The sequence below is a fragment of the Streptomyces sp. NPDC048111 genome (genome assembly GCF_043202815.1).
In the GTDB taxonomy this organism is placed as follows: Bacteria; Actinomycetota; Actinomycetes; order Streptomycetales; family Streptomycetaceae; genus Streptomyces.
The window spans coordinates 110679-166721 of sequence record NZ_JBIDBD010000007.1; the positions used below are offsets into that span (position 1 = coordinate 110679).

The following is a 56043-nucleotide window of genomic DNA, read 5'->3' on the forward strand; positions in this document are numbered from 1 at the left end:
CCGATAGCCGTGCGGCACTTGAGCGTTGAGCACCCACGCACGCGTGCCGATGCCGCCCCCGAGAACCGCACTGCTGATCATTCGCCAGCCCGAGCCGGCCCGCCACACCAGGCTGCGCAGGCAGTCCGCCGTGTCGTGGGTGACTTCCTGCATGTGCAGGAGTCCGACAGTGGTGCCGGCGGGCGGCAGGACGACGGTCACCGGAATGGGCTCCTTGTGCGGCGGGATGAGCGATGGTAGCCGGGCCGTGGAACGACCTCCCCGGTGGGTGTGCTGCTGGGCCGGGCGAATCTCCGGTGAACGGAGATGGGGCGCGGCAGGACTTCACCCCGGACCTGACGGGGCCGGCACCTGACCGGCGCGGGCGGCCGGCTCCCGCACCGCATGCGGGCGGCCCTGTTCCGGGTTGCGGCCCGGCGTGCGGAAGGGGCAGGGGGCGTCCGGCCGGAACGGTGCCGCTCCCGAAGCACCCGTCCGGGGGGTGTGGCATCCGATTCCGGCCGTGCGCGTCTGTCCCTGTGCGAGAGTGCCGCCCGTCCGTGGTGGACCGTGACTTCCGACAGGATGGACCAACGATGCGCCTGCTCCGTACCGCAGCCCTGACCACCGCAACCGCGCTGGCCCTGCTGCTTCCCACCGCCGATGCCGATGCCGCAGGGATCGCCTGTGGCGGTGGCGTCTCCACTGGCCGAGTCGCCGTCAACGGCTGCATCAGCGCCCAGCGTTGGAAGGACGGCAAGGTCTTCTTCCGGGACATCTCCGCCCACGTCAAGCTGCGGAACACCGGGACGCGCGGCGTGAATGTCTCCTACGAGGCGTTCTTCCGCATCGTTTCCGGCGGGCACTGGGTCAAGATCGGCTCCGGCCGTACCTATGTGGCCGCCGGAGCGACCGAAGGGCCCACGGCGATCGGTGACACCAGCCGCGTGTGCGGGCCCTTCAACGTCAAGGCCGAGATCCGCGTACACGCGAAGGCCGACACCGGAGTCTGGAGCAACTGGTCGACGGCCGCCACCTCCCAGTGCCAGACCTGAGCGCTGTCCGCCATCCGGCCCGGGTCAGAATCTCCGACTACGCGGCCGGGCGGCGCGGCAGCATCCAGCTGACTGTGACCGCCTTGCCGTTCTCATGAACCGTGACAACGCTGCTGTCGCAGAGCCGCTCCACGATGTGCAGGCCGAACCCCCCCAGCCCGTCGAATGGATCCGCCTGCCGGGGCTGGGGGAGGCGCGAGCTGGAGTCCGTCACCGTCATGGTCAGGGCCGTCTCGTCGGCACGCAGGAGCAGGTGCCAGGTGCCCGCGGCGGTGTGCCGCACAGCATTGCTGATCAACTCGCCCAGGACGAGCTGCACGGCGACGAGGTCCGCGCCGGGACACGTGTCGCTGACGAACGCCACCGCCTGCCAACGTGCCTCCGGAACCGCATGGAGTGCCGAGTCGGTCTCGAACACGGGTCGAGGGGTTGCGCGGGGTGCGCGCCCACGCCCGCCCGCGGTATCTGGCGGCGGGTCGGCCTTCGGGGTCCGAGCTGCGTCATTGCCTGTCATCGACCACACGTTCGTCGGTGGTGAGGGAACGGGCGGCATCCAGTGTGGCGACCCGGGTGAAGACGTGGCCCACGCCCGTCACGTCCAGCAGGCGGTCCATGAACGGGTTGGTGCCCGCCAGGACCACGTGCCGTCGGCGCGCCGTGCGCAGGAGGTGGTTGAGCAGCGACGAGTCGCAGAAGCCCATGGCATCCAGGTCGTAGACCAGGAGGTGTGCGGTGGCCCGCTCGGCGCGAAGAGTCGCCTCCTCGACCAGGGCGACCACGGCGTCTTCGATGTCGCCCGACAGAACGATGACCCACAGCAGGTCGTCGTGGCAGTGGTGTCGTACGTGGGGGACGGGGGTGTCCGGCTGGGGTCCAGGCGTTCTCATGCTCTTGATGATCTCGTGTCACGGGTGTGGTGCGTGTGGCTTCATGATGACCGGTGATGGGGAACCGGCTCGCCTTGTGGGACGAGGACCCTTTTCTGTCAGGCATCGTGGAAGACGAAGTAGCTGCGGGTCCCGGTGACGTCGAAGAGGCGTGCCAGAACCGGATGCAGGGGTCCGCGCAGGACGAGCGGGGTGTCGTGGGAGCGCAAATGGCGCTGCGTGTTGATGAGGGCGTGCAGCAGCGCGGAGTCCGCCCAGACCAATCCGCTCAGGTCCACCGTGACGGACCGGGCGTTGACGGACTTCTGCATCGCGGTCACGAGCCGGCTGGTCGTGCTCCAGTCGAGGGCGCCCGCGACCGTCAGGATCACTGACCTGTCTCCCTGCACTTGTTCGGTGATGGTTGTCCGGGGGAGGGTGATGTGCGGTCCTGCACCGGATTCGTCCGGAGTGGTTGTCGCCATGCGTGCACTTCCGTCGGGCGCCGGATCGGCGCGGGACACTTCTTCGCTGAAGAGCGCCGGTGGCGGGACGGTTCTGCCCCGCCTGCCCCTTCATGGGCGCCCGACTACCCCTGAACGCCGTACATATCGCCACTCGATCGGGGGAAAAAGAAAGATCAGTACACCTGAGGGTCGTGCGGGGGAGCGGCAGGCGTCATCGACGGTGCCGCCCCACTCGTAGGACTCTGCGCAGGCTACGTCGCGACAGGTCGGCGCGTGTCCCATCGCTGCGTCAATCCCCCGAACGTGCCTTCGCGCGCCCTCTCGCCGCCGTTGATCGCATCCGGAGCGTCGTGATGGAGTGCTGCGGGGACGGTGGTCCGTCGGGACCGCGGCAGGGCCCGACGAACGGGGATCGGCACGTCGAACGAACGCTGACGGGGGAGTCGCCGCCGTGCCGGGCTGCGACCACGATGCGCACAACAATGGCCCTGAACAGCCGAGTTGAGGGCGTGCCGTGGCGATCGGCGGTGGTTGTGCCGACCTGCCGGCAGCCCGGGGCCGGCCGATCACCGGGTTGTGGGCGGCTGGGCTGTCCCATCGGTTCCGCCGGGGCCGCCGCTGTCCCTGGTCCGATCTCTGGCCGGCGCCTACCCTCCTGCCATGGCACTGACCGTTGATCAACTGACCGGATACGTCGAGCGGGACCTCGACGCGGATCTCGCGCGCTGGTTCCCCGACGCGGAGCGGGCGGGCGTTCCTCGGGCCCGCCCGCTGGGACCGTTCCTGGCCCGGCTTCCCCGCATGGCCGCGAGCGCGCTCTCGGCCTTCGACCGCCGGGTGCGCGCGGGCACGCTGCCCACACTGTTCGGTGTGGCGGACTGGTCGTACGCCTTCGAGTTCGCCGCCAACGACTGCCGCATCCTGGACGGCGACTACGAGAGCGAGCTTACGGACGACGACGTCTGGTCCCTCGGCGCGGACGGCGGCGGGAACTACTTCGTGGTGCTGGCCGACGGACGGGTCGGGCTCTGGTTCCACGAAGAGGAAGTCATCGAGGCGCACACCCGGTTCGACGACCCCGACGTCTTCCTGTGGACCCTGGTGCGCTACCACGCCGTGCGGACCGGGGCCCTTCCCCTGGCCTCGGTCGAGCCCGACTTCCGAAGCCTGGGCCAGGCAGGCGCGCTGGCTCCCGAGGTCGGGCTGCTGACCGGCATGCGGTGACCCCGGCCCGGCGCGCGAGGCCTCGGCGCTCGCGCGCCTCGGAAGGGGGACGGGGTATTTCGGCGTGCTCGTACTGACGTGGCCGGCGAGAAGTCGGCGGAACGGGCGCTGTCCGTGCTGGTCGAGCGCGGCGGGTCGATCGCCCCGGGCAACCGACGCGGGGCGGGTACGGTGCCGCCTGGGAGGTGGCCACCCTCCTGCGCAAGGTGACCTGGAGGGGCGGGCGTTCCGGTCAGTCGCATTCAACTGGGCGCACATTTGCGCCCGTTCGACGAGGTGCCGACGGGCTGGATCCCGTAAGGACGCCGTGAGTGAGGGGGATCGGTGACCGAGTACATCAGCGGGAAGCGCCTGTTCCGGGTGGTGGGGTTCGATCCGTCCCACCGGCAGCTCAGGCTGTGGAGCGAAGCACTCGCGGTCGAGGGGACCTCCACCCGCGTGGAGGTCTGGATCGGACATGTGGAGCTGATGTTCCTCAAGCCCTACTACCGCGACGGCCTGCATGTCCGGCCGGCCACCGCGGCCGAGTTCGCGGTGCTGAGCGAGCGGCACGGCATCCCCGAGGATGACGCGGTTTGGACATGGATGCTCGCGCCCGGCGACGGCAGTTTCGTCGTGGGCGGCAACCCCGCCTGGCGCGAGGCCGAGTACGACCTCATGGACGGGGAGTCGCTGTTCGACTTCGGCAGGCCTTGGCCGCCGCCGTATCCGGCGCGCTGGGGGATGGTGGAGTAGCGGCTCTGTAGCACGGCCCGGCCAATGCCCGTCGAAGGGTGCCCCGCCTGGGAGGCTTCGGCGGGTGTCCCTTGCCGCGTGCCCTCGGCGCGGAGGTCGCCGCTCGCCCGCAACCCGCTCGCCCGCAACCGATGTACGGGCCACCGCGGTTTGCGGCTCCTCCCATCGTGGCCGTTGTTCGACAGGGCGGCAGCTGGGTGGACCCGCAGCAGCGGCCGTCAGGCACGGTGATCTCCCGGGCGACTTGGGCCGCACAGGCGCGTAGGTCGCCGGCGAGGCTGCCGCCTTGCCCGAGGAGGGCAGACGTCAGGAACCGCCCATAAGCGAACCTTATGAGCCCATAACCAGGTATGGGCTGTTGTGGCGTGTACGCACCAGTGAGGGTGATCTTGTCGAGTGATCAACACATGGAACAGAGAACACAGTGCATCTGAGAAGAACAGTGCTGGCCGTCGCGGCCGGTGTCATGGCGCCCGTCGCGCTGCTGGCCGGTCCGGCGGAGGCGGTTGACGGTACGTCCGTAGGGCTCGCGATGCCTGACCGATCGCCGGCCGACTCCAGCGAGGAGCGCGAAGCGGACGGGGACGGGCGGCAGGGCCACGCGGCGGACGAGGATCAGGGGGTGACGGTTTCCTTGCGGGGGCTTCCGGACGAGTTCATCGCTGGTGGCCCATGGCGGGAAGTCACGGTCGTCGTCGACGCCGAGCCGTCGGACGCCGCTCGCGACGTAACGTTCATGATCGTCGATGGTGACGGGGAACTGAGTTCCGACCATGTCGATGTGCAGGTACGCGAGGCGAGCGGGTGGCGGGATGTGGCTCCGACAATGCCGTCCAGCACCGCGCACTACGAACTGGTCGTTTCCGGCGGTACGTTGCAGGTGTCCATCCGCGTGCGGTTCCACGATGACGCTCCGCTCAAGGCCATAGACGTAGGAGCCTCCGACGGCATCAGCCTTGCCTCGCCCTGGTACGGATCGCGCATCGTCCGTCCCGCCGATCCCGGTGGTTCGGGTGGCGGTGACCCCACGGATCCCGGTGGTGAGGGTACCGGAGGCCCCGGCGGTGAGGAGCCTGCGGATCCTGGTGGTGAGGCTGGAACAGGGAGTCCGGGCGGGTCGACCGGGGGCGGCGCCGGCGAGCCGACCGGGGGTGGCGCCGGCGGACCCGCTCCGGGCGATCATCAGCCGGGGCCCGTCGGTGACCCGGCGGTGGGTGAGCAGGGGGCGGCTGCCGGTTCCGTCGGGCAGGCGTCTGATGTTCCGTCAGGCGAGCTTGCTGAGACGGGACTTGGCACCGCGACGCGCTGGCAACTCGGTCTCGGCGCGACTGCCATAGCTCTGGGTGCCGGTGTGTGCCGGTACCGCAGACGCACAGGCTGACCATGACGGCCTTGGGTCACAGTGGTGCAGCCGTAACGCTAAGCCGGTGATCACGGGATCAGGGCAGGTCGTGGGCGGGACTATCGCAGCTCGGCGTTCGGGTGGGGCTGGGCCTGGAGCCGTTCGCGGAGGTCGATTTCCTCGGGAGTCAGCGGGTCCCTGGGCCGGCGGATGCGTACGGGCTTGGGCCGCATCGGCAGGCCGTCATCCACCGCGGTGGCCTCGGCTTCTGCGAGCGCCCGGTACAGCGAGGCGACCGACGGGGACTTGCCCGCGTTCTTCCCGGTCTTGATGGTCAGCTTCATGGCGATCTCGGGGACGGGGACGCCCTTGTCCTTGAGCGCGACGGCGAAGGTGCGCATGTCGTCGTCGATGACCTTCGGCCGTCCGCCGTGGTTGCCCTTGGACGCGGCGATGACCTGGCCTTCGAGGGTCTTCTCGCGGATGTAGTTGCGCTCGATCTGCCTGGCGACGGCGAGGACGGCGAAGAACATGGCGCCCATGCCGTTGGGGTCGTAGGTGCCGGTGAGCGGGCCGGTGAGGAGTTCGAGCTGGATGCCGCCGGCCTGGAGCTGTGCGGACAGCGTCATCAGCTCGGCCGCGTTCCTGGCGAGGCGCTTGAGCTCGTGGACGGTGAGGATGACGGGCGTCTCGGGGGCGGCCTCCTTGAAGTGGTGGGCCAGCGCGAGCGCCTTCTCCAGTTCGGGCCGGATCCTCACCCGGGTGCTGATCTGTTCCTTGAAGACTTTGTGGCACTGGGCCCGGTGGAGGGCTTCGAGCTGGCTCGCCAGTTCCTGCCGGGCGGTTGAGGTTCTGGCGCACCCGATGCGGACCGGGCGTTCGGTGCGGGGCGCGGGCGCGACGGCGAGCGCCGGGCCCTGCTTCCATGCGCGGCCGGGCTGGCGGTCGGCGGGGACGAGGGCTTCGGGTTCCTCGCGGAGCGCGGAGCGCGGAGCGCGGGGACGAGGACGAAGCGGGGGGTGTGGTACTTCGCGGCGGTCTTCCCACCGCGGGTGCGGCAGGCGGAGCCAGCGGGCGCGTCACAGATCGGGCAGTCGTGATGTTCTGCCGCTAATGCGGCCCGGTCGGGCGTGAGATCCATCCGGGAAGATGCCGCCGAAGATCATGGGCAGGAGTGCGGCGGTCATTCCGGCGCCGCGGGGGTCGTCCGTGGTGAAGGGCACCAGGTCGTGGACGGCGGCCCGAACGGATTGCCGTGCGGCGACGCCGTCGCCCGCTGCGGTGAGGGCGCCGGTGGCGGAGGGGCCGCCCGCGGTGGCCGTGTACACGTCGACGCGGTGAGGGGCGATGGCGAGGCCGCCGGCTATTTCCCGGTCCTGGACCGCATCGCGAAGAGCGGCGGTCGTCGGGGAACTGCGAAGTCCCAGGCGTCGCTGTCGATGCTCTGCCTCAGGCTCTTCGTGGCCTCTTCGGGACCGGTGACGCCGAGGGGGACGTGATGCGGGCGGCTGTGGTGGGAGGGGAATGCAAAAACGCACAGCAGCTTGCGTCCCGTGGCGGACAGGGTGCGGTTCGACATCGTGGGTCTTTCGTTGTCTCTCTTCAGAAGGCGCGAAGAGGGCTCCGCTCGTTGTCCGCCGTGTCAGGGGGCCGGCCGTGCGTTTCCGTGAGGTGGATACGGGCGGGTGCGGGTGGGAGGTCCCTCGGCATTTGGGCGCCGGACGCCGGGGCGGCTCCGGCGTCCGGCCGGGGGTTTCAGGCGCGGGCGGCCGCGGCGGCGACGATCCAGTTCCGGAACTCGACGGCGTAGTGCCGCAGGTGGTGCTCCAGGACCTCGTCCGGGCAGGTGACGGGGAAGTAGACCGTCAGGTTCGCGGTGAAGCCGTCGCCATCGGCGGTGTCGCCGAACTGGATCAGTGCCCGCCCGACGACGGTGCCGTCGGTCAGGAAGAGGTTCGAGGACATCTTGCGCGGGAACTGCGACTCCGGGAGGAACTCGGCCGCGTCCTTGGCCCAGTCCAGCGCGTCGGTGCCCCAGCCGCCCATGTAGAAGGAGGCGACATGGGGGCCGATGTTCTCCACCACGCGCGCGCCGATCTCATCGGTGCCCATCACGTAGTGCTCGGGGTGCGCCGCCAGAAGCGGCTTCTCGTCGCCGGCGAAGGCCTTGTCCATCCAGGCCAAGAACTCCCCCGAGGTCAGCCCCTTCGCGTCAAGCACGGTAGTGCCCCCCTTGAAGGCGCCGCCGGAGGTGCGGGCGCTCTCGCGCAGGAAGGCATTGCCCTCCTCGATCTCCTCAGCCAGCAGGTCGAGGAGCCCCTGGCGGCCCAGCAGCGTCCGGAAGCGGTCCACGGCGCGGCGGGCGTAGAACAGCTCGAAGTCGTCGATGCTCCCGGCGCCGGCCGGTCCGGCCTGAAGCGTCACGGTAACAGGCGCAGTCATCTGGTTCTCGGGCATGGCGAAACCTCCGATAGAATGTGAACGTGAATTCACGTTCGCATCGCGAGGGTACGTCGAGGAGTGCACCAGTTGTCAAAAGATCCTGCTGAAGGCCGCGCGGATACCCTGCGGGACATGAACGAGGAGCCGGAGCGCCCAGCGGTCCACCGGGAACCCCAGCAGGCGCGCAGCGCCGCGACCCTGGCCCGCGTCCTGCGGGCCGCCGAGGAGATCGCCTCCACCTCCGGCCTGGAGGAGATGACGATCGCCGGTGTCGCCAAGCGCGCCGGCGTCGCCGTCGGGACGATCTACCGCCGTTTCGAGGACAAAGAACAGCTGATCACCGCCCTGACCGAGCGGATGCTGGAACGCCGCGAGGAGTACGTGGCTGAGCAACTGCGCGAAGCCGAGCCCTCGCTCTCCGGTGTCGTGCACGCCTACGCGCACGCCCTGCTGCAGTCCTTCGCCGACAGCAGCCGCCTCTTCCCCGAGCTGCTGCGCACGCGCGGGACCAGATCACTGGACCGCGGAGCCCGCACCATCACCGAACTCCACCGCCTCCTGCTCGAAGCAGCCGCTCCTTTCACGGACCAGATCCGCCGCTCCCAGCCCCAGCAGGCCCTGGACACCGCGGCACGCGCCCTCCTCGGCGCCTGCTTCCACAACTCCGTACGCCCCGACGCCGCCACCAGCGAAACGGACAGACGCCGCTACGCCGACGAGCTCGGCGACATGGCGATCGCCTACCTCCTCACCTCCGACCGGCGCCGCGACGCCGGGGCCTGAGCCCAGTGCGCGGCGCACGGCTCTCATGCCGCAGCGGTCGCCTACGCCTCGTCGTCGAGTTCGGTCGTGTCTGCATCGTGCAGGGGCCGCAGGACGCCGGCGGCCGGGGTGGAGGAGGTGAAGTTGTAGCGCCCCAGCACGTTCAGGTTCCTGTGCTTGAGGGGGAGAGCCGCGCGATGTCCTCGTCTCGCAGCTCGTGGCCCTCGGCGCGGAGCTGGGCGACGGCAGCGTCCATGTACTTCGGCTCGTCCGTCCGCCGGTCAACCTCCCCCCCCAGATGTGCCTCGGCGGTTCGTCCGCCCGCCGGGGCACCTGCCATGTTGTCCTGCTCCGCTCGGCGGGTGGCCGATGCGTCGCCGTTGGGTGTGTCCTGCCGTCCGTCGCAGGACCGTTGCACCGCTGGACATCGGGATGCGCCCACTCCAGGTGAGCCGGATTCAGAGGGGATTCAGAGGATTGAACGGCTGGTGCGGATGAGGGCGTCGCGCTCATCATGACCTGTCGTGTTCATGACGGAAGCCTTGGCTCGTCGTCGAGCTTCCCTGAATCAAGGAGCAACCCCCATGAACTTCTCACGCCCGCTGCGGTTATCCGTTGCGGCTCCCGTAGTGCAGGCCGTGTTCCGCCTGGTGACGGGATTCCTGTTCGCCTGCCATGGTGCGGCGTCCTTGTTCGGCATCTTCGGCGGAACCCACGGTCGCGGTACGGTGCCCCTCCTGCAGTGGCCGGGATGGTGGGCGGCTCTCATCGAGTTGGTGGGCGGCATCCTGGTCGCTCTGGGGCTGTTCACCCGAACCGCCGCTGTCATCTGCTCCGGCTCCATGGTCTACGCCTACTTCAGCGTCCATCAGGCGAACGCCCTGCTCCCGATCGACAACGGGGGAGAGCCCGCCGTCCAGTTCTGTTGGGCGTTTCTGCTGATTGCCTGTCTTGGACCAGGGGCCTACGCGGTGGGGGCTCTCCTGAAGCGCGACGCGGCCGGTGAGTTGGACGATCGTGGAGCGCCGGTACCCACCTCCTAGGGTCCGGCAGGAAGGGGATCGGGCAGGAACGGGGCCGGAAAGCACGGCTTACGGCCCCGGGCCTGCGCGAAGGCGACTACGTGTCCGTCGACGAGGAGGGGTACGTCAGCGGATCCGTCTCGGGTTTCGCGGTGCGATGGGCAGGCCCGGCCGGTCGGGCTCCAGGCAGCCGCACTTCGCCCGCTGCGCCCCGTGCCGACTGGCCGCACGGCGAGCCCACCCGGGCCGTGCCCCGTGATGCGGCGGAACCGTCTGGTGGCGAGGATGGGAACCCGTCGGCACTCTTCGCCACGCTCCTACGGCGGCGCGCGCATCCTCTGCCGCACCAGGGGTACCGCCAGGAGGGCCATACGGAAGGCCGTGGCCCCCGCATCGTCCCTGGGCAAGGAGTACCGCCATGCAAGGCACCGCACGTGAGAGGCCGACCTCGCCGGAGATCGGAGCGGGACGGGCGCCGTGGGGTGAGGAACTCCGCGAAGCCGTCGCTGCGGCCTTCGCCGGCTGCGTGCAGGACATCGCGGCGGGCGAGCTGGACATTCCGCTGCCCGGGTCGGGGCGGACCCTGGACAGGTTCCTGGCCTTGGCGCACACGGCCGAGAGGGACCTCTCGCTGGTGCGTCTGGTGGAAGGGCATGTCGACGCGGTCGCGATCCTGGCTGAACTGGACGGGCCGGCTGCCAAGCCCGGCGAGCGGTGGGGGGTGTGGGCCGCGGAGCCGCCGGGAGAGGGGCTCACCGCGTCGCTCGGTGACGCCGGCTGGGTGATCAACGGACGCAAGCGGTACTGCTCGGGGGCGCACAGCTGCACCAACGCCCTGGTTACCGCGCGGGCCGACGACGGTCGCCGTCTGTTCGCCGTTGCCACTGGCCTCGGGTCGGGTGCCGCGTGGTGCCGGCCGGTGGAGGGGAGCTGGCAGGCGCTGGGCATGGCGGCGAGCGACAGCGCCGACATGCTGTTCACCGATGTGCCCGCCACGCCGGTCGGCGGCGTGGAGTCCTACGTGGAGCGGCCCGGGTTCCAGCACGGTGGCATCGGTGTGGCGGCCTGCTGGTACGGCGGGGCCCGGGCCGTGGCGCGCACGCTTGCCGCCGCGGCGGCGCGGCGTGGCCCCGACCCCTTGACCGATGCCCACCTGGGCGCGGTCGACATGCGCCTGCACGCGGCGTACGCGGTACTGGCCCAGGCGGCGGCGGAGATCGACAAGGACCCGGCCGATGTGGACGGCGCGGGCCGCACGCGGAGCCTGCGGGTGCGGGGCTTCGTCGAAGCGGTGTGTGCCGATGTCCTGACGCACGTCGGGCGCGCCACCGGCGCCGAACCGCTGTGCCACGACCCGGCCCACACCCGCCACGCGACCGACCTCGCGGTCTACATACGACAGCACCACGGCGAACGCAACCTCGCGGAGCTCGGCCGCCTCGTAGCGGAATCCGGGGAGGGGCAGTGACTGGTACCAACCCCGGGCCGCCCGCGCCCGCCGATCCGATCCAGGCCGATGGAACGCCTGAGCCCGTATGGCGGGCCTGGAGCCGTCTGGGCAAGCTCCCCGCGGCGATCCTGCCGGACGGTGGGCGGATCGTGATCGTCGCCGCCCACCCCGACGACGAGGTCCTCGGCGCGGGAGGCACCATCGCGCTGTTGGCCGCCTCCGGCGCTCGGCTCACCGTCGTGTCGGTCACCGACGGCGAGGGATCACACCCCCACAGCACCCGTGTCACGCCCGCCGAACTGGCCGCCATCCGGGCGGAAGAACTGCGCGCGGCTCTGACGGCACTCGGCGCATCGAGCGCGGAGGTGGTCCGGCTCGGGGTCGCCGACACCCAGGTCGCCGGTCATGAGGACGAGGTCGCGGCAGCGCTCCGCCCGTTCCTCGACGGAAGCCGGCTGTGTCTGGCGCCCTGGACCGGGGACGTGCACAGCGACCACGAGGCGGCCGGACGGGCCGCGCGGGCCGCGGCGCGGGCCGCGTCCGTCGACTGCTGGACCTATCCGGTCTGGATGTGGCACTGGGCCCGGCCGGACGACACCCGCGTGCCGTGGGACAGCGCGGTCTCGGTCGGCCTGCCGCAGGGGATCTCGGAGCTCAAACACCGGGCGGTTCAGCGTTTCGTCTCACAGATTCATCCCCTGGGCCCGGATGCGTCCGACGCGGCGATCCTGCCGCCCGACGAGCTCGCCCACCATCTGCGCGACATCGAGGTGTTCTTCACGTGACCACCGGCTCGACCCCCGCGTCGTACTTCGACGACATGTACCGCAACGCCGCGGACCCCTGGCACCTGGCCGAGCGCTGGTACGAACGGCGCAAGTACGACCTGACCGTCGCGGCGCTGCCCCAGGAGCGCTACCGCAGGGCCTTCGAGCCCGCCTGTTCCGTCGGAGAACTCACGCGCCGCCTCGCGGTCCGCTGCGACACGGTGCTGGCCTGCGACCGGGTCGCCGGCGCCGTCCGCACCGCGCAGCAGCGCACCAGCGACCTTCCCCAGGTGACGGTGCGGCAGATGACCGTTCCCGCGCAGTGGCCCGAGGGGACGTTCGACCTGATCGTGCTCTCGGAAATGCTCTATTACCTGGACTCGGCGACCGTCCAGAGCGTGCTCGACCACACGGTCGCGGCCCTGGAACCCGGTGGCACCCTGGTCACCGTCCATTGGAATCACCCCGTCGACGAACACCTCTCCACCGGCAGCGACATCGCCGAGGTCCTGGCGAAACTGCCCGGGGTCCGTCTGCTGGCCGACCACCGCGAGGACGACTTCGTCCTGCAGGTCCACCAGCGCCTGGGGCCGGACGGGGGCAGGCCTGCCACGCCCGCCGAGCAGGAGGGGCTGGTGTGAGGATGCAGGCCGTCGCCGTCGTCATCCCCGCATGCGACGAGGAAGCCCTGCTGCCGGCCGCGCTTCGGGCGGTGCGCACCGCCGGCGCCCACCCGGGTCTGCCCCCGGTCCGGCTGCTGACCGTGGTCGTCGCCGACTCGTGCGGCGACCGCACCGCCCGCCGTGCCCGGGAAGCCGGCGCCGCCGTGGTCACCGTGTCCTGCCGCAACCCGGGTCGCGCTCGCGCCGCCGGTGTGGCCCACGCGTTGCACGAACTGGGGGCGCCCGCCGTTCCGGCGTGGATCGCCACCACCGACGCCGACAGCGAGGTCCCCCCGAACTGGCTGGCCCATCAGCTGGCCCGGGCGGCGCAGGGCTGGGAAGCCGTCGTCGGCACCGTCTCGCTGCCGCCCGCCTCACCGCTCACGCCCCTGCATCAAGTGGGCTACGAGAGCAGCAGACCGTCCCAAGGCGCCTGGGACCATCCGCATGTGCACGGCGCCAACCTCGGCGTGACGGCCGACGCGTACGTCGCCGTGGGCGGCTTCCCGCCCCTCGGCGTCGGGGAGGACCACGCTCTGGTCACGGCCCTGCGCAAGGCGGGCCACCGCGTCCTCGCCACCGACGCCTGCCCGGTGCTCACCTCGGCCCGGCTCAAGGGACGGGCGGGTGGCGGGTTCGCCGACCACCTGACTCGACTGGCCGCGCCGGAGGAGGCGCCGACGTGCTGACCCCGGTTGCTTCGGCCGCGGCCGCTCGCACCGAGTGGCGCCCGACGACTCCGGTGTCGTGCCGGGCGGGTCAGTGGCAGCGGCCGCTGCCGCTGTAGCAGGGGGTGTAGTTGGGCGCGGGCGGGGGCCGGTGGTCGGTCTGATCGTGGCTGTGGTGCGCCGAACCGAGGAGTACGGCCACCACGATGGCGGCGAGGAGTTGCAGGGCCACGGTCCAGGGGGCGCGGGAGAGCGCGGCGATCACGACGAGCAGCACGGTGGCGGCAAGGAAGTACTCGAGCCAGGTGGTATCACCCAGACGCGCCTCGTCGATACGGGCCTGATCGCCCTGGGCGGCCCAGACCTCCATGCCGTCGGCGAAGAGTTTCCCCGCGCAGACCGCGACCTCGATCATGCACAGCAGAAGACCGGCGGCCAGGTCCGTGCCGAGGGACGTCCTGCGGGACCAGGGCCGCGGCAGCCGAGCCGCCGTTGGGACGCATACCTGTCTCATGGGCCGGACCATGCCAGACCTGCGAAGGGCGCGCCTGAGTACGCCTACTCATCCCTGTCCGGGTCCGGCATTGTCGGATCCTTCGGTTCGTGGGCGCCGTACTACTTGTCGAGGACGCCGACCGCGTGGGCGATGACGAGGAGGGAGGTGATGAGCGCGGCGATGCTCTCGACGGCCATCAGGGCCTTGGCCCGGGTGGAGAGCGGCATGGTGTCGGTGGGGCTGAAGGCGGTGGAGTTGGTCACCGAGACGTACAGGTAGTCCATGAGGGTGGGGACCCAGTCGCTCGCGCGGGACGAGCCGTCGGCGACTTCCTCGATGGCATCGTCGTTCTCGTCCTGGGAGAACCGGAAGTCCGCCAGCGGCAGTTCGGAGCGTTCCGCCTGGGTGCGCACCACCGGGCCGCCGCGGTCGAGCTCCCAGAAGGCCAGGCCGAAGACGATGATGCCGGTGGCCCAGACCTGGAGCGCGGCGAGCAGCAGGGGGCCGCCCTCCTTGGCGTTGTCGGTGACCAGGGCGTGCACCAGCAGGCCGAGCGAGACCAGGTTGCTGATGCCGATCAGGGCCACGAGGGTCAGCGACACGATCCGGGAGAAGCGGTTCTGCCGGGTCATCCGGCGCGGGTTGACCGCGATCAGGGGGATCAGCAGCAGTACTTCCAGCGCGGGCAGGATGAAGCGCGGGACGAACAGGAGCTTTTCCGGTAGGGCGAGGTAGAGCAGGATCGCGGCCAGCGTGGCGAGGACGGCGGGCAGCCGCGGCTCGCCGCGTCGTTCGTGGCGCGGGAGGCGTTCGCGCGCCTTCACGCGGTGGTCGGGCGTTTTCCTGCCTGAGTCCATGAACCGTCTCCTCTGCACGCACGGTGGTCACCAGCGGATTCCCCGCCCTGCGAGGTCCACCCCTCCCAAGCGGTCGGTGGGACCACATCGATTCGGTGGCTCATGGTGCAGGGTCGCGTCGGTGTTTCGGCGATTCACGCGGCTTTGTGGGGGCTGGTGTTGTCGTAGGTCCAGCGGTGGGCACCGGTCCCGTATCCGTAGTAGGCCGGACGGCGGTGTCGGTGGCCGCAGCCAGGTCGTTCCGGGAGACGAACTGGCTGCGGTGTAACGGCCGTGGTCAAGAACTGCCGCATCAAGGCCGGGATCGGGGGGCAGTGTCGTGGGCCGCTACAGGCCGGCCGGCACGCCTGTGGACAGCGAGACGGGCCCACCCTGCGTCTTGACCAGCCCGTTGCAAAGGCCGTGATGGCGTCCTTCGCCCCCCGCTGCCACGCTTGCGCCTGGACGTGAGGGGACGGCCCGCGGTCAATTGTCGAGGGCACGGCCAGCAGATCCAGCAGCCCGCGCATCACCTTGGTCTGGCTGCATCAGCGGCACAGCGCCGTGTCGACGGCATCCTCCACTCTTTGGGAGGCCGCACCCGTCGGGGCGGTCGTCACCGCGACGGCGGCGGCACGCCCGTCCTCCGTGACGCCTCCTCGCGTCCGGTATCCGAGGGCAGTTCCGCCGTGACCCCAGTAGACGCCGCCGCACGACAGGGGCGTGCTGGTCAGGCCCAGCCCGTAGCGGACGCCTGGACCGCGTGTCTCCGCGGGGACGGTGGTGCGCATCTGGGCGAGCTGGGCAGAAGGCAGGAGCTTCCCGTCGAGAAGCGCCGTGTAGAAGCGGTTGAGGTCGCTGTTGGTAGTAATCAGGGCGCCCGCAGCCCACGCCATGGACATGTCCATGGTGGTGTAGTCGATCAGGGGCCCGTCGGCCACTTCTCGTTCATAGCCCTCGGGGTGGGGCCCATGGATGGTCGTGTCTCCGGGGGAGGGGATGTAGGTGTGGCGCAGTCCGATGCGGTCGATGACGCGCCGCTTGATCTCCTCGGCCATGGGGCGGCCGGTGACCTTCTGGATGAGCAGGCCCGCGACCAGGTAGTTGGTGTTGCTGTACTCCCACTTCGCGCCCGGGGTGAAGTGGGCCTTCTGCGCGAGGGCGCCGTCGAGGAGCTCGCGCGGCTCGAAGTACCGGTATCGAACGGCGGGGAAGTCCGCGAAGACGGGAGCCTCCATGTACTCGGGGAGGCCGGTGGTGTGCTGGAGGAGTTGACGGACCGTGATGTTGTGGCCGTCGATGCCCTCGCCGCGGAGCAGGCCGGGCAGGTAGGTCTCGACGGGGGTGTCCAGGGCGATCTTCTTTTCGGCGACGAGCTGCAGTGCGACGACGGCTGTGAAGGCTTTGGTGTTGCTGCCTGCTCGTACCTGTCCGTCCTTGGGTACCTTTGCTCCGGTGCTGAGGTCTCCGACGCCTGCGGTGTAGTGGTGCGTCCGGCCTTTGCGGTCCACCACGCTGGCGAGTGCGGCGGGGATGCCGTCGTTGGCTACCAGGGCGTTGAGGCTGCTTTGAACCGTGTCCGGCCGGGCGGCGGCGGAGGCCGCGGACGGGGACAGGGCACCGCTGGTCATGACTATCCCGGTGAGTACGGTCACGGCCAGCAAGGCCCGGCGATGTCCACCGTGCGTGACAGCGGGACGGAACCTCGGCGATACACGTGCATGCATGGAACAACTCCTGTCGTGACAATTGGTCAGCGAAGACGGGCGCGCCGGGGCGCGCCCGGATGGCGGTGGCGGATGCGTTCCGGGGCCGGGCAAGGGCTTGTTGCAGGAGGCGGAGCCCTGCCGGACCGTGCCTCGTTCCGGTGGCCCGGCAACGCTCAGGAGCACAGGCCGCCGGGTACCGGTCGCCGTTCCCGTGGGCGGGAAGCGGCGACCGATACCGTCAAGCGCCTTTGGCGGCAGAGGTCCGTCCACCGGTCCGCTGCGCCCTCACCGGGCGTCTGGGGGCACGGCGCGGGGACGGCGGCCTACCGGTTGGGGCAACGGGGGTGTTCAGCGGCACAAGGGGGTCTCGACGGCGGTCTGCAGGTGCCGGTCGGTGGCGCTGTCCGCCGGGAGGGCGGTGAGTGCGATGTTGATCGCACGGCCGGCCTCCGTGACACCTCCCATCGTGGTGAATCCCGGAATGGTGCCGCCGTGGCCCCAGTAGACGCCGCCGCACGGCAACGGCCTCTGGAACAGACCCAGTCCATAGCGGGCTCCCGGTCCGGCCCCCTCCGCGGGGACGGTGGTGCGCATCTGGGCGAGCTGGGCCGAGGGCAGGAGCTTTCCGTCGAGAAGCGCCGTGTAGAAGCGGTTGAGGTCACTGTTGGTGGAGATCACGGCACCCGCGGCCCAGCCCCAGGACGGGTCGAGTTCGGTGACATCGCGCCAGGGCGAGTCGGCTGTGTCCCGGTGGTAGCCCTTGGGGTGGGGCTCGCGGATGGTCATGTCTCCGGGCGCGGGAAAGGTGGTGTGGCGCAGTCCGATGCGGTCCACGATGCGCCGGTTGATCTCCTCGCCCAGCGGGCGGCCGGTGATCTTCTGGATGAGCAGGCCCGCGACCAGGTAGTTGGTGTTGCTGTACTCCCACTTCGCGCCCGGGGTGAAGTGGGCCTTCTGTGCGAGGGCGCCGTCGAGGAGCTCGCGCGGCTCGTAGTAGCGCTGCGGGTCCTCAAGCACCGCGCCCTTGTCCAGGTATTCGGGGAGGCCGGTGGTGTGCTGGAGGAGTTGACGGACCGTGATGGTGTGGCCGTCGATGCCCTCGCCGCGGAGCAGGCCGGGCAGGTAGGTCTCGACGGGGGTGTCCAGGGCGATCTTCTTTTCGGCGACGAGTTGCAGTGCGACGACGGCGGTGAACGCTTTGGTGTTGCTGCCTGCTCGTACCTGTCCGTCCTTGGGTACCTTCGCTCCGGTGCTGAGGTCTCCGACGCCTGCGGTGTAGTGGTGCGTTCGGCCTTTCCGGTCCACCACGCTGGCGAGTGCGGCGGGGATGCCGTCGTTGGCCACCAGGGCGTTCAGGCTGCTTTGAACCGTGTCCGGCCGGGCGGCGGCGGAGGCCGCGGACGGGGACAGGGCGCCGCTGGTCATGACCAGCCCGGTGAGTACGGTCACGGCCAGCAAGGCCCGGCGGTGTCCACCGTGCGTGACAGCGGGACGAGACCGCGGGGATACACGTGCGTGCATGGAACAACTCCTGTTGGTAGGACGGAACTTCAGTGGTTTTGAGGAGGTGGGTGGTCGTGGTGGGCCGGCGCTGCCGGTGGGGCTGCCCGGGTCTGCCGACCGGGCTGCCCGGGCCTGCGCGGGGCGCGGCGCATGGCGCAAGGGCGCCATTCGTGCCCTGCTCGGGGGCGGGGGCACGGGGGGAGGCGGGAGCTGGTTCGGCTAGGTGATGCGAGGAGACCTTCGGCGGCGCAGCATCCGGCGGGCGGGCAGCATGACGGCTGCCGTGCCTGACAGGAACACCGTGCCGAGTACGGCCGCGCACACCGTGGGGGACACCGACAGCGCGGACAGGCCGGTGACCGCGCCGCCGAAGGTCAGCAGCGTCACCGCCGCGACCAGGGTGCCGACGGCGGCGCCCGTACCGAGTGCGAGGAAGGCCTCCAGCCGCAGCATGGCCAGAACCTGACCGCGGGTCGCGCCGATGAGCCGCAGCAGAGCCAGTTCACGACGGCGGGACGCGGTGGCGACGGCCAGCGTGGTCATGACGCCGATCAGGGTGAACAGGGAGATCGCGGCGACTGCGAACAGCCCGGGCAGGCCCTCTTGGCGGGCCTTCTCGGTGAGAGCCGCACTGTACTGACCGGCGGAGGCGGCATGGGTTGCGGGGAAACGGTCGAGCACTGGCCGCAGGTCGGCCTCGCCCTTCACCAGGAGGTAGTCGTCGTGACCCGCGTCGGTGACGTGGGCGGCGACCACATCGTGAGGCAGCAGGACGTCCCCGAAGCCCTGGCTCCGGTCGTAGACGGCTACCACCTTGGGGTGGATCCGGGTGCCGTCGCCGAGCCAGAGGGATGTCGTCGAACCGACATCGTTCGTGTCGGCGACGTTCGAGCTGAGCGCGACGGTGTCCTTGCCGCGCAGGTCCTGCAGCGAGCCCGCCCGCACGTCGGGGTCCAGGTTCGACAGGGCGCCCTCCACCCCTTGGGCGGGCAGGGACTGGAGCTGGTCCGCGACCGTCATCACCACGACGGTGCGTTTGACTGCGGTGACGGTGCCGGGCCCGGCCGTCTTCTCCACTTCCGGGTACATGGCCCGGGGCACGCCCGGCCCGTTCGAGACCAGGACGTTCTCCGCGCGCAGCCCCGCGGCTGCCTGAGTCCGGGTGGCGTTGACCGCGGTGGTCTGTACGAACAGCTGGCTGGCGCCGAAGGAGAGCGCGAGGGCGATCGGTGTGATGACCGACGCGAGGCGCACGGCTGCGGCTGTCGCCGAGTCGGTGGCGAGCCGCCCGGGGACGGGGAACAGCAGACGCACGATCGGGCCGAGGACCAGGACGCCCGCTCGGGCCGTCCAGGGGCCCAGCAGTGCTGCGGCCCAGATCAGGGAGAGTACGAGTCCGCCCATGGCCGCGCTCGCCACCTGCCCTCCGAACGCGAACGCCGTGGCGGCCGAGCTGAGGCCGACGGCCAGGAGTATCAGGCCGGTGACCATGCGCCAGCGCGGCAGCCGGGTCGGTTCGGTGGAGGTCTCGCTCACCGCCCTGGCCGGCCGGATCGCGGAGACGCGTCGTGCCGCGAGCCACGCGGAACCGACGGCGGTGAGGACCGTGAGGGCCAGGGCACCGGCGACGGGCAGTGGTCCGAGGACGAGCCCAAGACCCGGGGGCAGCACGCCCCGCTCGGCCATGAAGCGGTGCAGCACCGTGCCGAGCCCCAGTGAGAGCAGTCCGCCCAGGAGCGATGCCGGTACCGCCACCTTGAGCGTCTCGCGGACGATTACCCGGCGCACCTGGCGTGGGGTGGCGCCGATGGCGCGCAGGACGGCGAGTTCGCGGGTCCGGTCCCGTACGGACACGTCCAGCAGACCCGTCACGATCAGCAGCACCACCAGGAGGGCGACGCCGCCGATCGACGCACACACGCCGATCAGATCCAGTCGTGCCGCTGCCACTCGGGGGTTCTCGACGTCGCCGCGGCCCGCGCCGGTCGCGACGACGAGGCCGGGGGCAGCTGCCCGCAGCGACTGGACCGACGTCTTCTCCGTGCCGAGTACGACCAGCGCGTCCGCGCGCTCGGGGGTGCCGCTGAGTGCCAGTGCCGTGTGCCGGCTGAACCAGATGTCGTGGTCCGCGGCGGACCGGTCGGCCGTCAGACCGCTGACGCGGTAGGGCTCCGGCGCCCTGCCGCCGGCCTGGAGGCGGACGGTGTCGCCGACGGCCTTGCCGCTGCGCGAGTCCACCACGACTTCGTGGTCCGCCCGCGGCGCCCGGCCGGCGCTCAGTTCGACGGCGGTGAGCACGGCCGCGTCCCAGCCGCGGCCGGTCCGCACGGTCCCGTCGGCGCTGACCACCGGCATGGAGACGTCGGCGACGACCCCGGTGACTCCCGGTACGGCGCGTATCCGGTCCGCCAACGACACCGGTACCCGGGCCCGTTCGACCAGTGGCCTGGCATCGGTCCGGTCGTCGCGGACGGTCTCGATGCGCTGGTTCGCGGCGATGACGGCCACGGCGTGCGCATACCGGTCGGCCGTTCCGTGCGCCCGCAGTGCGGACTCCAGCAGGACTCCGAACGCACCCGTCAGCGCCGCCGCGCACAGCAGTGCCGCCGCCACTCCGGCGGCGATCCCCCGCCTCACAGCGTGCCCCACCGGGCCAGGACGGTTTCGGCGCGGGGAGTCGTGAGCTCGTCGACGATCCTGCCCTCGCTCAGGAAGACGACGCTGTCGGCCCAGGCCGCGGCCGCCGGGTCGTGGGTGACCAGCACGACCGTCTGGCCCATGTCATCGACCGCGTCACGCAGGAGCTTCAGGACGTGTTCGGCCGACCTCGGATCGAGTGCGGCCGTCGGCTCGTCGGCGAAGACGATCTCCGGGCGGGTGACCAGTGCCCGGGCGACCGCCACGCGCTGCTGCTGGCCGCCGGACAGACGTGAGGGAAACCGGTCCAGCTGGCCGGACATCCCCACACGGTGGACGACCTCGTCCAGCCAGCGCCGGTCGGCCTGGCGGCCGCCGAGGGACAGCGGGAGGGTGATGTTGCGCTCGACATCCATCGAGGGCATGAGGTTGTAGCCCTGGAAGACGAACCCGATCCGTTCACGGCGCAGCCGGGTCAGCTCCGTCTCGCGGAGGCCGCCCATGTCCAGGTCGCCGAGCCGTACCGTTCCGCTGCTGGGCCGGTCGAGGCCGGAGGCGCAGTGCAGGAAGGTGCTCTTGCCCGATCCGGACGGGCCCATGATCGCGGTGAGACTGCCCTTGCGGAACTCCCAGCTGACCCGGTCCAGCGCGGTCACCGCGCCGTAGGACCGGGTGACCTCCTCCAGTGACACGGCGCACGGTGTGGCCCGGGTCGTCGTCATCGGTTGCATGATGGGTCCTTCGATTCCCTCGATCGGTCAGAACGGGTACCGAACGTAATCGCGAGGGCCGAGCGGCCGGCAGCGGTCCCGCCCCCGATCCGGGGGTGTAGCAGGCTCCACCACCCAGGTGTAGCGGACCCTTATGACAGGGGAACACCTGTGACGTACCGTCTTGCTCCATGGTCATGAAGGCAAGAGCGCTCCGCAGCCTACGATCCACGCAGTATCTGCTGGGCGGTCTCGGGACCGCTCTGCCCTGCCTGGCCGGCTACCTTCTGTTGCCGTTGACCTGTTCCGCGTTGATCTTCGCGCCGGTCCTGCCGTGGGCGGTGCGGCCGCTGCGCGCCCTGACCGACGCCGAACGCCGACGCGCCGAACGCGTCCTCCGGCGCCCCGTGCGCCGGCCCTACCCGGTACCCGAGGGCAACGCGTACCAGCGAACGCTCCAACTCCTGCGCTCCCCGGGCACCCGCAAGGACACGGCATGGATGCTGGTTCACGGCGTCGTCGGGCTCGTCCTTCCCGTCCTCGTCCTCGGAGTGATCCTCAGTCTGCTGCTGACCATCTCCATCCCGCTGTGGTGGTGGACCCTTCCCGGCGGAACCCTCACCCTCCTCGCGGCCCCCCTCACCACCTGGATGCAGGCGATCGTGCTGTCCGCGGTGTGTGCCTGGCTCTTCGCGGCCCTGTTCTTCTGGCTGGCTCCTGCCGCGGTGAAGCTGGAGACGTGGATCGCCGAGATCATGCTCGGCACCTGGACCGGCGCGGGCCGGCGGATCGAAGAGCTGACCACCTCGCGCGCGGAGGCCCTCCAGGCCCACGAGGCGGAACTCCGGCGGATCGAACGCGACCTGCACGACGGCACCCAGGCGCATCTCGTGGCAGTGGCCATGCGCCTGGCACTGGCCGACCGGAGGTTCGACAAGGACCCGCAAAGTTCCAGAAGGATGATGCTGGAAGCCAGGACCACCGTGGACGAAGCACTCGTCCAACTGCGTACCGTCATCCGCGGCATCCACCCGCCCATCCTGTCCGACCGGGGACTGAACGGAGCCATCCGCTCGCTCGCCGCGGGCCGACCGATCCCCACCACTCTGGATCTGCCCGCGACCGACCGCCGTCCCCCCGCCGCGGTCGAGGCGGCCGCCTACTTCGTTGTCGCCGAGGCGCTGACCAACGTCGCCCGGCACAGCAACGCGAGCCGTGCCGAGGTGTCGCTCCGCTACGACGGCCCCACACTGCACGTCATGGTGCGGGACGACGGATGCGGCGGGGCCGCACCCAGCTCCACGTCCGGCAGCGGACTTGCCGGGGTGAGTCGACGGGTGGCCGCCCTGGACGGTACAACGAGGATCGACAGTCCGGTCGGTTCCGGAACGACGATCGAGGTGGTACTGCCGTGCGGATTGTGATCGCGGAGGACAACGTCCTTCTCCGCGAGGGCCTGATTCTGCTCCTGGAGGACGTCGGGCACGAGATCGTGGCCGTCGTGGGAAGCGGGCCCGAGATTGTTCCCGCCCTGCTGGAACACCGGCCCGACGCGGCTGTCCTGGACGTCCGGCTACCGCCCGGATTCCGCGACGAGGGACTGCGTGCCGCTCTTGAGGCCCGTAGGCTCATTCCCGGCCTGCCGATCCTGGTGCTCTCCCAGTACGTCGAGGAGAGTTACGCCGCCGAACTGCTCGCACAGGGCGCCTCGGGGATCGGCTACCTGCTCAAGGACCGGGTGGGTCATATCGAAGAGTTCCAGGACGCACTGGAGCGCGTCGCCGCGGGCGGGACGGCTCTGGACCCCGAGGTCGTCTCGCAACTGATGAGCCGCCGCGACCCGCTCGACGCACTGTCCCCCCGGGAACGCGAAGTGCTCGGGCTCATGGCGCAGGGTCTGGACAACTGCACCATCGCTACGACCCTATTCATCACCGAACGGTCCGTGAGCAAGCACATCGGCAGCATCCTCGCCAAGCTGAACCTGTCGGCGGGCGACAGCGGCCACCGTCGGGTCCTCGCGGTGCTCGCCTACCTGAACGCCTGACCTGCGACCGGGCGGCGGTCGCGGACCCTGGACGGCGATGCGTACGTCGCCAATACGCCGCCGTAAGGGTGTAGCGGGCTACACCTCAGGTCCGGGAGAACGGTCCGATGTGCGGGCCAGGGGCGCGGGGAGAAGGTGGACGGCGTAAGAGTTCCCGCCCCCGCCGCCCATCGGGCCACCGGGGGCACACAACAGGAGGACCCCCTGATGAAGCCCGTGCTCTGGCTGCTGCTCCTCGTCTCCACGGTGGCGGCGGTCTACGTCAGTACCTTCGCCCACTACACCGGCACCACGAGGATCCTGGCCGGAGTTGGTACCGGCGTCGTCTTCGTAGGCTCGGCGCTGGGACTCTGGCTGGCCAACGACAAGAGGTGACCCGGAGCGGCGAGAGCCACGGGGGCGGGGTGTCCGGCAACGCGCCGGACACCCCCTCCTGGCTCCTGGGGTGGACCCACAGGAGCATGCGCGTGCCGCCCTCTTCGCTCTGCCGGGCGCCATGCGGCGGACCCTGCGCCTACGCTGTGCGCCCCTGAACTGGGCTTGTTGTGCGCGGTGTTGCACAGTTCGGTGAAGGCCGGCAACGTCCGCCGGCCGAGGGTGTCTCAGCGTATCGGTCCGTGCCTGCCGTTCCGGCGATCGGCCACCTGGTGCTGCCCGGTCACGCGGCGGCGTGGGTACGGCGTCGGTAGTAGTGCACCGTGACGACGGCGAGCAGGGGCCCCCAGGCCAGCAGGGGTATGTAGCAGAGGGTCATCAGCCGCGCTCCCCAGGGCGTGATGTCGAGGTCGGCGTGCAGGGTGGTCCAGACGAAGAGCACCCCATAGAGGGTGCAGGCGACAGAGCCGAGCGCGGCGGGGACGACGGCTGCGGTCACGGGGATGCGGCGGCCGTGCACGACTGGGATCCAGCGGGGCCATACCTCGCCCCACGCCCGTACCAGTCCCAGCGTGAGATAGGCCAGCCCTTCCTGCGCCGCGCACAGCAGCGGCAGGATGAGGTATCCCCAGCCCGGTATGAGCATCGAAGCGTACTCCGATGTCGCCAGGCCGAGCGGAACACCCAGTACGACGGCGAGACGCCAGACGGCGGACGGTAACGAGGCCCACAGGACGGCGGCAGCCGCGCGGTGGGCCCAACGGGGTACGGGCGAAGCAGTCGCGAGTTCGGGCAGGGCCGGGGGCTGCGTAAGGGTGTGCATGAAGTGGCTCCTTGGTGACAGTGCAGAGAGGGGGCCCGATTGTGGTGGCTTGAGGGAGCAACGGTTGGGCTTGCGGCGAGTTGTGGCTCCTCAGTCCAAGGCCCGGGGCGGCCCGTGCACTTCGAGCATCGCAGCGGAAGAGGCCGGTCAGGATCGCCCCGCGGGCCGAACAGCCTCCGCCGGACGGCCGAGCATCAATCCAGGCGCTCCACCTCAAGGACGACGGGCCAACGCAAGGCCCGGAGGCACAGTGCTGCGCAGGCCGGCACCCCGGTAAGGAGGCGCCGGCATGCAGGGCGGGTGCAGGTGTGGCCCGAAGAAGCCCGTCAGCGCAGCGTCGGGGTCTGGGACCTCCTCGCCGAACGCGGCAGCCGCTGTTCGCCACGTCCACTGCGCACACCTGAACAGGGTGAAGCCGATGCGCTGGTGGCGCTGCATGTCAGGGCCGGCGTGATGCGTTCGGGGTTCTGGTGCCCCGAGTTTCGTCTCGGCTGCGTCCAGCCGGTGCCAGTCCTTCCGTGCCGTGAAACCGACCCCGTGCTCGTCGGGGAAGGTGGTCACGGCTTCGGGCGCGGCGGGCGCCGGTCACGGCCAGGGCCGCCGACAGAGCGGCAGAGGTGAGGAGTTGGGGGCGGGTGGCAGGAGACAGGGCCATCAGCACCAGCAGGGTGACGATGGCGCCGATCACCGTCCGTGTGGTGGTGGGGAAGCCGCGGGTACGGAGCACCAGTCGACCGGTGCGTTCCAGGGACCGGCGGAGCACCAGGTGGGAGCAGGCCAGCGCCAGCCACATGAACAGCATGGCCGCGCCCATCGCCTTGGCCAGCAGGGGCAGTGCCGCGCCCGGGAGCACGGCCTCCGGGACGACCGTGGCGAAGCCGACGGCCGAGGCGGCGGCGACCGCGCGGGCCGGCACTCGGCGCCGGGTCCGGAGGGTCAACGCCCGGGGAGCCTCGCCGCGTTCGGCCAGGGAGTACAGCATGCGTGACGTGCCGTACAGGTTGGCGTTGAGGGCTGAGAGCAGGGCCACGAGGATCACCGCCTGGGTGATCACGTCCGCGTGGGGGATGCCGAGGCGCACGAGTGCGGCGACGTACGGGCTCTCGTCCGGGCGCGCCGACCCCCAGGGCAGGATCAGCACGAGGACGAGTACCGACCCCAGGTAGAACAGGGCGATCCGCCAGATCGCGGTACGGACCGCGCTGCGGATGCTGCGCCCCGGGTCGTGCGACTCGGCCGCGGCCATGCCGATGACCTCCATGCCGCCGAAGGCGAAGACCACTCCCAGGAGCGCCGTCACGATCCCGGACAGGCCGTGCGGGGCGAATCCGCCGTCGCCCGTGAGGTGGGCCAGGCCCGGTGAGTGGGCACCGGGCAGCAGTCCGAGGAGGGCTGCGGCGCCCAGCGCGATGAAGGTGAGGACGGCCAGGACCTTCAGCAGGGCGAACCAGAACTCGGCCTCGCCGAACGTGCGTACGTCTGTCATGTTCACGAGGGCAACGACCGTCATCACGGTGAGCGTAAAGGCCCACGAGGGTACGGCCGGCCACCAGGCGTGCAGGATCGCCGCGCCGGCCAGGGCCTCCACGGCGATGGCGACCGCGGTGACCATGGTGTACAGCCAGCCGGTCGTGAACCCGGCCCATGGACCCAGCGCCCGGTGCGCGTAGACCGAGAAGGACCCCGACTCCGGCATGGCGGCCGCCAGTTCGCCCAGCATCCGCATGATCGCGAGGGCGAGCGCGGCGGCGAGCAGGTACGAGACGAGCACCGCGGGGCCGGCCGCGGCGAGCCCTGCACCGGTGCCGACGAAAAGTCCCGCGCCGATCACGCCGCCGAGGGCGAGCATCGCCAAGTGCCGGGAGCGGAGCGCTGCTTGGGGGGTGTGGGCGGGCGGTGGCGTCACGGATTTCCCTTGTGCAAGCGGTTGGTCGGCAGGTGTTCGGTTGACCAAGGTGGCCCAATCTGTGTTAGAAAATCTATCAGCGTTTACAAGACGCGCCAGCGTTTAGGCAGTAACGAGATTCGCACCACCGTGCGAGGGGGAATCAATGCCTGCACCGTCCATCACCCATGCCCGCGGCACGACCGAAGGCCGCGCACCCGCGGAGCTGCGGGACGTCATGCGCCGCTATCCCACCGGCGTGACCGTTCTCAGCAGCGGCAGCGCGGAGACCGCCGTGGCCATGACCGTCAACGCGTTCACCTCGGTCTCGCTCGACCCGCCGCGCGTCCTCGTCTCCGTCATGAAGAGTGCCCGCGCCCACCCCGTCATCGCCGCAAGCGGCAGGCTGGGAGTTCATTTGCTCGCGGCCCAACAGGCCGATGTGGCACGGCTGTTCGCCTCCCACGAGAAGCCCGTCGGGCACTCCCTCGGGGCCTACCTCGCCCGCTCGGCCGAAGGGCACGACGTACTGCCCGGCGCCCTGGCCTCCCTCGCCTGCGAGGTCGAGGAAACCTACTCCGGCGGGGACCACAGCCTCTTCCTGGCCCGCGTCCTGCACACCACGTGCACCGAGGAACCGCAGGACGCCCTGGTGTTCCACCAGGGACGCTTCATCTGCGCCCCCGCGGACCGGAGTTGAGCCCGGAAGCGGGTCCGCATGCCGTCCCGGCGGTGGGTTCCGGTACGACGTCGCCGGCTGACTCGGGGGCCGGCACGGGGGCAGGTACGGCTCCTTCGGCCGCGTGCACCGGGGCCTCCACGACCGGGGCGGGCGGGTCCGCGCAGGCCCGTGGAGCCGAGGGCGCGCTGGACGCCACCGTCGCGTCAGCCCCGGTCTTCGCCGACGCTCCCCAAGCCGTCACTCTGGCCGCAGTCCGCGGTGCCATCGCCGTGGCCGACGACACCGCGCCGGCCATCGCCCGTGCCACTCGCGAGCTTCTCGTGGCGCTCCTGGCCGCCAACCGCCTCGAACGCGACGACCTGGTCAGTCTGATGTTCACCCAGACCCCGGACCTCACCGCCACCAATCCCGCGCTCGCCCTGCACGAGGCGGGCTGGGACCTGCCCGCGCTCTGCGCTCAGGACGCCGCCTTCGCGGGGGCGCCCGGACGCACGCTGCGGGTGCTGGCACATCTGCGCTGGGTCCGGCCCGGCCGGCCCGCCCCGGCCTACCTCGCAGGAGCGGCCCCGACGCGGCCCGACATCTGCGACGGCCCACCCATCCATCCCGACACCGTCTGAGCCGGATCCGACCCGAGTCCGAGTTCGAGCCCGAGTCCGAACCCCCGCCCGGCGCCCGGGTTCACGCCGGCGCCCGCACTCCCCTTACTTCCCGCCCCGTAGTACGCCCTCGTCCGCCGACGCGTACGCACCCTCCGAGGATTCGCCATGCCCGAAACCGCCACCCAACCCGACCTCCCCACCGCCGAGATGCCCGCGCAGCACACCATCCCCGCCCCCGCCCCGGCCCTCGCGACGGTCCTCGACACCGTCACCGCCGCCCTCGGCCCCGAGCACGTGATCCGGCCCGCAGGCGCCACCGGTGAGCCGCTGCCCGCGGAGAACAACGTCTCCGCGTTCGCCGCCCGCCCGTTGCACGCCGTTCTGCGCCCCGGCTGCGCCGAGGACGTACGGTTCGTCGTCCGCGCCTTCGACGCACACGGCGGCACCCGCGCCGGGCTGCCCGGCCTGCACGCCGTCTCCACCGGACGCAACTGGGGCCTGGGCTCGAAGGAACCGGCCGCCGGACCCGTGGTCCGCCTCGAACTCGACCGCCTCGACGCCGTCCGTGCCCTCGACACCGACGCCGGGTACGCCGTCGTCGAACCCGGCGTCACCCAGGCCGCCCTGTCCGCCCGGCTCGCGGGAAGCGAGCGCATGCTTAACGTCACCGCCTCCTCCGGCCACACCTCCTTCGTGGGCAACCTCGTCGACCGGGGAGTGGGACTGCGCCGCCAGCGCACCGAGGACTTGCTCGGCCTGGAGGCCGTCCTCCCCGACGGTCGCCTGGTGCGCACCGGCTGGTGGCCCGGTACCACCGCGGGCCGCGCCGCCAACCCGTACGGCCTGGGTCCCAGCACCCTGCACCTGTTCACCCAGTCCCCGCTCGCCGTGGTGACCGCCGCCGTAGTCCGCCTGTTGCCGCGTCCCGAGGCGCAGTGCGTGGTCCGGCTCTCCTTCGGCCGCGAGCGACTGACCGAGGCCGTGGACCTGATCCGCCGCTGGCGGGCCGGCAACCTGCTCTCCGGCGTCGTGAAGATCTACGACACCGCCTCCACCGCCACGTACGGCGGCGAGCGCGGCCACGGTTACCTCGCCCACCTGTGCGTGGACGCCACCGCCGGCACCCTCGACGCGCTGGTCGGCGCGCTCGTCGAAGAGGCCCGCGGTACCGGCCTGTTCGACCGCATCGCGGCAGGCGAGGAGCCCGCCGCCGACGACACCGTCTCCAAGGTCGTCCGGGCCGCGTACGCGGGCTCGGTCGAGTTCAACGAGGACATGCTCGCCTCCGCCACCGGCACGAGCGCGGACCTCGTCGACGCCGAGGGCAACGGCTGGCTGTTCTTCCTGCCACTGATCCCCTTCACCGGTAGGGACACCTCACGTGCCCTGTCCCTGCTCGACACCGTCCACGCCGAGACCGGCATCCGGCCCGGCGCCACCGTCAACGCACTCGACGCCGACGTCATCGACCTGGTCGTCTCGTTCCCCTTCGACCGGGCCACCCAGACCGAGGCCGCACACCGCGCGCTGGACCGGGCGTACGAGCTGTTCGCCGACTCCGGCTGGGCGCCGTACCGGCTGGACGCCGGGCACGGCGGCTGGGGCCGCGCCCACGCCCCCGACGCCGCCGACGCCGCCCTGGTCGGCGACATCGCCGCCCTGCTCGACCCGCAGCGCACGCTCGCGCCCGGCCGCTACCTCTGACCACTCCGCACCGCTCACCGAAGGAGCCCGCCATGACCATGACCACCACGACCCCGATCACCGAACCCGGCGGCGCGCACGTCGTCCCCGACACCGCAGAGGCGATCCTCGCGCACGCCCGCACCCTGGTTCCGCTGCTGCGCGAGGCCGGCCCCCGTATCGAGGCGAACCGCACCCTGCCCGCGGACATCGTCGCCCTGCTGCGCGACGGCGGTGTCTTCCGTGCCGCCATGCCCACGGTCTGGGGTGGCCCGCAACTCACGTCCATGCAGCAGTGCGAGCTCGTCGAGACCCTCGCCACCGGCGACGCCTCCACCGCCTGGTGCGCGATGATCGGCATGGATTCCGGCATCTACTCCGGCTACCTCGACGACGAGGTCGCCCGCGAGATGTACCCCTCGCTCGACCTGGCCAACTCAGGCTGGATCTACCCACAGGGCCGCGCCGTGCGTACCAAGGGCGGCTACCGGCTCACCGGCCGCTGGAAGTTCGGCTCCGGTTCCGCCCACTGCGACTGGCTCGGCGCCGGCTGCCTGGTCGTGGACGAGGACGGCAACCCCGAGCCCGACCCGCTCACCGGCGGGCCCACCCACTGGCGGGTGCTCATATCGCGGCCCGACGCCTACACCTTCCACGACACCTGGCACACCACCGGCCTGGCCGGGTCCGGCAGCCAGGACTACTCCTGCGAGGACCTGTTCGTCCCCGAGGAGCGCACCTTCAGCTTCTCCAACCCGCGCCGCACCGGCCCCCTGCACTCCAGTCCCGACGCGATCCTGCGCAAGATGTCCGGCATCCCGCTCGGCGTGGCCCGCGCCGCACTCGATCACGTACGGGAACTGGCCGCGCACCGTACCGACCGCGAGACCGGCACCCCCTGGGCGCAGGACCACCGCGTGCAGAGCACCATCGCCCAACTGGAGGGGGAGCTGCTCGCCGCCCGCTCCGGGGTGTACGCCAGCCTCACCCGCCAGTGGGACGCGCTGGCCGGCGGCACCGAGCTGACCGACGACACCCGGGTGGCCACCGCCATCGCCCGCCGGCACGCCTTCCGCACCGCCCGCGACATCGTGCAGAGCCTCTTCGACCTCGTCGGCGGGTCCTCCGTCTACAAGCCCTCGCCGCTGGACCGCTGGCTGCGCGACGCCTGGACCATGAACCAGCACGCCGTCGCCCAGGACTCGATCCTCCAGCTCACCGGCAACGTGCTGCTCGGAGGCAAGTCGACCAGCCCGTTCTTCTAGCCGGTCCGTTTCCCGTACGTCGCACAGTCCACGCCAGAGAGAAAGGTGTCACGACCCATGGCTCCCACGGATCGCGAGGGCCCGATACGCGTCGTGCTGTTCTCGGAGGTCAACTCCAAGCTCGGCTCGCCGTTCCTGAGCATGCTCCACGGCCATCCGCAGGTCGAACTGTCCGCAGTGGTCACCTCACCGCAGGGCAAACGCTGCTCCTACTTCACCGACGACCCCGAGCAGGTCGATCTGGTCACCCAGGGCGCCGCGCTCGGCGTGCCGGTGCTGAGACCCTCCTCGGTCAACCTGCCCTCCTTTGTGGAGGAGTTGGAGGGTTATGGTGCGGACTACTTCCTCGTCGCCAACTTCCAGCAGATCCTGCGTGAGCGGCTGCTGTCCGTGCCCCGGGTCACGGCAGTCAACTTCCATCCGTCCCCGCTGCCCGCGTTCGCAGGTCTCTCACCGTTCTATTGGATGATCCGTGAGGGCGCGACCGAGTCCGCGGTCTCCGCGATCGAGATGACGCCCGTCCTCGACAGCGGCGACCTGATCATGCAGCACCAGGTGCCGCTGACCGGCAGCGAGACCGCGATCGAACTGCGCACCGCCCAGGAGCGGGCCAACATCCTGATGCTCCTCGAACTCATCCCGCAGCTCGTCTCCCGCGGTTACCGCCCGATCCGGCAGGACCCCTCGCGGCGCTCGTACTTCGGCCGCCCCTCGGACGCCGACCTGCGACTGGACTTCCGCTCCGCGACCGCGGTCGTGGCACGGCACGTCCGGGCCGGCTACCGCTCGCCCGGTGCCTGGACCGCCGATGAGGCCGGCCGCCGGGTGCGGATCCTGTCCGTCGACCCCGAGCCCGCCGACGCACCCGGCCGACCGTCTGTTCCGGGTCTCGTCGTGCACACCGCGGCGGGCCGGGTCCTCGTGGGCTGCGCCGACGGCTGGCTCGAGGTGCTGACCACCGAGTGCGACGGCCGGGAGACCGCGGCCGGCAGCACCGGACAGCTGCCCGACGGCACTCGCCTCGGCTCACCGCACCCACCGGCCCCGGTACGGCCGGTCTGCGCACCCGGCCCGCTTTCCGCGTCCGGCCCGGCTCCCGCCACACCATCCGTTTCCGTCCCCGTCTCCTGAGGTCCGTACCCCATGTCACTGAACGAACAGCTCCACGGCGAGCACCCGCCGACCATCGGCAAGGTGCTGCATATCCCGTCGGGCCAGGGCCCCTCGGTCTGGCTCAACGGTGACGTCTACACCGTCAAGGTCGACACCGCGCAGTCCGGCGGGACCGTCACGCTGCTGGAGGCATCCGTTCCGCCGGGCGGCGGTCCGCCCGCCCACGACCACCGCAACGAGGACGAGGCCTTCTACCTCCTCGAAGGCGAACTCGAGTTCTACGCCGACGGTCAGACTTACGACGTACGCGCCGGCGACTTCGTCTTCGTGCCCAAGGGCACCGTGCACCGCTTCCGCAACAAGGGCCTGCACGCCGCCAAACAGCTGCTGATCTTCACGCCCAGCGGCTTCGAGGAGTTCTTCCTCCAGGCCGGTGTCACGGCCCGCCCCGGCGAGCCGATCCCTGTCTTCGACCCGGCCGACAACCCGCAGGCCAAGGCGATCGCCGAGTCGCTCGGCTCCTACCAGATCGCCGAGGCGACCGGACCCGACCGGCACGACGCCGAGCCGGCCGCCACCGACCAGGACGCCGAGTCGTACCACCCCGGCGATGCCGGGTCGCCCGGAGCCCCGCAGCCCGGTCCGGCCCGCGGCACGAACGGAGTGTGAGCCATGCCCTTCGCCATCTACGTCCTGGGCCTGGGCATCTTCACCATGGTCACCAGCGAGTTCCTGGTGGCCGGCCTCATGCCTCAGCTCTCCGACGACCTGAGCGCCGGAATCCCGCAGATCGGCTACCTGGTCTCCATCTACGCCGCCGCCATGGCCCTGGGCGGCCCCCTGCTGACCGGCTTCCTGCTGAGGCTGCGTCAGAAGACCGCCCTGATATTCCTGTACGTCGTCTTCCTCGCCGGCCAGGCGCTGGGCGCGCTTGCCACCAGCTACGGTCTGATGGTCGCCGCCCGGCTGGTCACCGGAGCCGCCTCCGGCGCGTTCTTCGGCGTCGCGCTCGCCGTGTGCGTGCGCATCACCGGGCCCGAGGTGCGCGGCCGGGCCACCTCCATCGTGCTCGGCGGCCTGATGGTGGGCACCGTGCTCGGCCTGCCGCTGTCGCAGCTGGCAGGGGAGCACTACGGCTGGCGGTTCGCGTTCTGGGCGGTGGCGGCTCTGGCGGCGCTGTCCCTCGCCGTCACCTGCGGCGCGGTTCCGGCACTGGCGAAGGAGGAGTCCGACGGCGCAGGCGGTTCCGTGCGGTCCGAGCTGGGCGCGTTCCGCAATGCCCGGCTGTGGGCCGCGTTCGCCACCAGCATGCTGATCATCGGGGCCACTTTCGCGGCCTTCTCGTACTTCGTGCCGATCCTCACCGACGTCACCGGCTTCGCCGCGGGCACCGTCCCGCTGCTGCTGGTGCTCTACGGCGCCGCTACCGTCGTCGGCAACGCCGTGGTGGGACGGCTCGCCGACCGTCACACCATGGCGGTGCTCGCCTGCGGCCTTGCGCTGAACACCGTATTCCTGACGCTGTTCGCGCTCGGCGCGGGCAACGCGGCGACGGCGCTGACCGCGATGACAGGCATCGGGCTGGTCGGCGTGACCATGAACCCGGCGATGGTGACGCGCGTGATGCGCACCGCCAACGACCGGCCGCTGGTCAACACCGTCCACACCTCCTTCATCACCCTCGGCGTGGTCGTCGGTTCCTGGGTCGGCGGCATCGGCGTCGCGCACTGGGGCTTGCGCGCCCCGCTGTGGACGGGCGCGGCCATGGCCGTCCTGGGGCTGCTGACGCTGCTGCCCGAAGTCCTGCGCCGCACCGCCCCGTCCGCGTCCCCCGCCGCGACATCCTCGCTCCCGGCGACCGAAAGGCCGACCCGTGTCTGACCCCACCATGCCGTTTCCCGCACTCGCGCAGAGCCGAGTCGCCCTCGTGACCGGCGCCAGCCGCGGCATCGGCGCGGGCATCGCCCGGCGGCTCGCCGCGGAGGGGATCCGGGTGGCACTCACCTACACCCGAGACGCCGCAGCCGCCGATGACGTGGTCGCCGCGATCGAGCGGGCGGGCGGCACCGCGCTGGCGATCCGGGCCGACGCCGCCGGGCACGAGGGGCCGGCCACCGCGGTCGAGGACGCCGTCGCGCACTTCGGCCGTCTCGACATCCTGGTGAACAACGCCGGGTACATGGACCTCAGCGGGGCCGAGCTGACCGACGTCACCCCCGAGGTGGTCGACCGGACGCTGCACGTCAACGTGCGCGGCGCGCTGCTCACCGCGCAGGCCGCCGCCCGGCATCTGCCCGACGGCGGCAGGATCGTGAACATCGGCTCCTGCCTCGGCGAGCGGGTGCCGGGCGGCGGGACGACCCCGTACGCCGTCAGCAAGGCCGCGATCCTGGGTCTGACCCGGGGACTGGCGCGGGACCTGGGGCCGCGCGGGATCACCGTCAACCAGGTGAGCCCCGGCCCGGTCGACACCGACATGAACCCGGCTGACGGTCCCACGGCCGACTTCCAGCGCGCCGGCACCGCGTTGGGCCGCTACGGCACTCCGTCCGACATCGCAGAGGCGGTCGCCTACCTCGTCTCGCCTGGCGCCGCGTTCGTCACGGGCGCCACCCTCGCGGTGGACGGGGGGACCACCGCCTGACGTACGTCCCGGGGGGTGGTGGCCGGGCCGACGAGGGACGGCCCGGCCCCTTCGGTTTGCGCGAAGCAGGGGCAGCCGCGCCGGCGCAGCGCGCCGGCGTGCGCGCATCGGCACGGGAGACCGCTCGATGACGGGCGCGGACGAGCACCGGATGATGTGCGTCAATCGCAACATTTCCGCGACACGGCCTGTCATTGCGAGGCCCTATTGCCGAGAGAGCCGCAATTCAAAGGCGTTAATCGCCCAGGCCCAGCATTTCGATGATCGCTTCGACTTCGCGGCGATATACCTGGGACGGATCGACAATCTGCTGGCCAAGGTGGCCGAACACCTCCAGCATCACCGGCCCGTACATCCGCCCCCAGATGCGCAGGGTCAGACCGAGTGCCTGCGGTGGCAGGTGCGGGAACTTCTCGCGGGCCGGGGCCGCCAGGGATTCCTGGAAGTCGGCCCACTCGGCCTTGTCCTCGCGGAGCGTCGCCGGCGCGTGGTCCCAGGCGCCGGCGACCACGTCCAGCAGCGCCATGCAACATCGTCGCGCCGCTTCCGTGACGTCCTCCGGCGGGCTGAAGCCGGGCAGGCCGTCGCCGTAGATCAACCGGAACGCCGCCGGGTTCGCGACCGACCAGGTGCGGAACGTTTCACACACCGCGCGTACCCGGTCGGCCGCCTCCTCGGGTGGGAGTGCGGCCAGTGCGGCCTCGTGGGAGTCGGCCAGCTCGTTGTATGCGTCTGCCGCCAGCGTGGAAATCAGCTGGTCGCGGGTGTCGAAGTAGCCGTACAGCGCCGCCGCCGTCATGCCCAGTTCGCGGGCGATCCCGCGCAGTGTGATACCTGCCGGGCCCGATTCCGTCAGCGCCTTCAAGGCCGCTTCCTTGATCTCCGCGATCGTCTGTTGGCGGAGCCGCGCGCGACGGGTGGGCTTTGGTTCCATGCTGGTTCCTCCTGGTGGGGGGCAGAACTATACGGCGTTCGGTTCGCAGCGTACTCCTGGTAAGCTAAACGCCGTTAATAAACTGATTGGCGCTCCCCCCTCGCCTTTTGTGGGCCTGCGCTATTGCTCCCGTTTTCGCCCGGCTCCTACCTTCTGGCGGGAGAGCAATCGGTCGCGCGCCACACGCTGCCGCTGGTACCCACGCGAAAACGCCACGCCCCCTCACCAGGGCTTCCGTATCGGCCGGCCATGAACCAGCAGCCGATTCCGGGACGGCCTGCCAGGCCTAAAGGCCGAGCGGAAGAGGAGCGAGGGCCCCGCCGACAGGGGCATCCCTCCAGCCTCGACATCATCGGCACCTCCGACCGCGCTACAAGGGGGACAACACCTCGTCAGCCCTGCTCGGCAAGTTGAACAAACCCCAAGACCGCCGACTCGGGGCGCTGAAGCCGGCGCTCCAGCCATGCAGCGATGTCCGTGATGACCGCCGCGTCCACGTGCTGGGGCGTCATGTACCCGGCGGGCGTCGAGGGTCCTGTCCCGGGGAAGAAAAGGTGGTCGTCGGCTTCGTAGATGTGGATGGTGACGTCCGGGTGCCCGGTCAGTCCCGCTTGCCAGAGGGCCAAGTCGTGCTCGACGGTGACCTGGTAATCGCGTCCGCCCTGGAGGATCAGCAGCGGCTTGTGCTGGCGGGCGGCGGTGGCAACGGGGTCATAGGAGCGCAGGTCGAGCCAGTACGAGGCGGGAAGGCCGAAGGGCAGGTCCTCCCGGGGCGTCCTGGGTGACAGGGTGCTCTCGACTGTCGCAGCCTGGCGAGTGATCTCCGCAAGGACCGCCTCGGAGCGCGGGCCGGGGTCGAGAGCGGCAAGGTGGCTCACGACCCGGACGGCCGCCCGGTGCATGGGCTCGGCGTCACCCGCCAGGATCACGACGCCCGCGACGGACGGCTCGGCCTCGGCGATCCGCGGCGCGACCTTGCCACCCATGCTGTGCCCTGCGATGAACACCCGGTCGGCATCGACGCGCGGCTCCGCCTGGAGCAGACGCACGGCGGCGACAGCGTAGGGAACGTATTCGCGTGTCATCGTGAAGTCGTCTGCGGCAGCCACCTGCGCCGCGTGCGTGAACGTCACCTTGTCATGGCGCAACACCGCAACGCCGCGGCTGGCCAGACCCCACGCGATGTCCTTCAGGGGCTTGTTGGGGCCGCTGGTCGCGTCCCGGTCGAAGGGGCCTCCGCCGCTCAAGAGCACGACCCCGGGCCACGGACCGTCACCACGCGGAACAGTGATGGTCCCGGCCACTGCGAGAGGGCCCACTCCGAGTGTGACCTCCCGTTCCTCGAAGGCGTCCGGATCCGCGTAGGAGGGTGGCGCCCACGGTTCGCCGGCGGCGGGCGCGAGGCGCAGCCCGTTCAACAGGCCGGCGGAGTCGACGGACATGACGGCGGTGAACTGTCCCCGCTCGCAGACCACGGGCACGCTGACCCGAACCAAGTCCGGCCGCAGGGCCTCACTCGACGGTTCGCCGAGGTCGGTGACCGAGCCGGTGGCCGCGGTCTCGGCGAGCCAGGCCGCCTGAAGGGCCTCGACGGTCACCGCGGCACGCAACGGCGGGCTGAACAACGCAATGACCTCCCCGAAACGGCCATCGCGTGCCCACTGAACCACCCGCACGGCGATCTGCTCAGAAGTCTGCATCCCCCCACCTTTCTTATGTTTGAGAAAGGTAGCATGCATGAGAAAGTTGAGGCATGGACACCCTGGAACTCCTGGCGCATCCCGTCCGCCTCCGTGTGGTCCACGCGCTGCGCGGCGGGCGGACTCTGACCACCGGCCAGTTGTGCGCTCTGATCCCGGACGCATCCAAGGCGACCGTCTACCGGCACGTCGACCTTCTCGTAGCGGGCGGGATCCTCGACGTCGCCGGCGAACGCCGAGTGCGGGGTGCCACCGAACGCAGCTACCAGCTACGGCAGGAACACACGGGCATCGACGCGGATTCCATGCGCGCGCTCACCCCGCAGCACCACGAACGGGCTTTCGCTGCCGCCATGGCAGCCCTGGCCGCGGAGTTCGGCGCCTACCTGGAGCGCGAAGGCAGCGACCCCGTGGACGACCTCGTCGGCTATCGCCAGCACGCGATCTGGCTCAGCAGGGACGAGCTCGTGGCACTGATCGGCGCGATGCAAGCCGCCATCGCACCCCTCCTCGCCAACGAACCATCACCGGAACGCACCCGCTACCTCCTCAGCCCCATCCTGTTCCCTGCCGAGCAGGCCGAACAGGCCGAACAGCACGATTCGTCATAGCCGACACGACCGCTCAGCGCATCCCTCACCCGCTGGCAAGCAACATCGCCTGCCGCCTCTCATGAGAAGAAGACGAAGATCGAGGGCATCGACCCGACCCTGGCCTTCGTCCGCACCAAGGAGATTGACGCGGCCCGACTCGCGCTCCGAACGCTGTCACCCGCGGCATCCGAACCGTCCCGGACCCGCACAGATGGAGCCCACGGCCGGACGTCGGCAGTGACACTCCCGAAAGGCGGACGCCACGTCGTGAGTGAATAGGGGGCATGCTCTTCGACTTCACGCTCGACCACGAGGGTGAACGGCTCAGCGGTGTGTACGGCGGTGTGTACGGCGGTGAGCCTTCCAGGGCCACCGCCGTGGTGCTGCATGGCGCGGGCAACAGCAGCATGGAACGACTGCTCCCGCTGGTACAGGAGTTCGTGGCCCACGGCTGCCGGGGGGTCGCCTTCGACTTCTCCGGGCACGGCCAAAGCACCGGAAGCCTCAGTGAGTTAAGCCTGCGGCGACGGTTCGAGCAGGCCGTCGCGGTGATCGACGCGTATGGCGGGGCGGAGGGGCCGCTGGTACTGGTGGGTTTCAGCATGAGCGGGCAGACGGTGGCGGATCTCGTCGCCCATTACGGGGATCGGGTGACTGCGCTCGGGCTGTGCGCGCCCGCCGTGTATGCCGCCGAGGCGTGGGACGCGCCCTTCGCGGACGGGGAGGGCCGGTTCAGCAGGATCATCCGGCGACCGGACAGCTGGCGTGGGACGCCCGCGTTTCAGGTGCTGCGGGCGTACGAGGGCCGGGCGGTGCTCGCCGTGCCGGGCACGGACACGGTGATCCCGTCCGCGGTGACCGATGCCGTACAGGACGCACTGGCGGCCCGCGCCCAGTACACGCGGTTCGTCCTTCCGGACGCCCAGCATCAGTTGGGAATGTGGTTCCGCGATCACGGCGACGACCGGCGGAAGTTCGTGGAGGCGGTGCTGACCGGCCTCGACGACCACGGCTGGTCAGGTTCGCCCTGCTGTGACGCGCCGTCCCCATAGCTCCGGGTGGCGCGTGGTACGTCAGGCTTTGCGGGCGGCTGAGCGTGCGCGGGTCGGCGAAATCGATGACGGCGACAAGCAGCGGCTACTGACGATCGCCGCCGACGCACCGGATCCGTGGTGATCTGGCGCCGGGCCGAGATGGCGCCGTTGTCGACGCCGCCGACCACCCCACCCGCAAGGCCCGGCGCAGCATGGTCAGCGGCTGCGTCCGGTGGCGGAACCAGGACACCACCGACAAGCACCTCGAAGCCCGCGGGAGGAGGGTCGATGCGGACTGGCCTCAACAGCCGCAGCAACAGGCGACGTCACCACAGGTGAAGGAAGTCCCGGACATCGTCACGGCCGTCGAGAGCCCGACCGTCCACATCTGACGGGTCCGCCTCCGCCCGCTCCGCCAGTGACTCCGCCAAAGCACGGGCCTCGTCGCTGAGACGGCCAAAGCGTCGAGCGGTATGGCCCAGGCACAGTCCAGCCAGCCCGAGCAGCGGACTACCTGGCACGGCCCGCGTCCCGACCTGCACGCACCAGTGCTCGACGAACCCCGCGTCGTCGTCGTTCAACGCTGTGCCAACCAGGACTTCTGCCGCCTCGCCCTCTGCTGAGCGGTCACGCAGGGCACGCTCCAACGTCTCGACCACCACCCCGTGGGGCAGAGGGGGAGGGTTCTCGAAGCTCAGATGAGAATGCACCCCGCGAGACTACGCGGACCGCATTCAACGGCCACCTGCCGCAGACCCGCAACCTCGTCACCTGGGCCAAGTCGTTCTTTCCCGCACGATCAATACCGTGAGCAGGCCCAAAGGGGCGAAGAGGCTCGCGTTCCTGCCGACGGGGGCGAGTGGTGCAAAGAAGTCTGGATGGCTGTCGCAGGCGCGACGGAGCGTGCGCGACTACGAGGCGGGGCCGGAGCGCTCCGCAGCGGTGCTCCCCTGGCCTCGATGACGCTCAGACCTGCCCCCAACGCCGCTCCGCCGCGTCCGCCCCCTGCACTTCGGGCTGCTCAAACGGCTGTGCATCGGCTCCGACGTTCAACACGACTGGTGTCGTCGCTGTCGCTGCCTGCCCGGGCCGGGCCGGCTGATCGCGGCAGCGACCATCCCCAGTGCGGGGACCAGGACGAAGGCAGCCTTGCTTCCCTCCGCCTCGGCGAGATGGGCGAACAGAGCAGCCCCGGCCGCGCCGCCGATCATGTCGACGGTGCTGAGCCAGGACATGGTTTCGGTGACACGGTTCTGAGGAGCCAGCGCGCCGCCTGTAGTGCGCAAGGCTGCGAAGAGTGAGCCGATCAGGAGACCGGCCAGCGGGCAGACCACGAGAACGGTCACCGGAGAGAGCTGCGTGGCGGCGGCGAGGACGGCACACCCCGCGGCGAACAACCCCAGCAAAAGCGGCAGGCTGAGTCTGTGGACTAGGCGGTTGGCGGCCGCGCCCAGGGCAAAACTGCCCAGCACGCTGCCGACGGCGAGAATTCCTAGGTACGACCCGGTCAGGTGCTCCGCGTGGACCTGCCGCGCGTAGATCGGCAACAGGACGTCCATGGCGGTGACCGTCATGACGAACAGGGCATCGGCAACCAGCACACGACACAGGGCGAATGATGTCAGCACCCCCAGCCACCGTCCGCCCGGTGCGGAACGTGCCGGCACCGCAGCGGTATGCGCCACCAGCGAGACGGCCAGAACGGTCATGGCCGAGATGACCACGTAGGGCAGCAAGGGGGAGAAGGACAGGCTGAGCCAGCTCGCGCAGACCGGGCCAATGATCAGGGCGGTACCCATCATGGAAGCGTCGAGTGCCATGGCCGTGCCGAGGGTCATGGTGTCGGTGACGCTGTGCCACAGCGAGCGCATCATGACTGCGACCGGTGGAGTGGTCATGCCGGCGGCTGCCGCCGAGGCACAGATGACTGGGGTGCCCGCGCCGCCTCGTACGGTAACGATCATGGTGGCAGTAGTGGTGAGATGGGCCAGGAGCATCACGAACAACACCGGACGTGCCGCGTAGCGGTCGATGAGCCGGCCTCGCAGCGGTGCGGTCAGCCCCTGTCCCAGCGTGGAGCAGGACACTGCAAGTCCGGCAGTCGCGTAGGTCGTGGAGCTGCTGACCAACAGGAGCAGGCTCAGGCTGGTCATGCCGGCCGCCAGTTTCGACGCCATACCAGTTGCGGCCATGCGCCAGAATCCGGGCACCCGCATGAGCGCGTGGTAGTCGCCCAGGAGCCGGGAAGGCGCAGGCGCTGCGGAACGTGCAGGAGTGGCAGAAATGCGTAAGCGTGTCACTGGTGCGCCATCCGAAAGTGCAGGGCTTCGCAGACCCAGGCGAGGGCGGGGGCCAGGCTCTCGGGTGCAGGCCAGCCGTTGACGACGGCGAGTAGGGACAAGTAGCGGTCCCGGCGCGGATCGTTCATCTGCTCGAGTCGGCACGCGAGGCGGCGGTGGAGTTCTTCGGGGTCCTGTGGGGCCGTGGCCGCGAGGATGCGTGCGTAGTGCGCTCCGAGCGCGGTGACGATCGGCGTTGCCGTGGGCGAGCTCGGTTCGATGCCGGACTCGATGGCCGGGGTGACCTGCGCTCGGACTGCCTCGGCGAGGATCCGGGGCAGCCCGTTGGTGTCGTCCGGAGCCCGGTCCACGGCGAGGTCCTGCGCCATACGGTGAAGGGAGGCGCGGAATTCATGGTTCTGGATCAGCTCGGCCAGCTCTATCCACGCCTCGATCTGCGCGGGATCGGGATCATCGGGGAGTTCGGGAGTCAGTGAGCGGCTGACGCCGGTGAAGGCGGGGTGCTCGTGCAGTCCGTCGAACACGGACGCCAGGAAGTCGTCGATCAGGTGCTGTCGTTCGGCTTCGGACAGTTGAGCAAGGCGGTGCATGTCGTCCAGCTCCCGGGGAGTCGCGCCGCGTCGGGCCACGGCGGTGAGTACGGCGCGACGCTGACGCAGCACACGGATCTGCACGTCGAGGGCCTCGGCATGCGTTTGCGCGACACGGGCAAGCGAGACCTCCTGACCCATCACCTGCCGGATCGTCGCGAGACCGATTCCCAACTCGCGCAGCGTGCGCACGAGTTCGAGACGGGCTACAGCGTCAGCACCGTACAGGCGGTAGCCGGCCGTGCTGCGGTCAGTGGGCGGCACGATTCCGGAGTCGGCGTAGAACCTGATGGCCTTCACCGTCAGACCCGTCCGCCGGGCCAAATCACCGATCGAGTGGAGCGTCTCGCCGTTCATGCCCTCACTCTGACCTCTCCCCCCACGGGAGACTCAAGCCCCCCCCGAGGTGCGGGTCGCCGTGGACGGCCAAGTCGTGCCGGGCGCCCTCGACGCTCCACCGGCCGGGCGAACATCACCCGGAACCGGTGGGGTCTCGACGCGTACGAAGGTGTCCGCCGTGCCGTGCATTCTTGGCAGCGGCTCCCGCGCCCCGGCCAGGATCGCCTGAGTGCCCAGATGGAACACGTCGTTCAGTACCGCCCGGTTCACCGCGAACGGAGACTTTTCCGCGCAGCCGGGCCCTCAAGCCGAACCGCGATGTCCCCGGACAGGTAGACGTCCGACCAGCCCGGCGTGGTCACGCCCAAGCCGGCCAGGCCAGGCGATGAGGACGTGGCCGAAGCCGAATGTGGCGCCCAGTAGTGATCCGAAGCCCGGTACGGCGATGCGGGCCAGGCTGAGGACGAGGCGTAGTGAAGCGTTTGCCTCCTGCAGGGTGGTGACGGGGACGAGTTCGACGAGCAGTCCCTGGAAGGCGGTTGGACGGTCGCGGTCGCTGCGCCGGTGGTGGCGAACATCCAGAGCGCTGTGTGGTGGGGCGCTGCGGTGAGAAGGGTTCCCAGGAGCGCCCGGACGCTTGCGAGAACGATGTTTGCACTGATGGCGAGGGTCTTGCGGGGGAGGCGGTCGGCGAGTACTCCGCCGTAGGGGCCGAGGAGCATCTGTGTGGCGACGGAGCAGCCGAGGGCCAGGCCGGCGGAGATGCCGCTGCCTCCGGTCTGGAGGACGGCGAGTTCGGTGTCGACGCTGGTGAAGGTGGCGCCGGGGGTGCTCAGCGCGTCCTGGTAGGGGGCTGCTCGCGGGGCGGGTGCGGGCCGCCGGGTGGATCCTTTCAGGACGTGGGAGTAGGCGGCGGTCGGGTCGTCGCGGGCGCCGTTGATGATGGTCAGGCGGCTCTGCACGGCTTCGGTCACCGCCCGGCAGAGGGCGACGCTGGGGGAGGAGTGGGCGCCCGATCCTGCTGTGAGGAGGGCGAAGTCCTCGCTCCATACGAACGCGGCGAAGCAGGGGACCTGCCACCGGGTCGGGATCGCGGCTATGTCGAGGAACACGCCCTTATCAACGAATTCAGCACGCGCTGCCCGGCTCACTCAATATCGTCGATCCCGTCTTGCCGCAGTCGGTCGGATTCGGCCCGGTCAGCTGCCCCGTTTGAGAGCGCGCGGGCCGGGCGAGACCCACAGCCGGACGGCGTCGCGGTCGCGGAGCCGGCGCAGGAAGGTGAGTACGCCCGAACTGCCGGTGGCCCAGGCCACGTCGGTGCCGGTGAGGGTGTTGTCGGGGAACACGGGGCGGCGGGGTGTGCCGCCGCTGCGCGTCAGGATCAGGGAGGCGACGTCCTGGGCCGCGGACCAGTACGCGGTGTCGTCCGTCGCGAGGGCTGCGTCGATGAGCAGGTCACCGACGCCGGACAGGCCGCAGCACTGGGACACCAGACTCATCCGGGGAGCGATGCGGTGGCAGGTCCGGGCGCCGCGCAGGCCGAGGGCGAGGAGTGCCGCGTCCTGTTCGCCGGTTCCGGCGTCGATCAGGAGGGCCGCGATGCCCGCGAGTCCCCGGCACCATGAGGCGTAGCGGCGGCTGGCTTCGGGACGGTCGGCCAGCGCCAACAGCTGCGGGAAACGGCCCGCGAGCACATCGAGGCCGGTCAGCGCGGCGGCGCGTGCCGAGGGGTCGGCAGTGGCTCGCTGATACGCGTAGAGGAAGTGCACGATGCCCGAGGTGCCGTGGGCGAAGCCGAATTCGTAGGCCGCGTCCGACGACGATGCCGTCCGGGGGAGGTCGGGGGCCGGGTCGCCCGCACGGACCAGGAGCGCTGCCGCATGCTCTGCCGCGAGGGCCCTGTGCCGGGCGACGTCGGCGGTGCGTCCATCGGTCTCGGCCTGCGCTGCCAGGATCAGGTGGCCCGTGCCGGCCCCGGCGGCCCCGCCGATCTGGTCGCCGGTCTCGTCGGGAGGCTGCGGGGCCAAGGGCGCGGGGCGGGCCGGAAGGCCTGCGTAAGGTGCGGCTGCGGCGAGGAACACCTCGACACCGGTCCGGCCGACGTACAACGACCCGTTGAGGCGCGGCAGTTGTGGATGGCGGAAGGTCTGGCGGGCCAGTTTGGCGACGGCCTGCGCAACGCCCGGCCGGTCCCGGTGGTGCAGCAGTTCCAGTCCCACGCCGGCCGCGCCCGCGTAGAGCGTGAGCGATGAGCCGGGGTGGTGCGTGCCGGGCCGGCCGCACAGGTGGGGCGCCGCGGCCACACTCGTGGCGACGGTGTGGGCGATCACCTCGTCGAGGAGGGCGGGGCTGGGGCGTGGTGGGGCCGTCGACGGGCTGACGGCACGGGCCGCAGAGAGCCGGCCTGCCATGAACCGGCGTGCGGTGGCGCTCCGTTCGGCCGCGTCGAGGCTCATCAGGCCTGCGATCAGCAGGCGCATGGGGCGCAGTGCGGCGCCGGAGGCCGCGGCGGCCAGACAGGCCAGGGTCCGGTCACGGTTGACCGCGTGGTCGGGGTCGACGACGACCGGGTCCATGCCGGTGAGCGCGAAGTGCAGGGTCGCCCCCAGCGCGTAGAGGTCGTCCGCCGGATCGGGCTCGGCGTCGGGCCGGTACACGGGGAGGGAGTAGCCACGCGTCGCGCCGGCGGGACGGTCGCCGTTGAGGGCGCTGATGCCGAAATCCACGACGTGGACGGCCCCGTTGCGGCCGAGCACCACGTTGTGGGGCTTGAGGTCTGCGACCACGACGGCGCGGGCGTGAATCGCGTCGAGAATGCCTGTCAACTGGCGTGCCAGCAGGATCACTTGGCGGGCCGCGCCGCTGCCGCGCGCGGCGTAGGGACCGTTCTGCAACACGTCCCGGCGCAGATCCACCGGCCCGCAGTCGGTCATGACCAGGTACTCGTCCTCGCCGTGCCGCACGTGGTCGATCAGGCGGGGGACGCCCTCGGTGCCGTCGAGCGCCGCCAGCACCCGGTGCTCGTGGCGCAGCCGGCCGAGAGCGTCGGTTCCTCGCGCGTCCTCCGCCATGTAGGGCCTGGCCTGTTTGACGACCACCCGGGCGCCGGTCACCGTGTCGAGGCCACGCAGGACGTCCCCGCGTGGAGAGCGCGCCACACCGGCGGTGATGCGGAAGCGGCCGCCGACCAGCGGCGCGGACGGGGTCTCGGCGGGCGCGGGCCGGCCGAACGGGTCGGCGGCCCACGGCGGTTGACGGTAGCGGGCTCCCGCGCGACCGGTGAAGGTCCGCCCGTCGGGACCGGTCATGACGAGCGTGCTCCCGCCGTCCCCGGTGGCCCGGAACGGACCGTACCGGTAGTGGACCGGTGCGCCGCTGCGCACGCGGCGGTCGCTGAGTACGCGGGGGCCGATGCGGCCGGCCAGGACATCGGCCAGCTCGTGGGCGATGGCCACGAAGTCCTGGGCGCGCGGGTAGACCGTGATGGCCTTGCCGACGAGTCGTGGATCCCGCTCGCCGCTGTTGAGGTCACGCAGCACGGAGGAGCTGACCGCGAATTTGGCGTCGCAGGTGTGCCGCAGCAGGACCGGGACGACCAGCCGCACGGTCTCACCGAGTCTCTCGGCCCGGGTCGACACATGGAGCTTCCAGCCGTGCTCGTACGAGGGCATGTCGGGGTCGAGGAGGTAGAGCCACAGCTCGTCGGTGGCGAGCCGTCGGGGGGCGTCCCCGAGCAGCGCTTCGAGCTGCCGGTGCAGTAGGGCCGCGTCGTCCGGCGGCTCGATCGCGACTTCCTCCAGCGGCTCGACCGCGGCGTCCTGCACCGGCTCGTCGGCGCCGTCGCGCCGGTCCGGTACGGCGCCGTGCCGCGCCTCATGGACGCCGCCGTGCCGGGGGCCCGGCGGGTCGCCGTCGCGCACGTGCTGTAGGTCGTCGCGCACGTGCTGTACGTCGTCGTGCCGGGCCGACCGCACGCGGTCCCCACCTCCACCCCGGTTGCCGCCACCGGATTGCGCCCAACGGATGTTGATCCCGGCCTTCCGCCGCATGTGTCTCGCGTGCCGCGCCGGCGTGCCCGCACGGCCCCGGCCTCACGGGCCGGGGCCGTGCGGGACGGACCGGCTCAGTCGCAGGCGAACCGGGTCGTGGCGGTGACCCACGGGTCGGCCAGACAGGCCTCGACGCGACGCGCGGGGTCCACGTCGTCCTCGAACTCGATGAACTCCTCCTCGAGGTCGAGCGGACCCGCCTCGCGGATCTGAAGTTGCGTGGGGCTCATAGGGATCCTTCCTGCCTCTGCCAGTGAATGAACAGGTGGTCGTCCTGAATCCGTGCATGGCGTGGCGCACCGGTCGACGGCATATGCACAAGCGGTCGACCAGCAGGAGTTACTACACCGGAGTCGCGACCAGAACTGAAGCCCGTGGGAAGAAGACGGCAGAAAATTCCGCGGCCCTGGGCGCCGGGCCCTGGGTGTCGGCCGTACGGCTGCGGGGGCGCGGCCGCGGATCACGCAGGCGGGCCGGGGGTGCACGGGCTGCTCGCGGCTCGCGGCTCGCAGCTCGCCGCGAGGCGCGCCGCCCACCGCCCGTCGGCGCCGATGTCTCGGTCGAGGACGAGGTCGAGGACCAAGGAGGGGAGCAGTTGCGCCGGCCTTGCATGCCCCGCGCTGGAGGGGGCACTGGATCAAAGCTGTGAAGTCGGATCCTTGCTCCGGCGGCGTACTGCGGCCCCGCACCTCAACCCCGAGACGAGTGGCGGGGCCGCAGCACGTGCAAAGGCGCCTGCCGCTGCTCTCCCACGATGTTGGGTGCGAGGGCGCATGGGCTGACGACGAATGGACGCAGGGACAGCTAAGGACAGACAGGGCGCCGACCGGCGCCACGAGGTCCCGGCCCGGAAGTGATTCGCCCACTGCATGCCGAGCCCGGGGGAGTGCGGCGCGGAGCCGAGGCATCTCGGTCGCGGCTGGTCCGTGACATAGGACGGCACCCCGTTCTCGCCCCAGCGCGTACGGCCGCCGAGATGCCACAGCGCAGGCCGGGCGCGCAGAAATTCGCGCGCCCGGCCTGTGCTGCGGTGGTCAGACGAAGGGGACGGCCGCAGCGCCACCGAGGGCTGCCAGCACGTACGCCCCTGCCTCCTGCCAGCCTGCCAGGGGCCGTTGGTGGCCCTGGGTCCCGAGCAGCATCACGGAGTTGGCGGCGTAGCCGGGCACCAGGATGCCCATCACCGCGAGCAGGCTCAGGGTGCCGATGCTCCAGTCGAAGTCGACGCCGCTGAGCACAGCACCGGCGACCAGCGCGAGCGCGGCGACCGAATACACAAGACCGGGGCCGAGCCTGATGTCGTCCCGTTCTTGCAAAGCTCCTGCACCCTTCCTGCCGTGACGCCAGTGCCGCCGCTCGGAGCCGAGGCGGGCGAGCACCATCAGGATGAGCTCTGCCGCCACCACAACGATCGAGAGGTGTTCAAGGGTCATGGGTCCACCTCGCTCGGTCAGGTGCAAGCCTTCTGGATGGCGCTGATGCCGATGAACGCCTTCACCGCTTCACGTTCCTTGGAACCGACGTGCTTGGTCTTCAGGAAGCGCCAGAGGATCTCGGCGGTCTTCTTGGCGCCGTAACTCTTGAACAGTTTGACGGCCCGGGCGACCTTGACGCCCGCTCCGGCGGGGACGAAGGAGATCAGCACACTGGCGACCGCGGCACCGCAGCCGACGTAGAACTTGGTCTGGTCCCACCAGCCGAACGCCACCGCGGGGGCTCTTTCGCCGCTCTGCCCGGCCAGGTTGCGCAGCGTGGAGCTGCGCACCTTCTCGTTGGCCAGGACCGGAAGCATGGCCGCCTGGGCGGCCGCGTCCCCGGGGTAGACCGCCGCAGCGGTCTGCTGGGCGGTGGGAGAGGCCGGCAGCGCGCCGAGCCGCCCCCGGAGGCTGTTGAGGTCGACGGTGCGGGTGAGAGAGATGTCCAGCGCCGCGGCGAACTGGTCCTCCGTGACGCCGAGTTGGGCTATACCGTCGGCCATGGCCTTGGCCTGCTGCAACTCGGCAGCAGAGAACCCCGCATCGCCGGACGGGGCTGCCGACAACGCCTCCACGGTGTACTGGGCCGTTGGGCTGGAGGCAGCCCGTGCCTGGACCGGCGAAGTCGTGGAGTGCGGCTGCGCGGCGCCGGCGTGCGCGACAGCAGCAGCGGAGAAGACGGCAGCGGCGGCGATCGAGGTCACCACAGCAGCCCGGCGCTTCGGAAAAGCCCCCGTACCGGGCCTGACAAACAGCGACATGAAGAATTCCTCTGTTCTGCAAGGTTGATTGTTACCCCCGGCCGGTCACCTCGCCTTGGTCAGGGGCAAATTGACTGCTGGAGTGCTGCGATCTTGAACCAGGTACAGAGGTTCGATCAAGTGACTTGAGTGAAACTTGAGGTGCCCTTTCATGTCGGAGATTCGTTCGCTCTGTCAAATCTCCGGCGGATTGAAGAGCCCGCCACGAAAAGACGCTGCTATTGCGCGACTTCACAGTCAGTCGGCCGGACTGCCCCCGCCGAGCAGGGGGTTCGGAACCCGTCATGTGGCGGCTTGCTGCACGAGGTGGCGCGCTGCGAGGATCGGTATCCCCGCAGGCCACCCCGGACGGGGCGAGACGCTTGAGCCGGCGTCTCGCCCCAGGTGAACCCCCGGGCTGCGGTATCCATGGCGCAGCCACCCGGCGGACCGGCAGGGATGAAGACTGTTCGCCCCCTGACGGAACCCCGTTTAGGAGAGATCTTCTGTTCGTGAGAGCCAGCCATGCCGCCCTCGTTTTTTCAGGACGGAGATTCTGCGGCGCAGTTGATATCCGGCTAGGGAGCTTCCTGTACTCGCCCAACTCGCCGAGGTGGATTTCTCGGTGAAAATGATTACTCGGCGGATCGTTCTTTCCTCGACCAATAACTGCGGATGAGTACGAATACGGCGCCGCTCACCAGCACTACGGCTCCGGCGACTGCCCAGGCTGCTCCGTGGTGCGTGACGGGTGAACCGGCGACCTTCAACTGGGCAGTGCTGATGTTGTGACCGTGGTGACTGTGACCGTGACCTGGCAGGTGCCCGCGGTCGGGACATCGCGCAGCGTGGTGTGCCCGGCGCAATGCGTGGTGCCGTCGTCGCGGGTGCACTGGGAGGCGTCGTCGTTGTCTGTGGCGATCTTCAGAGGTGCGGTGAACACGTCGGAGTCCTCGGCCGGATCCGGGCGATAGTCGACCAGGAGAACCGGGAGGCAACTCCCGGGCCGGACCGTCACCTCGGGCGTTGCGGCTTCAGCCGGGCGGGATTTTTGAGCGTGGGAGAGGCCATGCCAGGCCGGCTGGGGCGTCGCCTCGTGCTGTTGACGGTGGCCTCTCTCGTGCTGTTGACGGTGGCCTCTCGGGAACCGCACGCTCTACCAGCCGGGGGACATCGGGACCGCCCGCAGTCGTGGGAGCAGGGACTCCATCCCGCCCACCGAACTCGGCGGACGCGGCGATCGAAACGGGAGGTCGAGTCGTGGGGGCGAGTCGTCGCCGGCCGGAGAGCCTGGGCATGGTCCGCCCGCGTCCCGGTTCCGGTCCCCGTCCATGGGACGCAGGGCCTTCCAGCGTCGACGCGCTCGCTAGGGAGCCGCTGCGACGATCGTGTCCACAGTGACGCGCAACATGTGCGCTGTCCGGCCAGGTATCGGGACGGATTCCGCCCTGCTCAGATCCGGGTGGCTGTCCGACAGGCCGGGGGAGTGGGTGAGTTGATGCGTCGAACGCGTCGGGTCGGAGCGTGCGGGCCCCTGCTTTCCGAAGGGCCCGCACGCTCCGGACCGGGGCTGCGTGCAGTGATGCATGCAGCCCCGGCAGCCTGTCGGCCGTGCCCCGGGGGTTACTTGGGCATCAGGACGCTGTCGATGATGTAGACGGTGGCGTTGGCGGTGGGAACGTTGCCGCAGACCACGTTGGCGCTGTCGTTGACCTTGTAGGCGGTGCCGGAGCCGGCGGTGGTGACCTTGCCCTTCTCCAGGGTGTCGAAGGAGCCGTTCTCCAGCTGCTTGGGGGTGAGCTTCTGGCCGACGACGTGGTAGGTCAGGATCTTGGTGAGCGTGGCCTTGTCGTTGAGGACCTTGTCCAGGTCGGCCTTCGGGATCTTCGCGAAGGCGTCATTGGTGGGGGCGAACACGGTGATGTTCTGGGCGTTGTTGAGGGTGTCGACCAGGCCGGCCTTCTTGACCGCGGCAACCAGTGTGGACAGCGCCGGGTTGTTGGAGGCTGCGGTGGCGACCGGGTCCTTGGCCATGCCGTCGAACGAACCCGCACCGTCCTTCGGCACCGAGGCACATGCCGCGCCGAACGGCTTGTCCGTCATCGAGGCGTCGTCCGAGGCGGAGCCGCCGGTGGAGGACTGCGAAGCCGGCGGCGTGGCCTCGGAGGACGAAGCGGAGCTGTCCTTCTTGCCGTCGTCACCTCCACACGCGCTGAGGGCGAGAGGAAGAACCGCGGCGGCGGTGACGGCGAGGGCGGCACGACGGAAACGCAGGACGTTCATGACTTCTCCTAGGGGAATCAGGGTGTAGACGCGGAAGGCTGTGGAGCGTTCCGCAAAGGCAATCGGGGCTGTGTCGGCGCTGGGGTCGTCAGTCCACGGTGATCACCACCGAATGCCAGCCGCTCGCGCCGTCGGGGATGGTGGGCGTGCGCTGTTCGGTCTGGGTCTGTCCGGTACGGTCGGTGGCCCGGACCGTGAGGGTGTGTCCGCCGGGGGTGGCCTTCCAGGGCAGGGACCACTGGCGCCAGGTGTCCGAGGTGTCTTCCGCGGCGAGGTCGGCTTGCATCCAGGGCCCGTCGTCGACCCGCACCTCCACCCGGTCGATCCCTCGGTGCTGGGCCCAGGCGACACCGGCGATCATCACGGTCCCCGCCTTGGGGCGTGCGAAGGGCTTCGGGGTGTCGATACGGGACTCGGTCTTGATCGGTGCCTTTTGCGACCAGGACCGTTTGACCCAGTACGAGTCGTAGTCGGCGAACGTGGTCAGCTCCAGGTCCTGGATCCACTTGCATGCCGAGACGTAGCCGTACAGGCCCGGCACGACCATGCGGACCGGGAAGCCGTGGACGAAGGGCAGGGGTTCGCCGTTCATGCCCACCGCGAGGATCGCGTCGCGACCGTCCATGACGTCCTCGACCGGCGTGCCGATCGTCATGCCGTCCTGCGAACGTGCCACCAGCTGATCGGCCGGCCCTCCCCGCGACGGGGGCCGCACCCCCGCCTCCTTCAACAGGTCGGCCAGTGGCACGCCGATCCAGCGGGCGTTGCCCACATAGGGGCCGCCGACCTCGTTGGAGACACAGGTCAACGTGATGTCCCGCTCGATCAGCTCGCGCTTGAGGAGATCCTGGAACGTCAGGGTCAAGGGCCGTGCCACGCCCTTGCCGTGGATCCTCATCCGCCAACTCGTCGCGTCGATCTTCGGGATCACCAGCGCGGTGTCGACGCGGTAGAAGTCCCCGTTGGGGGTGACGAACGGGCTGATGCCCGGGGTGTGCAGGGCCGCGCCCGAGGGAATGGGCCGAGCCGCCGACACGGGACGCGGAAGCACCACCTCGCCCCGTGAAGCCACCGCTCCCTGACCCCGGGACTCGTTCAGCGACCTGCCCAGCAGACCCGCCCCGGCCGAGGCGACGGCCGCGGCGCCTGCTGCCACCACGAACCCCCGCCGGTCCCATCCGCCCGTCAGCGCCGAGTCCCCTTCGCCCTCCGCCGCGGCCGCATCGGCCGCGTCGTGTACCGGGGCCGTGAGGCGGCCGATCAGCACGTACAGCAGTCCTGCCCCGACGAGCGAACCGATCACCGACGGCAGTGCGTCGGCGAGGCTCGTCGAATCCGGACGGCTCGTTGCGGCCAGGGCGCCGACGACGCCGAAGACCAGCACCCCGCCCGCCCCGGCACGACGAAAGCGCAACGCGACGAGGCCCAGAATCAGGGCCAGCAGGGCGAGCACCGCGAGAATGCCGAGTTGGAGGACGAGTTTGTCGTTGGTCCCGAAGTGGCGGATCGCCCAGTCCTTCAGCGCGGGGGGCGTACGGTCGATGGCCGCACCGCCCACCGCGATCACGGGTCCGGACTCGGGACGGACCGCCGCGGAGACCAGCTCGGCAACAGCCAGGGCGGCGAATCCCGCCAGCAGTCCGGACAGGGCTGCCAGCGGAAGACGGATCCCCCTGCTCTTGATGTTCATCACGACTGCTCTTCGGAGCCGGCGGGCGAACGGATTGGTCGCTCATCCCAACGGGTTACGTCGCGCGCAGGATTGACGGTCACCATGTCGCGGCAATCCGGCGGCCCGGCGGCCGCGAAGCATGGGGGACAGATTCGGACTCCGCGTACCCGACCGAAAACTCCGAGGGTGACCACGTGATCAGCGCCGACCTGCACACACTGACCGGTGCGTACGCACTGCACGCGCTCTTCGACGACGAGAACGAGCACGTCGAGCGCCACCTGTCCGCCTGCCCTTCCTGTACCCAGGAGGTGCGTGAACTGGACGCCGCAGCAGGGCGGTTGGGACTGGCCACGACCCTCAGGCCCCGGGCGGCGTTCAAAGAGGACGTGCTGCGCAGGATCAGCCACGTCCGGCAGGAGGCCCCCCGCACCTGGCGCCCGCTCCCTTCCCGCAGGGCTACCGGCCGTAGGGGTGCAATGACGTCGTACGCGGTCGCCGCCTGTCTCATCACGGCCGTCGGCCTCGGTGGAGTCACCGCCTGGGAGCAGCGGCAGTCCGACATCGCGCGGGAGCAGGTACAGGCGACGCAGCGACAGGCGCAGCAGCTCGCCGACGTCCTTGCCGCTCCCGACGCCAGGGCGGTCCATGGCCGGATCGCAGGTGGTGGCGTCGGAACGATCATCGTCGCCCGTAGCCGGAACCAGGCCGTGTTCCTGGCGTCCGGCCTGCCCCGACCGTCCGCGGGAATGGTCTACCAACTCTGGTTCGACGAGGCGGGGTTCATGAGACCCGCCGGCCTCGTGAACCCCGCCCGCACCACCGCAGCCGTTCTGCTGTCCGGTCCCGTCGACCAGGCGTCCGGCATGGCCATCACCGTCGAGCCGACCGGCGGTTCTGCCCGGCCCACCTCCGCGCGTCTCGCTCTCATGGCGATCCCGGATGCCTGAGCCACCGGGGCAGTCGACCACACTGGCATCGGGGTCTGCCCCAGAGGGTGAGCCCCGCCCGTGGGTCCGGGACGACCACGTGCGGGACGCGCCCTCGCCGTCGGCCGCCCGTCGTGCGGAGGCCCTGCGCATCCAGCCCGTCAGGGCCCGGGTACCGGGGCGCCGACCAGCGGGGTCAGCGGGGTGCCCACCTGACCATCGTCATGGCGGACGTGGTGGGCGGCCGGCGAGCATCCTGATGCCGTCAACCCCAGGTGGCGCCGAGTGCGGATGGAGCAGCGCTGGTCATGACGGCTCCTGCGGCCCGTACCAGCGGTGCGGGACGGCGGGCATGTGCGAGGCGCCGTCATGGCCGGGGCGTACCGCGAGGATCTGGTCGACTCCCATACGACGCTCGGCGAACGCGAGGCCGCTTCCGGCCAGGTACAACCGCCAGACACGAGCCGTCTCTTGGCCGGCCAGGGCCACGAAGTCCGCCCAGCGTTCCTCCAGGGTGGCGTACCACGCGGCGATCGTGCGGACGTAGTGTTCGCGCAGCGATTCCACTGCCCGGACCTCGAGCCCCGCGTTCTCGAGGAGGGCGACGGTTTCCCCGAGCGGTCGCATGTGCATGTCGGGAGCGATGTAGGCCTCGATGAACGCTCCGCCTCCGGGGGCGGACGTGCCGCGTGACATCTGCTGGATCAGCAGACGGCCGCCGGGGCGCAGCTGCGAGTGGAGGCGGGCGGCGAAGTCCGGGTATGCGGCTTCGCCGACGTGTTCGCCCATCTCGATCGCGCAGACCGCGTCGTAATCGGCGCCCTCCAGTTCCCGGTAGTGCCGCAAGTGCACCTGGACGAGGTCGTCGAGGCCCCGCTCGCGGACGCGGGCGACGACGAAGTCGCGTTGCTCGCGCGAGAGGGTGACCGCGGTGACGCGGGCGCCGTAGTGCTGTGCGGCGTGGAGGGACAGGCTGCCCCATCCGCAGCCCACGTCCAACAACCGCGCGCCGGGCTCCAGGGCCAGTTTCCGGCAGACCAGGTGGAGCTTGTCCCGCTGGGCGTCGGCCAGTGAGTACTGCGGGTCGTCGGGCCGGGTCCAGTAGGCGCACGAGTACGCCATGGACTCGTCCATGAGCAGGGCGTACCAGTCGTTGGACAGGTCGTAGTGGTGGCTGACGGCGGCCCGGTCCCGGCCGGTGCTGTGCAGTTTGCCGCGCAGCCGGGCCTGGGCCACTCCGGGGGCCGGCGGACGCGGGCCGACGGCGCCGCAGCGCAGCGCGGTGAGGGCGGCGGTCAGGTGCCGGTGCGGCACGCGGCGACCGGAGTGGGGCCGGCGTTCGCGCACGGCGCGCCAGGCCGCGCTCAACCCGGCGCTCAGGTCTCCTTCGAGGTCCAGGTCACCGGTGATGTAGGCCTGGGCCAGGCCCAGTTCGCCGGGCTGCCACAGCAGTCGGCGCAGTGCGCGCGACGAGCGCAGGACGACCACGGGCGCCTGGGCGGGCCCCGTCTCGCTGCCGTCCCAGGCGCGAAGCCGCAGCGGCAGTTCGCCCAGGAACCCTTCGGCGGCGTCGGCGAGGCGGGGCGCCAGCGGCTTCATCGTGCACCCGCTTTTCCCGGCGCCGGGTGACGCACGTCCAGTTGGTCCGCCCGGCACCTGGCTCCGGAGCAGGAAGGACGGGCCGTCCCGGCAGGGTTGGCGTCGCGACCCGACGCGGCGACCTCGTCCCTCCGTACGACGAACTCGTCCCTCCGTACGACGAACGTGACGCGCCGCGGCCGTGGAGGCCCGGTTCGGTGCACTCCGTGGGGGCCTTCGTACACCGCGGCGAGGCCCGGCGTTGCGGCCGAGTGCTCCGCGGTCACCCCCTGCCGCACCGCCGCCACCGCGCAGACTTGCTGCCGTTCCACTGTTTCCTCCTTCACCTCGACATGCTGTGTCCATGACGGAATTCGAAGCGGTGCGCGCTTCGGATTGGTCGGAGTAGACGGGTGAAGGTGCCGCCGGGAGGGGGTGTCGTGATGCCCTGCGTGCTGGCCGGGCCGCCGTGTTGTGGGTATGCCGAGAGGGGCCGGATGTAGCGGGTGGCGCGGATGGTCCGGGGCGCGGCGCGCCTTGTCGTGACGGGGGCGCCGGTCGTCAGCGGAGACGGGGCGGCCGGTGCGCGGTGTGGCTGAGGTGCATGCGGGTGTCGATCCTGTAGGGGGCGAGCGCCGGCTCGGCTTCCGCGGCGAGGTGTGTGAGCTGTTGGACGACGGCGTCGAGGGCCGCACCCGGCTCCAGCCATACCCGCAGCTGCACGAAGAGGCGCTCGCTCCGACGGTGTGGGTGTACGCGGGCGCGGCAGCGGCCGATGCCGTCGATGTTCTCGGCCCGCTCGCTCAGCGCGGCTTCGAGCGCCTGCGTGCGCAGCGAGGCGTCGGCCCCGGCCAGGCGAAGACGGGGCGGGCGGCGGACGTGCAACTGAGCGAGGAACCACCAGGCGAGCAGTGCGGTGACGAGCACGCCGGCAGTGATGACGGCGGGAGTCCACCAGCCGTGCGACCGCAGGTCCGCCAGAGCCGTGCGGTCGAGGAGGCCCTGGTGGCCGGACGGCGTCGGCCATCGTGCGGGGAGGTGCTCGGCGAGCGGACTCCACGAGCTTGCCGCCCATGCCGCGCCGCACAGCAGGGATGCGCCGGCGACGGCGAGCGCGACGCGGTTGCCGCTCGTGCGGGGCGCAGTCATGCGCGGGGTCCCTTCTCCTTGCCGGGGGCGTCGCCGGCGGGGGCGGACGGACGCCAACCCGGTCGCGCGGTGACGGTGATCTTCTGACGGGGTTCGCGGCGCAACAGGCAGCTCGCCAGGACCCGCTGCGTCGCGTCGGCTGCGCGCCGCCGAGCGGCGTCCTCGTCGCCGAACGCCAGGTCCGCACGGACGGACAGGCGTCGTCGGCCCATGCGTACGCGCAC

55 protein-coding genes and 1 pseudogene (2 of these 56 running past the window's edge) are annotated in these 56043 nt (G+C 70.7%); 25 read left to right on the forward strand and 31 right to left on the reverse strand.

Annotation, left to right across the window (positions count from 1 at the left end):
- On the reverse strand, positions 1–201 hold the beginning of the coding sequence (locus ACGF3I_RS15175) for an adenosylcobinamide amidohydrolase (RefSeq protein ID WP_393131980.1). It extends 498 nt beyond the left edge of the window; 201 of the gene's 699 nt are visible here — the first part of the coding sequence; the start codon lies at positions 199–201; its stop codon lies off the left edge, out of view.
- A gap of 374 nt (positions 202–575) precedes the next feature.
- Here ACGF3I_RS15175 and ACGF3I_RS15180 point away from each other — a divergent pair, with 374 nt between their 5' ends.
- On the forward strand, positions 576–1034 hold the full coding sequence (locus ACGF3I_RS15180; protein ID WP_393131982.1) for a hypothetical protein: 459 nt from the start codon (positions 576–578) through the stop codon (positions 1032–1034).
- Between the two features lie 37 nt (positions 1035–1071).
- Here ACGF3I_RS15180 and ACGF3I_RS15185 read toward each other — a convergent pair whose 3' ends face one another.
- From ACGF3I_RS15185 to ACGF3I_RS15195, 3 genes are all read right to left on the reverse strand, one after another.
- On the reverse strand, positions 1072–1452 hold the full coding sequence (locus ACGF3I_RS15185; protein ID WP_393131984.1) for an ATP-binding protein: 381 nt from the start codon (positions 1450–1452) through the stop codon (positions 1072–1074).
- Positions 1453–1534: 82 nt separating this feature from the next.
- Positions 1535–1921: an STAS domain-containing protein gene (locus ACGF3I_RS15190; protein ID WP_393131986.1), complete on the reverse strand. Its 387-nt coding sequence runs from the start codon at positions 1919–1921 to the stop codon at positions 1535–1537.
- Positions 1922–2019: 98 nt separating this feature from the next.
- Positions 2020–2385, reverse strand: coding sequence for an STAS domain-containing protein (locus tag ACGF3I_RS15195; protein ID WP_393131988.1), 366 nt, complete (start codon positions 2383–2385; stop codon positions 2020–2022).
- A gap of 642 nt (positions 2386–3027) precedes the next feature.
- On the opposite strand from ACGF3I_RS15195, the gene ACGF3I_RS15200 reads away from it, so the two are divergent.
- The 3 genes from ACGF3I_RS15200 to ACGF3I_RS15210 all read left to right on the forward strand — a co-directional run bounded on the left by ACGF3I_RS15200 (position 3028) and on the right by ACGF3I_RS15210 (position 5707).
- Complete coding sequence (locus ACGF3I_RS15200; RefSeq protein WP_393131990.1) at positions 3028–3591, forward strand: hypothetical protein; 564 nt, start codon at positions 3028–3030, stop codon at positions 3589–3591.
- A gap of 324 nt (positions 3592–3915) precedes the next feature.
- A complete protein-coding gene (locus tag ACGF3I_RS15205) occupies positions 3916–4326 on the forward strand; it encodes a hypothetical protein (RefSeq protein WP_393131992.1) in 411 nt (136 codons plus the stop codon).
- Positions 4327–4750: 424 nt separating this feature from the next.
- Complete coding sequence (locus ACGF3I_RS15210) at positions 4751–5707, forward strand: hypothetical protein (protein WP_393131994.1); 957 nt, start codon at positions 4751–4753, stop codon at positions 5705–5707.
- An 80-nt stretch (positions 5708–5787) separates the two neighbouring features.
- On the opposite strand, the gene ACGF3I_RS15215 is transcribed toward ACGF3I_RS15210, so the two are convergent.
- From ACGF3I_RS15215 to ACGF3I_RS15225, 3 genes are all read right to left on the reverse strand, one after another.
- Positions 5788–6729: a recombinase family protein gene (locus ACGF3I_RS15215; RefSeq protein ID WP_393132285.1), complete on the reverse strand. Its 942-nt coding sequence runs from the start codon at positions 6727–6729 to the stop codon at positions 5788–5790.
- An 18-nt stretch (positions 6730–6747) separates the two neighbouring features.
- Positions 6748–6996 (reverse strand): hypothetical protein, encoded by a 249-nt coding sequence (locus ACGF3I_RS15220; protein WP_393131996.1) that lies wholly within the window; start codon positions 6994–6996, stop codon positions 6748–6750.
- Positions 6997–7423: 427 nt separating this feature from the next.
- Positions 7424–8125 carry a hypothetical protein gene (locus ACGF3I_RS15225; RefSeq protein WP_393131998.1) on the reverse strand — a complete coding sequence of 234 codons (702 nt, stop codon included), beginning with the start codon at positions 8123–8125 and terminating at the stop codon, positions 7424–7426.
- Between the two features lie 117 nt (positions 8126–8242).
- On the opposite strand from ACGF3I_RS15225, the gene ACGF3I_RS15230 reads away from it, so the two are divergent.
- A complete protein-coding gene (locus tag ACGF3I_RS15230) occupies positions 8243–8893 on the forward strand; it encodes a TetR/AcrR family transcriptional regulator (protein ID WP_393132000.1) in 651 nt (216 codons plus the stop codon).
- A gap of 41 nt (positions 8894–8934) precedes the next feature.
- On the opposite strand, the pseudogene ACGF3I_RS15235 reads toward ACGF3I_RS15230, so the two are convergent.
- Positions 8935–9134: pseudogene (locus ACGF3I_RS15235) on the reverse strand (Tn3 family transposase); the annotation flags it as partial.
- 322 nt (positions 9135–9456) lie between these two features.
- Here ACGF3I_RS15235 and ACGF3I_RS15240 point away from each other — a divergent pair.
- The 5 genes from ACGF3I_RS15240 to ACGF3I_RS15260 all read left to right on the forward strand — a co-directional run bounded on the left by ACGF3I_RS15240 (position 9457) and on the right by ACGF3I_RS15260 (position 13462).
- Positions 9457–9915, forward strand: a complete 459-nt coding sequence (locus ACGF3I_RS15240; protein ID WP_393132002.1) for a DoxX family protein — start codon at positions 9457–9459, stop codon at positions 9913–9915.
- A gap of 397 nt (positions 9916–10312) precedes the next feature.
- The gene (locus ACGF3I_RS15245; protein ID WP_393132004.1) at positions 10313–11362 is read left to right on the forward strand and encodes an acyl-CoA dehydrogenase; all 1050 of its coding nucleotides are present in this window, start codon (positions 10313–10315) and stop codon (positions 11360–11362) included.
- A complete protein-coding gene (locus ACGF3I_RS15250; protein ID WP_393132006.1) occupies positions 11359–12129 on the forward strand; it encodes a PIG-L deacetylase family protein in 771 nt (256 codons plus the stop codon). Before ACGF3I_RS15245 ends, ACGF3I_RS15250 begins: the two co-directional genes overlap by 4 nt.
- 35 nt (positions 12130–12164) lie before the next feature.
- Entirely contained in the window at positions 12165–12752 is a 588-nt protein-coding gene (locus ACGF3I_RS15255) for a class I SAM-dependent methyltransferase (protein ID WP_393132287.1), read from the forward strand.
- A 2-nt stretch (positions 12753–12754) separates the two neighbouring features.
- Positions 12755–13462 (forward strand): glycosyltransferase, encoded by a 708-nt coding sequence (locus ACGF3I_RS15260; protein WP_393132289.1) that lies wholly within the window; start codon positions 12755–12757, stop codon positions 13460–13462.
- A 70-nt stretch (positions 13463–13532) separates the two neighbouring features.
- On the opposite strand, the gene ACGF3I_RS15265 is transcribed toward ACGF3I_RS15260, so the two are convergent.
- From ACGF3I_RS15265 to ACGF3I_RS15290, 6 genes are all read right to left on the reverse strand, one after another.
- Positions 13533–13955, reverse strand: a complete 423-nt coding sequence (locus ACGF3I_RS15265; protein ID WP_393132008.1) for a DUF6234 family protein — start codon at positions 13953–13955, stop codon at positions 13533–13535.
- Positions 13956–14056: 101 nt separating this feature from the next.
- The gene (locus tag ACGF3I_RS15270) at positions 14057–14794 is read right to left on the reverse strand and encodes a hypothetical protein (RefSeq protein WP_393132010.1); all 738 of its coding nucleotides are present in this window, start codon (positions 14792–14794) and stop codon (positions 14057–14059) included.
- Between the two features lie 527 nt (positions 14795–15321).
- Positions 15322–16404, reverse strand: a complete 1083-nt coding sequence (locus tag ACGF3I_RS15275; protein ID WP_393132012.1) for a serine hydrolase domain-containing protein — start codon at positions 16402–16404, stop codon at positions 15322–15324.
- Between the two features lie 426 nt (positions 16405–16830).
- Positions 16831–18003 carry a serine hydrolase domain-containing protein gene (locus tag ACGF3I_RS15280; protein WP_393132014.1) on the reverse strand — a complete coding sequence of 391 codons (1173 nt, stop codon included), beginning with the start codon at positions 18001–18003 and terminating at the stop codon, positions 16831–16833.
- Positions 18004–18204: 201 nt separating this feature from the next.
- Positions 18205–20622, reverse strand: a complete 2418-nt coding sequence (locus ACGF3I_RS15285; protein ID WP_393132016.1) for an FtsX-like permease family protein — start codon at positions 20620–20622, stop codon at positions 18205–18207.
- Positions 20619–21344, reverse strand: coding sequence for an ABC transporter ATP-binding protein (locus ACGF3I_RS15290; RefSeq protein WP_393132018.1), 726 nt, complete (start codon positions 21342–21344; stop codon positions 20619–20621). Before ACGF3I_RS15290 ends, ACGF3I_RS15285 begins: the two co-directional genes overlap by 4 nt.
- 185 nt (positions 21345–21529) lie before the next feature.
- Here ACGF3I_RS15290 and ACGF3I_RS15295 point away from each other — a divergent pair, with 185 nt between their 5' ends.
- From ACGF3I_RS15295 to ACGF3I_RS15305, 3 genes are all read left to right on the forward strand, one after another.
- Positions 21530–22756, forward strand: a complete 1227-nt coding sequence (locus tag ACGF3I_RS15295) for a sensor domain-containing protein (protein WP_393132291.1) — start codon at positions 21530–21532, stop codon at positions 22754–22756.
- Positions 22744–23379, forward strand: a complete 636-nt coding sequence (locus tag ACGF3I_RS15300; RefSeq protein ID WP_393132020.1) for a LuxR C-terminal-related transcriptional regulator — start codon at positions 22744–22746, stop codon at positions 23377–23379. The genes ACGF3I_RS15295 and ACGF3I_RS15300 overlap by 13 nt, the downstream gene beginning before the upstream one ends.
- A gap of 207 nt (positions 23380–23586) precedes the next feature.
- Complete coding sequence (locus tag ACGF3I_RS15305; RefSeq protein WP_393132022.1) at positions 23587–23754, forward strand: hypothetical protein; 168 nt, start codon at positions 23587–23589, stop codon at positions 23752–23754.
- A gap of 283 nt (positions 23755–24037) precedes the next feature.
- Here ACGF3I_RS15305 and ACGF3I_RS15310 read toward each other — a convergent pair whose 3' ends face one another.
- The gene (locus tag ACGF3I_RS15310; protein WP_393132024.1) at positions 24038–24577 is read right to left on the reverse strand and encodes a hypothetical protein; all 540 of its coding nucleotides are present in this window, start codon (positions 24575–24577) and stop codon (positions 24038–24040) included.
- Between the two features lie 439 nt (positions 24578–25016).
- Complete coding sequence (locus ACGF3I_RS15315; protein WP_393132026.1) at positions 25017–26483, reverse strand: amino acid permease; 1467 nt, start codon at positions 26481–26483, stop codon at positions 25017–25019.
- 145 nt (positions 26484–26628) lie between these two features.
- Here ACGF3I_RS15315 and ACGF3I_RS15320 point away from each other — a divergent pair, with 145 nt between their 5' ends.
- From ACGF3I_RS15320 to ACGF3I_RS15355, 8 genes are all read left to right on the forward strand, one after another.
- Positions 26629–27162: a flavin reductase family protein gene (locus ACGF3I_RS15320; protein ID WP_393132028.1), complete on the forward strand. Its 534-nt coding sequence runs from the start codon at positions 26629–26631 to the stop codon at positions 27160–27162.
- A gap of 32 nt (positions 27163–27194) precedes the next feature.
- Positions 27195–27764 (forward strand): chorismate mutase, encoded by a 570-nt coding sequence (locus ACGF3I_RS15325; protein WP_393132030.1) that lies wholly within the window; start codon positions 27195–27197, stop codon positions 27762–27764.
- A gap of 147 nt (positions 27765–27911) precedes the next feature.
- Positions 27912–29450: an FAD-binding oxidoreductase gene (locus ACGF3I_RS15330; RefSeq protein ID WP_393132032.1), complete on the forward strand. Its 1539-nt coding sequence runs from the start codon at positions 27912–27914 to the stop codon at positions 29448–29450.
- Positions 29451–29482: 32 nt separating this feature from the next.
- Positions 29483–30694: an acyl-CoA dehydrogenase family protein gene (locus ACGF3I_RS15335; protein ID WP_393132034.1), complete on the forward strand. Its 1212-nt coding sequence runs from the start codon at positions 29483–29485 to the stop codon at positions 30692–30694.
- Between the two features lie 57 nt (positions 30695–30751).
- Positions 30752–31825, forward strand: a complete 1074-nt coding sequence (locus tag ACGF3I_RS15340) for a methionyl-tRNA formyltransferase (protein ID WP_393132036.1) — start codon at positions 30752–30754, stop codon at positions 31823–31825.
- 12 nt (positions 31826–31837) lie between these two features.
- Complete coding sequence (locus ACGF3I_RS15345) at positions 31838–32476, forward strand: quercetin 2,3-dioxygenase (RefSeq protein ID WP_393132038.1); 639 nt, start codon at positions 31838–31840, stop codon at positions 32474–32476.
- 3 nt (positions 32477–32479) lie between these two features.
- Positions 32480–33688: an MFS transporter gene (locus ACGF3I_RS15350; RefSeq protein WP_393132040.1), complete on the forward strand. Its 1209-nt coding sequence runs from the start codon at positions 32480–32482 to the stop codon at positions 33686–33688.
- Positions 33681–34451 (forward strand): SDR family NAD(P)-dependent oxidoreductase, encoded by a 771-nt coding sequence (locus ACGF3I_RS15355; RefSeq protein WP_393132042.1) that lies wholly within the window; start codon positions 33681–33683, stop codon positions 34449–34451. Before ACGF3I_RS15350 ends, ACGF3I_RS15355 begins: the two co-directional genes overlap by 8 nt.
- Positions 34452–34686: 235 nt before the next feature.
- Here the strand turns inward: ACGF3I_RS15355 and ACGF3I_RS15360 are convergent, their stop codons facing one another.
- Entirely contained in the window at positions 34687–35385 is a 699-nt protein-coding gene (locus ACGF3I_RS15360; RefSeq protein ID WP_393132044.1) for a TetR/AcrR family transcriptional regulator, read from the reverse strand.
- A 392-nt stretch (positions 35386–35777) separates the two neighbouring features.
- Positions 35778–37124 (reverse strand): hypothetical protein, encoded by a 1347-nt coding sequence (locus ACGF3I_RS15365; RefSeq protein WP_393132046.1) that lies wholly within the window; start codon positions 37122–37124, stop codon positions 35778–35780.
- Positions 37125–37138: 14 nt separating this feature from the next.
- Between ACGF3I_RS15365 and ACGF3I_RS15370 the strand changes: the two genes are divergently transcribed.
- The 3 genes from ACGF3I_RS15370 to ACGF3I_RS15380 all read left to right on the forward strand — a co-directional run bounded on the left by ACGF3I_RS15370 (position 37139) and on the right by ACGF3I_RS15380 (position 39335).
- Positions 37139–37696 carry a helix-turn-helix domain-containing protein gene (locus ACGF3I_RS15370; protein WP_393132048.1) on the forward strand — a complete coding sequence of 186 codons (558 nt, stop codon included), beginning with the start codon at positions 37139–37141 and terminating at the stop codon, positions 37694–37696.
- Positions 37697–37962: 266 nt separating this feature from the next.
- A complete protein-coding gene (locus ACGF3I_RS15375; protein WP_393132050.1) occupies positions 37963–38730 on the forward strand; it encodes an alpha/beta fold hydrolase in 768 nt (255 codons plus the stop codon).
- Between the two features lie 455 nt (positions 38731–39185).
- Complete coding sequence (locus ACGF3I_RS15380; protein ID WP_393132052.1) at positions 39186–39335, forward strand: hypothetical protein; 150 nt, start codon at positions 39186–39188, stop codon at positions 39333–39335.
- A gap of 426 nt (positions 39336–39761) precedes the next feature.
- Here the strand turns inward: ACGF3I_RS15380 and ACGF3I_RS15385 are convergent, their stop codons facing one another.
- The 10 genes from ACGF3I_RS15385 to ACGF3I_RS15430 all read right to left on the reverse strand — a co-directional run bounded on the left by ACGF3I_RS15385 (position 39762) and on the right by ACGF3I_RS15430 (position 52181).
- Positions 39762–40928, reverse strand: coding sequence for an MFS transporter (locus ACGF3I_RS15385; RefSeq protein ID WP_393132054.1), 1167 nt, complete (start codon positions 40926–40928; stop codon positions 39762–39764).
- 80 nt (positions 40929–41008) lie between these two features.
- Complete coding sequence (locus ACGF3I_RS15390; RefSeq protein WP_393132056.1) at positions 41009–41959, reverse strand: MerR family transcriptional regulator; 951 nt, start codon at positions 41957–41959, stop codon at positions 41009–41011.
- Between the two features lie 248 nt (positions 41960–42207).
- Positions 42208–43053 (reverse strand): YcaO-like family protein, encoded by an 846-nt coding sequence (locus ACGF3I_RS15395; RefSeq protein WP_393132058.1) that lies wholly within the window; start codon positions 43051–43053, stop codon positions 42208–42210.
- Positions 43054–43140: 87 nt separating this feature from the next.
- Positions 43141–45918 (reverse strand): class IV lanthionine synthetase LanL, encoded by a 2778-nt coding sequence (gene lanL / locus ACGF3I_RS15400; RefSeq protein WP_393132060.1) that lies wholly within the window; start codon positions 45916–45918, stop codon positions 43141–43143.
- 149 nt (positions 45919–46067) lie between these two features.
- Positions 46068–46223: an SflA family class IV lanthipeptide gene (locus ACGF3I_RS15405; protein WP_393132062.1), complete on the reverse strand. Its 156-nt coding sequence runs from the start codon at positions 46221–46223 to the stop codon at positions 46068–46070.
- A gap of 804 nt (positions 46224–47027) precedes the next feature.
- Positions 47028–47426, reverse strand: coding sequence for a hypothetical protein (locus ACGF3I_RS15410; protein WP_393132064.1), 399 nt, complete (start codon positions 47424–47426; stop codon positions 47028–47030).
- A gap of 17 nt (positions 47427–47443) precedes the next feature.
- Complete coding sequence (locus ACGF3I_RS15415) at positions 47444–48229, reverse strand: hypothetical protein (protein ID WP_393132066.1); 786 nt, start codon at positions 48227–48229, stop codon at positions 47444–47446.
- A gap of 745 nt (positions 48230–48974) precedes the next feature.
- Positions 48975–49151 carry a hypothetical protein gene (locus ACGF3I_RS15420; RefSeq protein WP_393132068.1) on the reverse strand — a complete coding sequence of 59 codons (177 nt, stop codon included), beginning with the start codon at positions 49149–49151 and terminating at the stop codon, positions 48975–48977.
- A gap of 680 nt (positions 49152–49831) precedes the next feature.
- Entirely contained in the window at positions 49832–50491 is a 660-nt protein-coding gene (locus tag ACGF3I_RS15425; RefSeq protein ID WP_393132070.1) for a fasciclin domain-containing protein, read from the reverse strand.
- An 88-nt stretch (positions 50492–50579) separates the two neighbouring features.
- Positions 50580–52181, reverse strand: coding sequence for a sulfite oxidase (locus ACGF3I_RS15430; RefSeq protein ID WP_393132072.1), 1602 nt, complete (start codon positions 52179–52181; stop codon positions 50580–50582).
- Between the two features lie 176 nt (positions 52182–52357).
- On the opposite strand from ACGF3I_RS15430, the gene ACGF3I_RS15435 reads away from it, so the two are divergent.
- Positions 52358–53113, forward strand: a complete 756-nt coding sequence (locus ACGF3I_RS15435) for an anti-sigma factor domain-containing protein (protein WP_393132074.1) — start codon at positions 52358–52360, stop codon at positions 53111–53113.
- Between the two features lie 285 nt (positions 53114–53398).
- Here the strand turns inward: ACGF3I_RS15435 and ACGF3I_RS15440 are convergent, their stop codons facing one another.
- The 3 genes from ACGF3I_RS15440 to ACGF3I_RS15450 all read right to left on the reverse strand — a co-directional run.
- Entirely contained in the window at positions 53399–54691 is a 1293-nt protein-coding gene (locus tag ACGF3I_RS15440; protein ID WP_393132076.1) for a class I SAM-dependent methyltransferase, read from the reverse strand.
- Between the two features lie 540 nt (positions 54692–55231).
- Positions 55232–55819, reverse strand: a complete 588-nt coding sequence (locus ACGF3I_RS15445) for a hypothetical protein (protein WP_393132078.1) — start codon at positions 55817–55819, stop codon at positions 55232–55234.
- A protein-coding gene (locus ACGF3I_RS15450) for a DUF6286 domain-containing protein (protein WP_393132080.1) crosses the window boundary here: on the reverse strand, positions 55816–56043 show its 3' end. It continues 726 nt past the right edge of the window; the window shows 228 of its 954 coding nt (coding positions 727–954); its start codon lies off the right edge, out of view; its stop codon occupies positions 55816–55818. Before ACGF3I_RS15450 ends, ACGF3I_RS15445 begins: the two co-directional genes overlap by 4 nt.

Coding starts and splice junctions, on each gene's coding strand:
- ACGF3I_RS15180 (WP_393131982.1), top strand. CDS start 576: ATGCGCCTGCTCCGTACCGCAGCCCTGACCACCGCAACCGCGCTGGCC.
- ACGF3I_RS15190 (WP_393131986.1), bottom strand. CDS start 1,921: ATGAGAACGCCTGGACCCCAGCCGGACACCCCCGTCCCCCACGTACGA.
- ACGF3I_RS15195 (WP_393131988.1), bottom strand. CDS start 2,385: ATGGCGACAACCACTCCGGACGAATCCGGTGCAGGACCGCACATCACC.
- ACGF3I_RS15200 (WP_393131990.1), top strand. CDS start 3,028: ATGGCACTGACCGTTGATCAACTGACCGGATACGTCGAGCGGGACCTC.
- ACGF3I_RS15225 (WP_393131998.1), bottom strand. CDS start 8,125: ATGCCCGAGAACCAGATGACTGCGCCTGTTACCGTGACGCTTCAGGCC.
- ACGF3I_RS15230 (WP_393132000.1), top strand. CDS start 8,243: ATGAACGAGGAGCCGGAGCGCCCAGCGGTCCACCGGGAACCCCAGCAG.
- ACGF3I_RS15240 (WP_393132002.1), top strand. CDS start 9,457: ATGAACTTCTCACGCCCGCTGCGGTTATCCGTTGCGGCTCCCGTAGTG.
- ACGF3I_RS15245 (WP_393132004.1), top strand. CDS start 10,313: ATGCAAGGCACCGCACGTGAGAGGCCGACCTCGCCGGAGATCGGAGCG.
- ACGF3I_RS15255 (WP_393132287.1), top strand. CDS start 12,165: ATGTACCGCAACGCCGCGGACCCCTGGCACCTGGCCGAGCGCTGGTAC.
- ACGF3I_RS15260 (WP_393132289.1), top strand. CDS start 12,755: ATGCAGGCCGTCGCCGTCGTCATCCCCGCATGCGACGAGGAAGCCCTG.
- ACGF3I_RS15265 (WP_393132008.1), bottom strand. CDS start 13,955: ATGAGACAGGTATGCGTCCCAACGGCGGCTCGGCTGCCGCGGCCCTGG.
- ACGF3I_RS15270 (WP_393132010.1), bottom strand. CDS start 14,794: ATGGACTCAGGCAGGAAAACGCCCGACCACCGCGTGAAGGCGCGCGAA.
- ACGF3I_RS15275 (WP_393132012.1), bottom strand. CDS start 16,404: ATGACCAGCGGTGCCCTGTCCCCGTCCGCGGCCTCCGCCGCCGCCCGG.
- ACGF3I_RS15280 (WP_393132014.1), bottom strand. CDS start 18,003: ATGCACGCACGTGTATCCCCGCGGTCTCGTCCCGCTGTCACGCACGGT.
- ACGF3I_RS15290 (WP_393132018.1), bottom strand. CDS start 21,344: ATGACGACGACCCGGGCCACACCGTGCGCCGTGTCACTGGAGGAGGTC.
- ACGF3I_RS15295 (WP_393132291.1), top strand. CDS start 21,530: ATGAAGGCAAGAGCGCTCCGCAGCCTACGATCCACGCAGTATCTGCTG.
- ACGF3I_RS15305 (WP_393132022.1), top strand. CDS start 23,587: ATGAAGCCCGTGCTCTGGCTGCTGCTCCTCGTCTCCACGGTGGCGGCG.
- ACGF3I_RS15310 (WP_393132024.1), bottom strand. CDS start 24,577: ATGCACACCCTTACGCAGCCCCCGGCCCTGCCCGAACTCGCGACTGCT.
- ACGF3I_RS15320 (WP_393132028.1), top strand. CDS start 26,629: ATGCCTGCACCGTCCATCACCCATGCCCGCGGCACGACCGAAGGCCGC.
- ACGF3I_RS15330 (WP_393132032.1), top strand. CDS start 27,912: ATGCCCGAAACCGCCACCCAACCCGACCTCCCCACCGCCGAGATGCCC.
- ACGF3I_RS15335 (WP_393132034.1), top strand. CDS start 29,483: ATGACCATGACCACCACGACCCCGATCACCGAACCCGGCGGCGCGCAC.
- ACGF3I_RS15340 (WP_393132036.1), top strand. CDS start 30,752: ATGGCTCCCACGGATCGCGAGGGCCCGATACGCGTCGTGCTGTTCTCG.
- ACGF3I_RS15345 (WP_393132038.1), top strand. CDS start 31,838: ATGTCACTGAACGAACAGCTCCACGGCGAGCACCCGCCGACCATCGGC.
- ACGF3I_RS15350 (WP_393132040.1), top strand. CDS start 32,480: ATGCCCTTCGCCATCTACGTCCTGGGCCTGGGCATCTTCACCATGGTC.
- ACGF3I_RS15360 (WP_393132044.1), bottom strand. CDS start 35,385: ATGGAACCAAAGCCCACCCGTCGCGCGCGGCTCCGCCAACAGACGATC.
- ACGF3I_RS15365 (WP_393132046.1), bottom strand. CDS start 37,124: ATGCATGCTACCTTTCTCAAACATAAGAAAGGTGGGGGGATGCAGACT.
- ACGF3I_RS15370 (WP_393132048.1), top strand. CDS start 37,139: ATGGACACCCTGGAACTCCTGGCGCATCCCGTCCGCCTCCGTGTGGTC.
- ACGF3I_RS15375 (WP_393132050.1), top strand. CDS start 37,963: ATGCTCTTCGACTTCACGCTCGACCACGAGGGTGAACGGCTCAGCGGT.
- ACGF3I_RS15380 (WP_393132052.1), top strand. CDS start 39,186: ATGGCCCAGGCACAGTCCAGCCAGCCCGAGCAGCGGACTACCTGGCAC.
- ACGF3I_RS15385 (WP_393132054.1), bottom strand. CDS start 40,928: ATGCGGGTGCCCGGATTCTGGCGCATGGCCGCAACTGGTATGGCGTCG.
- ACGF3I_RS15390 (WP_393132056.1), bottom strand. CDS start 41,959: ATGAACGGCGAGACGCTCCACTCGATCGGTGATTTGGCCCGGCGGACG.
- ACGF3I_RS15405 (WP_393132062.1), bottom strand. CDS start 46,223: ATGAGCCCCACGCAACTTCAGATCCGCGAGGCGGGTCCGCTCGACCTC.
- ACGF3I_RS15410 (WP_393132064.1), bottom strand. CDS start 47,426: ATGACCCTTGAACACCTCTCGATCGTTGTGGTGGCGGCAGAGCTCATC.
- ACGF3I_RS15415 (WP_393132066.1), bottom strand. CDS start 48,229: ATGTCGCTGTTTGTCAGGCCCGGTACGGGGGCTTTTCCGAAGCGCCGG.
- ACGF3I_RS15425 (WP_393132070.1), bottom strand. CDS start 50,491: ATGAACGTCCTGCGTTTCCGTCGTGCCGCCCTCGCCGTCACCGCCGCC.
- ACGF3I_RS15430 (WP_393132072.1), bottom strand. CDS start 52,181: ATGAACATCAAGAGCAGGGGGATCCGTCTTCCGCTGGCAGCCCTGTCC.
- ACGF3I_RS15440 (WP_393132076.1), bottom strand. CDS start 54,691: ATGAAGCCGCTGGCGCCCCGCCTCGCCGACGCCGCCGAAGGGTTCCTG.
- ACGF3I_RS15445 (WP_393132078.1), bottom strand. CDS start 55,819: ATGACTGCGCCCCGCACGAGCGGCAACCGCGTCGCGCTCGCCGTCGCC.